Annotated in this window: 44 protein-coding genes and 1 pseudogene (1 of these 45 running past the window's edge); 19 read left to right on the top strand and 26 right to left on the bottom strand. The window is 59.7% G+C overall.

What is annotated here, in order from left to right; genetic code table 11:
- Both B2A78_RS18970 and B2A78_RS18965 read right to left on the bottom strand, forming a co-directional pair.
- Window positions 1–197 carry the 5' portion of a hypothetical protein gene (locus tag B2A78_RS18970; RefSeq protein WP_133718539.1) on the bottom strand. Its footprint begins 181 nt before the window's first position, so the window shows 197 of its 378 coding nt (coding positions 1–197); it begins with the start codon at window positions 195–197; its stop codon lies off the left edge, out of view.
- A gap of 347 nt (window positions 198–544) precedes the next feature.
- The gene (locus tag B2A78_RS18965; RefSeq protein ID WP_077731616.1) at window positions 545–1,747 is read right to left on the bottom strand and encodes an ammonium transporter; all 1,203 of its coding nucleotides are present in this window, start codon (window positions 1,745–1,747) and stop codon (window positions 545–547) included.
- A gap of 301 nt (window positions 1,748–2,048) precedes the next feature.
- Here B2A78_RS18965 and B2A78_RS18960 point away from each other — a divergent pair, with 301 nt between their 5' ends.
- Together B2A78_RS18960 and B2A78_RS18955 are read left to right on the top strand one after the other, a co-directional pair.
- Window positions 2,049–3,212: a hypothetical protein gene (locus tag B2A78_RS18960; RefSeq protein WP_077731593.1), complete on the top strand. Its 1,164-nt coding sequence runs from the start codon at window positions 2,049–2,051 to the stop codon at window positions 3,210–3,212.
- A gap of 30 nt (window positions 3,213–3,242) precedes the next feature.
- The gene (locus tag B2A78_RS18955) at window positions 3,243–3,986 is read left to right on the top strand and encodes a ferritin-like domain-containing protein (protein ID WP_077731592.1); all 744 of its coding nucleotides are present in this window, start codon (window positions 3,243–3,245) and stop codon (window positions 3,984–3,986) included.
- A gap of 295 nt (window positions 3,987–4,281) precedes the next feature.
- On the opposite strand, the gene B2A78_RS18950 is transcribed toward B2A78_RS18955, so the two are convergent.
- Entirely contained in the window at window positions 4,282–6,099 is a 1,818-nt protein-coding gene (locus B2A78_RS18950; protein WP_077731591.1) for an ABC transporter ATP-binding protein, read from the bottom strand.
- 326 nt (window positions 6,100–6,425) lie between these two features.
- Here B2A78_RS18950 and B2A78_RS25775 point away from each other — a divergent pair, with 326 nt between their 5' ends.
- Genes B2A78_RS25775 through B2A78_RS18930 form a run of 5 tightly spaced genes read left to right on the top strand, consistent with a single transcriptional unit; the run spans window position 6,426 to window position 14,318 of the window.
- Complete coding sequence (locus tag B2A78_RS25775) at window positions 6,426–9,110, top strand: FAD-dependent oxidoreductase (protein WP_086135536.1); 2,685 nt, start codon at window positions 6,426–6,428, stop codon at window positions 9,108–9,110.
- A 30-nt stretch (window positions 9,111–9,140) separates the two neighbouring features.
- Window positions 9,141–10,916 (top strand): glycoside hydrolase family 2 TIM barrel-domain containing protein, encoded by a 1,776-nt coding sequence (locus B2A78_RS25770; RefSeq protein WP_086135535.1) that lies wholly within the window; start codon window positions 9,141–9,143, stop codon window positions 10,914–10,916.
- The gene (gene galT, locus B2A78_RS18940) at window positions 10,903–11,982 is read left to right on the top strand and encodes a galactose-1-phosphate uridylyltransferase (RefSeq protein ID WP_077731590.1); all 1,080 of its coding nucleotides are present in this window, start codon (window positions 10,903–10,905) and stop codon (window positions 11,980–11,982) included. The genes B2A78_RS25770 and galT overlap by 14 nt, the downstream gene beginning before the upstream one ends.
- Window positions 11,983–11,989: 7 nt before the next feature.
- The gene (galK, locus tag B2A78_RS18935; RefSeq protein ID WP_240502590.1) at window positions 11,990–13,063 is read left to right on the top strand and encodes a galactokinase; all 1,074 of its coding nucleotides are present in this window, start codon (window positions 11,990–11,992) and stop codon (window positions 13,061–13,063) included.
- Between the two features lie 55 nt (window positions 13,064–13,118).
- Window positions 13,119–14,318 (top strand): hypothetical protein, encoded by a 1,200-nt coding sequence (locus B2A78_RS18930; RefSeq protein ID WP_077731589.1) that lies wholly within the window; start codon window positions 13,119–13,121, stop codon window positions 14,316–14,318.
- A 132-nt stretch (window positions 14,319–14,450) separates the two neighbouring features.
- On the opposite strand, the gene B2A78_RS18925 is transcribed toward B2A78_RS18930, so the two are convergent.
- The 4 genes from B2A78_RS18925 to grxC all read right to left on the bottom strand — a co-directional run bounded on the left by B2A78_RS18925 (window position 14,451) and on the right by grxC (window position 18,395).
- Window positions 14,451–15,323: a cupredoxin domain-containing protein gene (locus B2A78_RS18925; protein WP_240502589.1), complete on the bottom strand. Its 873-nt coding sequence runs from the start codon at window positions 15,321–15,323 to the stop codon at window positions 14,451–14,453.
- Between the two features lie 14 nt (window positions 15,324–15,337).
- Window positions 15,338–17,086 (bottom strand): multicopper oxidase domain-containing protein, encoded by a 1,749-nt coding sequence (locus tag B2A78_RS18920; protein ID WP_077731588.1) that lies wholly within the window; start codon window positions 17,084–17,086, stop codon window positions 15,338–15,340.
- An 88-nt stretch (window positions 17,087–17,174) separates the two neighbouring features.
- Window positions 17,175–17,699 (bottom strand): hypothetical protein, encoded by a 525-nt coding sequence (locus tag B2A78_RS18915; RefSeq protein WP_240502588.1) that lies wholly within the window; start codon window positions 17,697–17,699, stop codon window positions 17,175–17,177.
- Window positions 17,700–18,116: 417 nt separating this feature from the next.
- Window positions 18,117–18,395, bottom strand: a complete 279-nt coding sequence (gene grxC / locus B2A78_RS18910) for a glutaredoxin 3 (protein WP_077731586.1) — start codon at window positions 18,393–18,395, stop codon at window positions 18,117–18,119.
- 269 nt (window positions 18,396–18,664) lie between these two features.
- Between grxC and B2A78_RS18905 the strand changes: the two genes are divergently transcribed.
- The 4 genes from B2A78_RS18905 (at window position 18,665) to B2A78_RS18890 (ending at window position 21,412) form a co-directional block, all read left to right on the top strand.
- Window positions 18,665–18,871, top strand: coding sequence for a DUF2892 domain-containing protein (locus tag B2A78_RS18905; protein ID WP_077731585.1), 207 nt, complete (start codon window positions 18,665–18,667; stop codon window positions 18,869–18,871).
- Window positions 18,872–19,117: 246 nt separating this feature from the next.
- Entirely contained in the window at window positions 19,118–19,699 is a 582-nt protein-coding gene (locus B2A78_RS18900; RefSeq protein ID WP_143735224.1) for a hypothetical protein, read from the top strand.
- Window positions 19,700–19,883: 184 nt separating this feature from the next.
- On the top strand, window positions 19,884–20,495 hold the full coding sequence (locus B2A78_RS18895; RefSeq protein ID WP_077731583.1) for a DUF502 domain-containing protein: 612 nt from the start codon (window positions 19,884–19,886) through the stop codon (window positions 20,493–20,495).
- A gap of 59 nt (window positions 20,496–20,554) precedes the next feature.
- A complete protein-coding gene (locus B2A78_RS18890) occupies window positions 20,555–21,412 on the top strand; it encodes an isocitrate lyase/PEP mutase family protein (protein WP_077731582.1) in 858 nt (285 codons plus the stop codon).
- Between the two features lie 59 nt (window positions 21,413–21,471).
- Here B2A78_RS18890 and B2A78_RS18885 read toward each other — a convergent pair whose 3' ends face one another.
- Window positions 21,472–22,326: a thermonuclease family protein gene (locus B2A78_RS18885; RefSeq protein ID WP_077731613.1), complete on the bottom strand. Its 855-nt coding sequence runs from the start codon at window positions 22,324–22,326 to the stop codon at window positions 21,472–21,474.
- Between the two features lie 77 nt (window positions 22,327–22,403).
- Between B2A78_RS18885 and B2A78_RS18880 the strand changes: the two genes are divergently transcribed.
- Entirely contained in the window at window positions 22,404–24,107 is a 1,704-nt protein-coding gene (locus B2A78_RS18880) for a glycerol-3-phosphate dehydrogenase/oxidase (protein ID WP_240502587.1), read from the top strand.
- A 203-nt stretch (window positions 24,108–24,310) separates the two neighbouring features.
- A pseudogene (locus B2A78_RS18875) lies at window positions 24,311–24,967 on the top strand (IS5 family transposase); the annotation flags it as partial.
- Between the two features lie 24 nt (window positions 24,968–24,991).
- Here the strand turns inward: B2A78_RS18875 and B2A78_RS18870 are convergent.
- The 8 genes from B2A78_RS18870 to B2A78_RS25760 all read right to left on the bottom strand — a co-directional run bounded on the left by B2A78_RS18870 (window position 24,992) and on the right by B2A78_RS25760 (window position 42,244).
- Window positions 24,992–27,472 (bottom strand): hypothetical protein, encoded by a 2,481-nt coding sequence (locus tag B2A78_RS18870; RefSeq protein WP_077731581.1) that lies wholly within the window; start codon window positions 27,470–27,472, stop codon window positions 24,992–24,994.
- Window positions 27,473–27,515: 43 nt separating this feature from the next.
- Window positions 27,516–32,024 (bottom strand): hypothetical protein, encoded by a 4,509-nt coding sequence (locus B2A78_RS18865; RefSeq protein WP_077731580.1) that lies wholly within the window; start codon window positions 32,022–32,024, stop codon window positions 27,516–27,518.
- A gap of 17 nt (window positions 32,025–32,041) precedes the next feature.
- The gene (locus B2A78_RS18860) at window positions 32,042–34,792 is read right to left on the bottom strand and encodes a hypothetical protein (RefSeq protein ID WP_077731579.1); all 2,751 of its coding nucleotides are present in this window, start codon (window positions 34,790–34,792) and stop codon (window positions 32,042–32,044) included.
- Between the two features lie 15 nt (window positions 34,793–34,807).
- Window positions 34,808–38,251 carry a DUF6603 domain-containing protein gene (locus B2A78_RS18855; RefSeq protein WP_143735223.1) on the bottom strand — a complete coding sequence of 1,148 codons (3,444 nt, stop codon included), beginning with the start codon at window positions 38,249–38,251 and terminating at the stop codon, window positions 34,808–34,810.
- A gap of 50 nt (window positions 38,252–38,301) precedes the next feature.
- Window positions 38,302–40,785 (bottom strand): M64 family metallopeptidase, encoded by a 2,484-nt coding sequence (locus tag B2A78_RS26400; RefSeq protein ID WP_205780831.1) that lies wholly within the window; start codon window positions 40,783–40,785, stop codon window positions 38,302–38,304.
- A gap of 217 nt (window positions 40,786–41,002) precedes the next feature.
- On the bottom strand, window positions 41,003–41,182 hold the full coding sequence (locus tag B2A78_RS18845; RefSeq protein WP_077731576.1) for a hypothetical protein: 180 nt from the start codon (window positions 41,180–41,182) through the stop codon (window positions 41,003–41,005).
- A 95-nt stretch (window positions 41,183–41,277) separates the two neighbouring features.
- Window positions 41,278–41,913: a DUF3455 domain-containing protein gene (locus B2A78_RS18840; RefSeq protein WP_077731575.1), complete on the bottom strand. Its 636-nt coding sequence runs from the start codon at window positions 41,911–41,913 to the stop codon at window positions 41,278–41,280.
- A gap of 127 nt (window positions 41,914–42,040) precedes the next feature.
- On the bottom strand, window positions 42,041–42,244 hold the full coding sequence (locus tag B2A78_RS25760) for a hypothetical protein (protein ID WP_133718519.1): 204 nt from the start codon (window positions 42,242–42,244) through the stop codon (window positions 42,041–42,043).
- Window positions 42,245–42,435: 191 nt separating this feature from the next.
- On the opposite strand from B2A78_RS25760, the gene B2A78_RS18830 reads away from it, so the two are divergent.
- Window positions 42,436–45,462 carry an AAA family ATPase gene (locus B2A78_RS18830; RefSeq protein WP_077731573.1) on the top strand — a complete coding sequence of 1,009 codons (3,027 nt, stop codon included), beginning with the start codon at window positions 42,436–42,438 and terminating at the stop codon, window positions 45,460–45,462.
- A 37-nt stretch (window positions 45,463–45,499) separates the two neighbouring features.
- Here B2A78_RS18830 and asd read toward each other — a convergent pair whose 3' ends face one another.
- The 6 genes from asd to B2A78_RS18800 all read right to left on the bottom strand — a co-directional run bounded on the left by asd (window position 45,500) and on the right by B2A78_RS18800 (window position 51,954).
- Entirely contained in the window at window positions 45,500–46,399 is a 900-nt protein-coding gene (gene asd / locus B2A78_RS18825) for an archaetidylserine decarboxylase (RefSeq protein WP_077731572.1), read from the bottom strand.
- 32 nt (window positions 46,400–46,431) lie between these two features.
- Entirely contained in the window at window positions 46,432–47,538 is a 1,107-nt protein-coding gene (locus B2A78_RS18820) for an alanine--glyoxylate aminotransferase family protein (protein ID WP_240502586.1), read from the bottom strand.
- Between the two features lie 95 nt (window positions 47,539–47,633).
- Window positions 47,634–48,593: a hypothetical protein gene (locus tag B2A78_RS18815; protein WP_240502585.1), complete on the bottom strand. Its 960-nt coding sequence runs from the start codon at window positions 48,591–48,593 to the stop codon at window positions 47,634–47,636.
- A gap of 5 nt (window positions 48,594–48,598) precedes the next feature.
- A complete protein-coding gene (locus B2A78_RS18810; RefSeq protein ID WP_077731570.1) occupies window positions 48,599–49,570 on the bottom strand; it encodes a D-glycerate dehydrogenase in 972 nt (323 codons plus the stop codon).
- A gap of 159 nt (window positions 49,571–49,729) precedes the next feature.
- The gene (locus B2A78_RS18805; RefSeq protein WP_077731569.1) at window positions 49,730–50,914 is read right to left on the bottom strand and encodes an aminotransferase class V-fold PLP-dependent enzyme; all 1,185 of its coding nucleotides are present in this window, start codon (window positions 50,912–50,914) and stop codon (window positions 49,730–49,732) included.
- A 368-nt stretch (window positions 50,915–51,282) separates the two neighbouring features.
- On the bottom strand, window positions 51,283–51,954 hold the full coding sequence (locus B2A78_RS18800) for a Bax inhibitor-1/YccA family protein (RefSeq protein WP_077731568.1): 672 nt from the start codon (window positions 51,952–51,954) through the stop codon (window positions 51,283–51,285).
- Between the two features lie 101 nt (window positions 51,955–52,055).
- Between B2A78_RS18800 and B2A78_RS18795 the strand changes: the two genes are divergently transcribed.
- The 5 genes from B2A78_RS18795 to B2A78_RS27010 all read left to right on the top strand — a co-directional run bounded on the left by B2A78_RS18795 (window position 52,056) and on the right by B2A78_RS27010 (window position 55,434).
- Window positions 52,056–53,093 (top strand): M20/M25/M40 family metallo-hydrolase, encoded by a 1,038-nt coding sequence (locus tag B2A78_RS18795; protein WP_077731567.1) that lies wholly within the window; start codon window positions 52,056–52,058, stop codon window positions 53,091–53,093.
- A 99-nt stretch (window positions 53,094–53,192) separates the two neighbouring features.
- On the top strand, window positions 53,193–54,179 hold the full coding sequence (locus B2A78_RS18790) for a TIM44-like domain-containing protein (protein WP_077731566.1): 987 nt from the start codon (window positions 53,193–53,195) through the stop codon (window positions 54,177–54,179).
- Window positions 54,180–54,236: 57 nt separating this feature from the next.
- Complete coding sequence (locus tag B2A78_RS18785) at window positions 54,237–54,737, top strand: TlpA disulfide reductase family protein (protein WP_077731565.1); 501 nt, start codon at window positions 54,237–54,239, stop codon at window positions 54,735–54,737.
- 3 nt (window positions 54,738–54,740) lie between these two features.
- A complete protein-coding gene (gene hemJ, locus B2A78_RS18780) occupies window positions 54,741–55,163 on the top strand; it encodes a protoporphyrinogen oxidase HemJ (RefSeq protein ID WP_077731564.1) in 423 nt (140 codons plus the stop codon).
- Window positions 55,102–55,434, top strand: coding sequence for a zinc ribbon domain-containing protein (locus B2A78_RS27010; protein WP_346425852.1), 333 nt, complete (start codon window positions 55,102–55,104; stop codon window positions 55,432–55,434). Before hemJ ends, B2A78_RS27010 begins: the two co-directional genes overlap by 62 nt.
- Before the next feature lie 53 nt (window positions 55,435–55,487).
- Here B2A78_RS27010 and lpxH read toward each other — a convergent pair whose 3' ends face one another.
- The 4 genes from lpxH to B2A78_RS18755 form a co-directional block, all read right to left on the bottom strand.
- Window positions 55,488–56,213 carry a UDP-2,3-diacylglucosamine diphosphatase gene (lpxH, locus tag B2A78_RS18770; RefSeq protein WP_143735222.1) on the bottom strand — a complete coding sequence of 242 codons (726 nt, stop codon included), beginning with the start codon at window positions 56,211–56,213 and terminating at the stop codon, window positions 55,488–55,490.
- A gap of 19 nt (window positions 56,214–56,232) precedes the next feature.
- The gene (locus B2A78_RS18765; protein ID WP_205780830.1) at window positions 56,233–56,751 is read right to left on the bottom strand and encodes a peptidylprolyl isomerase; all 519 of its coding nucleotides are present in this window, start codon (window positions 56,749–56,751) and stop codon (window positions 56,233–56,235) included.
- A gap of 93 nt (window positions 56,752–56,844) precedes the next feature.
- On the bottom strand, window positions 56,845–57,504 hold the full coding sequence (locus B2A78_RS18760) for a carbonic anhydrase (protein ID WP_077731560.1): 660 nt from the start codon (window positions 57,502–57,504) through the stop codon (window positions 56,845–56,847).
- On the bottom strand, window positions 57,476–57,671 hold a 196-nt coding region (locus tag B2A78_RS18755), incomplete at its 5' end, for a hypothetical protein (protein WP_143735221.1). The genes B2A78_RS18755 and B2A78_RS18760, both read right to left, overlap by 29 nt.

Here is a 57,671-nt window from a genome sequence, read left to right as displayed (position 1 = left end):
AGCCCGAATCCAAGCCATGCGGTAACTGCCTGAGCTTCATAGGGGGTGAGGGCAAGGAGAGCCTCCAGGACATGCTCGGTGACTAATTCGAGGGTTTCGAGCAGAAGTTCCACCGCCGTGATCAGAAAATCCAGCAGCACATCGCCCCAAAAAATAGCTGCGAGCACTCCTGCTCCAATCACTCCGGCCTTTTTCATCGTGGATCCCCTTTTGTCTTTCGTGCCCCGGTTCTCGGGCAGCCGCGCAAAAATTTTGCCCAAGCCAGGGTTCATCTAGTTCGCGTCTCGTCGAGCTTCCTCACGGTGTCTTCCTGGTGCAGAACAGAGCGTCGACCCTGCTGTTTTCAGTTTACAGATACAGGCTGCAATCTGCCATTTATAAAGCGTCGAACAGGCGATTTCTTGTGACGGGAAACAAGACGCGGCCTAACAGCTTTCTTGAAAACATGACTGGAGAACGCTCTGCACCTATTGGCGCACGACAATATGCTGCCCACGTTTTGAGGATCAAAAGGCCGGTAAAAATCGGCCGAGAGTGAATGAACCTACCAGCCGGCTTCTTTCTCCGGGGAAGCGCTGATTTTATGGATGGTTAAGTCCGCGCCGGCGAATTCATCTTCCGGGTCCAGGCGCAATCCGACCGTAAGCCTGAGAAATCCATAAATCAGGAGACCGCCGACCGCGGCTACGAAAAGCCCGAGCCCGGTGCCGATCAACTGCGATAAGAAACTGACGCCGCCGACACCCCCGAACGCTGGCAGGCCAAAAATTCCGGCAGCGATTCCTCCCCATGCCCCACAAAGGCCGTGCAAGGGCCAAACGCCCAACACATCGTCAATCTTCCAGCGATTCTGGGTCAGGGTGAACAAGACGACGAACAGAATCCCGGCGCCGGCCCCGACTACCAATGCACCGATCGGGTGCATGAGATCGGATCCCGCACATACGGCAACCAAACCGGCCAAGGGACCATTGTGTACGAAGCCGGGATCGTTGCGTCCCATCAGAAGAGCAGCCAAGGTCCCCCCGACCATCGCCATGAGAGAATTCAAGGCTACTAAACCGCTGGCAGCATTCAAGGTCTGCGCCGACATGACGTTGAAGCCGAACCAGCCGACAGTCAGTATCCAGGCACCGAGCGCCAGAAACGGTATGCTTGATGGTGGATGGGCGGAGATGTCGCCGTTTCGATGATAACGGCCCCGGCGCGGCCCAAGCAGAATCACGGCGACCAGGCCGATCCAGCCGCCTACGGCATGCACCACGACCGAACCGGCAAAATCGTGGAATCCTGCTCCGAAATTCTGCTCGAGCCAAGCCTGAACGCCGAAATTCTTGTTCCATGCAATCCCCTCGAAAAACGGGTACACGAGCCCGACCAGCAAAAACGTAGCGGTTATTTGCGGATTGAATTTCGCGCGTTCCGCTATCCCGCCGGACACGATAGCGGGAATCGCGGCTGCGAAAGTGAGCAGGAAGAAAAACTTGACCAGCTCAAAGCCGTTGTTTTGAGCCAGATGTGCCGCCCCGTCGAAGAATTGGACGCCGTAGGCGATGTAATAGCCGATAAAAAAATAGGCTACGGTCGACATGGCGAAATCCGTCAGGATCTTTACCAAGGCGTTAACCTGATTCTTGCGGCGAACGGTGCCGAGTTCGAGAAACGCGAAGCCGGCGTGCATTGCAAGCACCATGACCGCGCCGAGTAGCACGAAGAATACGTCGTTGCTTTTACTGACAGTCTCCATAAAAACGATCTCTTTGGTTTCAGGACGGGGTGTCGTAAGCAAGAAACGAGCCTTTTGTTCTTGGCAGCATATGGCCTCGTTTTGGGGCATGTCTTCCCGAAACGGTGCAGCGCCGAATGATCCTATATGGTGCGAAAAGGACGGATGTGCACCAGAGATGAACAATATGTCATGCAGGGTAAGTGAATGCACTTAGATCGTTTGCCTGAATCCATTCTCCTTCCCGCTGTCATAGTCAGGAGTGTTTCGAAAACGAAACGATATTTCCTTGGGACTGACTTATTTTTGGACAGGAGGCGTTATGGCCGTAAAGCTCTTTGACTCGAGGGGTGTTCCCCTTGAAAAGCAACGGTTCACGTGGAAAGAGATGGTTCAGAAGCCGATCAGCAAGCTCGATGACGAGGCGTTCACGCGAGTCAGGATCATCCTCATGAACGGACTTGAAATGGAGGCGCTACGTTTTCAGCACCTGTGCGCACGGATGAACAAGGACCTTCAGGTACCGCTGGCTAAGGTCAGGCGGGCCGAACAGCATCAGCAGACTACCGTCAATTGGCTCATTTCTTCCGATCATTCACCGCTGGAGACCACCATCGCCTACGAGCAAGTGGCCGTCGAGGTCACCGCGGCGGTAGCGCAAAACGAGCCCGACGGCTATCTGGCTCAGGTTTACCGCTTCGGCTTGCTGGAGGATTTCGACCACCTTTACCGCTATTCGGCGCTGTTGGATCGGCTCGAGGGCAAAGACGCGAACAACATTCTGCAATCCCACACGGACATCATCCCGGGAAGACCGACCGTGGATGAGCATCGAGCGCCGCAGAACGATTTGCGCGAGCACTACGATCGAACCAAAGCGGCCGCGATCAGCAAGCTGCATGCGACGACGATCATGGCCGCCGAGTATCAGACCCATGATTTCTACGCCAATGTCGGACCGATGTATGCCGATGCGGTCGCCCGCCAGTTATATGCCGAAATCGCCTCGATCGAGGAGCAGCATGTCACTCAGTATGAGTCCATCATAGACCCCAACGAAACATGGCTCGAAAAATGGCTGCTGCACGAAGCGACGGAAGCCTACAACTACTACAGCTGCGTGGAGCAGGAATCCAACCCGCGCATCAAGGCGATATGGGAGCGTTTCCTGGATTATGAGCTCGGACATGTCGCATACGTGTCGGAACTGTTCAAGAAGTATGAGAGGCGCGATCCGGCCGAGGTCATTTCAGACACGTTGCCGGAACCTATTCCGTTCAAGAGCAACCGCGAATTCGTCCGCAAGGTGCTCGATCAAGAAGTGGACTTGCGCACCCGCGGCACTCAATTTGTCGATAAGTCGCAGGAAGATTCGGCGTCCTTGGATTACCGGCAGCATATGAATTCGGACGGGTCGCCATCTCAAACGGTGGCGGCGGGATACCAGTGGTCCCCCGGTACCGAGTTGAATCGCAGGGTCGCATAAATCGCAAGAAACCGTCTGAGGAGTTGAACCATGGAAAAAACATCAGTCGAGATGAGCTCGAAAAATCGCACCGGTATCGGCATGTCGCCGGTCGACAGCCAGCGGATGATAGACGCGGCGCAGGCGGCTCCTCCGAGTTCGTCGGGAGACGAATCGGCGCTTGCGAAACTCGATAGCGTCTATATTCGGGAAGCCGAGCCGGTGGGGTCGGTTCCGCCGCCGGGTACCTTGAAAGGTATGGCTCAGGCCACCCTACAGAAACTGACCGGCAAGCATCCCGAAGTCTTGGTCGATAAGCTGGGCGAGCGCCTGGCGTTCGAGCGCACCGGTACGCGGCTCTACGACTATCTCATTAACAAATGTGAAACCGCGTCCGAGGCCGGCTCGCCGATCTCTGTCGACACGCTCAAACGTTTTCGGCGAGAGGAGGCCCAGCATTTCAAGCTGGTGGCAAAGGCACTGGAGTCGTTAGGCGCCGATCCGACCACGCAAACGCCCGGTGCGGACGTCAGCGCCGTCGCGTCGAGCGGAGTGCTTCAGATCATGAGCGATCCGCGCACCTCCATAGACCAATCCTTAGAAGCAATCCTCACCGCCGAGCTGGTCGATCATGCCGGTTGGGAACTCTTGATCCGATTGACCAGCGAGATGGGGCTTGATGATATGGCCAACGATTTCCGGACGGCGCTTGCGGAGGAGGATGATCACCTGATGCAGGTGCGCCAGTGGCACGAACAATCCACGCTGTCCCACGCAGGCGTATCGGCGATCTGACGGCCATCGGTGCGGCTGCCTCGGAATTCGGCTTTTTATTAACCCGGCCTATAAATATAGGCCGGGTTAATCCGGGGCAGGGATGCCCCGGCGCGGCGACAAGCCGCGTGAGCCCAGGCCGGGCGTGTACCGGCCTGGGCGGCGGCCCGAAATACCAGGAGGGTATTTACGGGCCTGATTAATATTCAGGCAAAGGTCGGCCCGAGGCGGCTGCAGGGCAGTAGGATGATGCGCTGTCGTACCATAGGATCGTATTGCCTAACGCTTTTGCTTCGCCCATTTTATTCGTCACGATTCATGCCCGCGCAGCCGGAGTGATTTTGGGATTCTGAGAAACGGCGTTTCCTGCTTGCAGCTGCCACATGGCGTCGAATACACCGCGCCGCCGTCTCAGTTCCTCGGGGCTGCCGTCCTCGACGATACAGCCTTCACTGAGCACGATGATCCGGTCGAACGAGGCCACCGTGGACAGCCGATGAGCCACCGCCAGCACGGTGCGGCCCCGCATGAGCTTGGCCAGCGCCTGGTGAATCTCGAGCTCCGAAGCGGTATCCAGTGCCGAGGTGGCTTCATCCAAGATCAGGATCGGCGCGTTCTTCAGAAAGGCGCGGGCGATGCCGATGCGCTGACGCTGACCTCCGGACAGTTTCACGCCGCGCTCTCCGACCAGCGTGTGGTATCCCTCCGGTAACGCGCGGATGAAAGCATCGCAAAAGGCCTGACGGGCCGCGGCGTAGACCTCCTCGTCGCTGGCCTCGGAGCGGCCGTAGCGGATGTTGTCCAGGATCGAACGGTGGAACAGCGAAATATCCTGCGGCACCACGGCAATAGCCGCACGCAGAGCATCCTGCGGAATTTCGGTCACGCACCGACCGTCGATCAGAATGCTGCCTGTATGAACATCGTCGAGCCGTTGCACCAGGCTCACCAGCGTCGACTTGCCGGCGCCGGATGGGCCGATGATGCCTAGCCTCTGGCCGGCCGGAATGTCGAGGCCTAGATCGCGGAAAAGGAGATCGCCGTTTGCATAGCCGAAGCAGACGTTCTCGAACTTGATGGCTCCGCCTTGTGGCACGAACGGTTTCGCCCGTGGACAATCGGTTACCGAGTGCGGCTTGCCGATGTCCCTCAGGGTCTCCGCGATAAGCCCGAGCTGCTGAGTGGTGCCGAACAAGGCAAAGGCGAGGTCGCGGGAGCCGTGTAGTATGCGGAATGTCAACGTGCTGACCAGCACCACCTCGCCGGGCGTAATCCGATTCTCAGCCCAGAGTTGGAGCGCCCAAGCCAGTATGGTTCCCGCCATCAACCATAGCAGCAGGTCGTGAAGCACCCTGGTTTTCTCCTGATACATCCAGCTCCGCCGCTGGCTTTCGGCTTCCAATCCCAAATGCTCGGCCAAGCGTTCCCGTTCGCGTTGCCGGGTGGAAAATGCCTTCACCGCCCAGATGTTTCCCACCACGTCAACCAGTTCGCCATTCGCGCGCGAACACTGTTCAGCATAATGGCGATGTATGGGTTGGCCGCGCCGCCCGAACAGAATCATGCCCCCACCGACGATCGCGACAAAGACGCACAGGAGCGCAGCCATGTCACCGTGGACAGTTCCCAGCACGATCATAGCGCCCAGGAAATCGGTGCAAGGCGGCACCATATTCCAGGCGAGTACGCTGAACAGCGTCCCCGTGGCGGCAGCGGTTTCGCTGATGCGGTTGCCCAGGGAGCCGGCCATACGATCATTGAAATAGCACATGGAGTGGCCGGAGAGGTGCTGGAACAAATCGAGCCGCACATCCACGCCGGTGCTCACCATGGTCCGGCAGCCGAGCCAGCCGCTCAATCGCCACAGCCCATGCTCGACACCCACGAGAGTGATAAACAGTGCCAGGGGACCCCAGACGGCCAGCCGATTCCTCTCCGGAGCGGACATGGCGTCTACCAGAAACTTCATGCCCACCTGCACACCGATGGCGCAGGCGGCGGCGCCGATCACCAACAGGAACAAACCGGCGAAATGGAACGGCCGGCGCCGAACATAGTGCAGGAGAAAGAATAGGGGGCGTCTCAGAAAACGAGGTGTCGCTTCGGACGTATTCGAATTTTTGGTGTCTGGCATCTGTCCCTGATCCCTAAACCGCAAAGCTCACGCGCAATTGCAACGGCAAGGCTTGGCATCATGCTTATGACGCGTCCGCTCTAACCGCCAGTTATCCGACCCGATGCTAAGCGGATCGAAACCTCGGGTGAATAGGGGCTGTCCCGTATATCAGGAGGATTATGTAGGCGTTGAACATGCCGACAAACAAGGATTTAGCGCTTGATTCGATGTTGGAGCGGGTTTCGCGTTCTCCGTACTTCGGAACCGCGAACAAACGGACCCGGTCTCATTGGATAGTCTATTTTTCGCGATGCAGCAGAAAAATCCATTTCCAAGGAGGGCTCATGGAAAAAACACCCAAGATGACCGTATTTTCCCACCTACGTTGGAATTGGGTCTGGCAACGCCCTCAACATCTGCTGTCTCGCCTGGCCAAGCATTTTTCCACTGTCTTTATCGAGGAGCCGCTACACTCTGAAGCCGCGCATTGGGAGTTTCATCGCCCGGTTCCGGGGGTGCTTGTTGCCACCCCTTTCACGCCTATTCTCGACCCGGGCTTCAACCATCGCCAGTTCACGGAACTGGAGCCGCTCATGGACGACTTGAGCGAGCGCGAGGAACTGCGCAATGGCCTGGTTTGGCTCTACACACCCATGGCGCTGCCTTTGGCCCGTCGGCTCAAGCCCACGGCGATGGTCTACGACGTCATGGATGAGCTGTCCGCTTTCAAGGGCGCCTCTCCCGATCTATTGGAGTTCGAAGCGGAGGCCTATCGCGCAGTTGACCTGGTATTCACCGGAGGCCCCAGCCTGTATCGCGCCAAGGCGCACCGCCATCCCAACGTACACTGCTTTCCGAGCAGCGTTGATGCGGCCCACTTCGGCAAGGCTCGCGAAGCCGGCCTGGATCATCCCGAGCAAGCGGATCTGCCCCGGCCGCGGCTCGGCTTCTTCGGTGTTATCGACGAGCGCATCGACCTGCCGTTACTGGACGCCATGGCACGGACAAGGCCGGACTGGCAATTGATGATGGTCGGACCCGTCGCCAAGATCGATCCCGCGGAGTTGCCACGGCACCCCAACCTTCATTACTTCGGTCAGCGTTCCTATGAGGAGCTGCCCGCATTCTTGGCTGGATGGGACCTTTGCCTGTTGCCCTTTGCCCGGAACGATTCGACCCGCTTCATCAGTCCGACCAAAACCTTGGAATACATGGCGGCGGAAAAACCGATCGTCGGCACGCCCATCGCCGACGTGGCGGGGCCCTATGGGGAGATCGTCCACCTTGGGGATAGCGTCGACCAATTCGTCACGGCCTGCGACCGGGTGCTGACGGAAGGGGGCGATCGCACCCGGCGCATCGAGGCGATGCGCAAGGTATTGCGGAATACGTCCTGGGATGCTACCGCACGGTCCATGGCCAACGAGATCGGCAAAGTGCTGCACGGACGCCGGCGGGGCTCCGGTCCCGCTTCCCGCCGCTCGATGCGATCGCAGAACGAGCAGTGGGACATTGCCATCATCGGAGCCGGACCGACCGGCCTATCCGCCGCTTATCATGCCCCCGGCGCACTGCTGCTGGAAGCCAACGACAGCATAGGCGGCTGGTGCCGCTCCATCGAGGAGAACGGTTTCACCTTCGATTATGCCGGGCATATCATGTTTTCCAATGATGCGTATGTGCACGAGCTATACCGAAAGCTTTTGGGCGACAACGTGCACTGGCAGGATCGGGAAGCCTGGATCTACAGCAAGGGCGTGTACACCCGCTATCCGTTCCAGGGCGGTCTGTACGGCCTGCCGCCCGAAGTCATCAAGGAGTGTCTCGTCGGTGCCATCGAAGCCCGTTTTGGCCCCCTGAAGGAACGGAAAACTCAGGGCGGTAACCGCAGGGAATCGCTCCGTGACTGGGATTGCCAGGGCGGGGACGTGAAGGATTGCTGCGGCGACGGCATCCTGGAAAGTACCGTCCGCTGGGGTGCTGCGAACACTCGGAAAGGACTGCCGGAAGGCTTCGCAAATTTCGAGGAATTCATCTATAAGGTGTGGGGCGCCGGCATCGCCAAGCATTTCGCTATCCCCTACAACCGCAAGTTATGGGCGGTGGATCTCAAGGCGATGGAAACCTCCTGGCTGGGCGGACGGGTACCGCTGCCTGATCTGGAGGACATGATCGAGGGCGCCTTGAGGCCGGTGCCCAAGCCCATGGGACCGAACGCCCGGTTCGGCTATCCCCTGCGGGGCGGGTTTCAGGCGCTGATGAACGGCTTTATTCCCCACGTGTGCGATCGGCTCCGCCTCAATGCCGGGGTGGTCGCGATCTCTCCTCACCGGCATACCGCAACCTTGACCGATGGCATGCAGATCGAGTACGGCCACTTGATCAGCACGATGCCGCTGCCGGTACTGGTCCGTAGCCTCGGCGAGGAAGCGCCGGTCCATATCCGCCGGGCGAGCGAGGGTTTACGCCACGTCTCGGTACGTTGCGTAAATCTCGGGATCGGCCGGCCCCATCTCACCGAGAAGCATTGGATCTATTACCCAGAGGACACGGTATTTCACCGCATTTTCGTGCAGGGCAACGCCAGCCCCCATTGCAATGCGCCGGGCGGTTTCGGCCTCACCTGCGAGATCACCTATTCGCCCGCGAAACCGCTGCCCTGCGACGGTGACGCCTTGATCGAGCGCTGCATTCGAGACTGTCAGAGGGTTGGCATGTTCACCCCCGACGACCCGATTTGGGCTGCCCACCAAGTGGACCTGCCGCATGCTTACGTCATTTACGATCATGTCCGTGCCGAAAACGTGAAGCTGATCCGGGACTGGCTTGCCGAACACGACATCCTTTTGGCCGGGCGCTACAGCGAATGGGAGTATTACAATTCCGATCACGCCTTCCTCGCCGGAAAGCGGGCCGCCGAGGCGGTGCGGGAGCGGCAGACTAAGCGCGCGCAACACAAGATGAGTTCATCTTCCGAGTCGGTGCTCCTGGCTGCAGCGGCGGCCGCGGAGGGCGCGCTGAAATTCTAGAGCGGCGCGATGACATGTAGAAGGATCGGTATGGATAGCCGCTATCCAAGACCCCAACTGCGGCGCCCCGACTGGATATCGCTGGATGGTCCGTGGCGCTTCCGGTTCGACGATGAACTGGCGTTCCGGATACCGCGCGACGTGCCCGACTGGCCTTTGACCATCGAGGTGCCGTTCGCCCCTGAAAGCCAGCGGAGCGGCATCGCCGACACGGGTTTTCACCGGGCGTGCTGGTATCAGCGGGAGTTCGATCTTCCGGAAAATCGCAGCGGCAGGGTTCTGCTGCACTTCGGCGCGGTCGACTGGCAGGCTCGGGTCTGGGTCAACGACGTCAAGGTGGCCGAACACCAGGGCGGGCATACGCCCTTCGGCGCCGACATCAGCTTCGCACTGGCGCCCGGTCGCAGGCAGCGCATCACGGTGTGGGCCGAGGATGACCCTCATGATCTCGAAAAGCCGCGCGGCAAGCAGGACTGGCGGCTGGAGCCCCACAGCATCTGGTATCCACGTACCACCGGCATCTGGCAGACCGTGTGGCTGGAATTCGTGGGCGACAACTACATCGAAAAAATCCGCTGGACGCCCAGCGTGGAGCGCTGGGACATCACCTTCGATGCTTACGTCACCGGGAGGCACCCCGATGAGACTTATGTCTCCGTATGTCTCCGCTGCGGTGCGCAAATTCTCGCGAACGACACCTATCACGTCATCGGCGGCGAGGTGCATCGACGGATCGGGTTGTCCGATCCCGGCATCGACGACTTCCGCAACGAACTGCTCTGGTCTCCTGAATGGCCTACGCTGATCGATGCCGAAATAAAGCTGCTCTGCGAAGGGCAAGTGGTCGATCAAGTGTATTCCTACACCGCTCTGCGGTCTGTGGGCGCACAGCGGGAGCGCATTTTGCTGAACGGCCGGCCTTATGTTCTGCGCCTGGCCTTGGACCAGGGCTACTGGCCGGATTCGCTGATGACCGCACCCACGAGCGATGCGTTGAAGCGCGATGTGGAGCTGGCCAAGGCCATGGGCTTCAACGGGGTGCGCAAGCATCAGAAGATCGAGGATCCGCGCTACCTGTATTGGGCCGATGTGCTGGGCCTCCTGGTTTTCACCGAAATGCCCAGTGCCTATCGATTTACCCACAAGGCCTTGAATCGGCTGCTGAGAGAATGGACCGAGGTCATCGAGCGCGACATCAGCCATCCCTGCGTGGTGATTTGGGTGCCTTTCAACGAATCCTGGGGCGTTCCCGATCTGCCCGCGTTGCCGGCGCCGCAGGATGCGGTTCAGTCCTTCTATCACCTCACCCGGTCTCTGGATCCGACCCGTCTCGTCATCGGCAATGACGGTTGGGAAAGTTCCGCCACCGACATTATCGGCGTACACGATTACGACGGTAACCCGGACCATATCCGCGCCCGTTACGGACCCGAGGTCAAATTGCAGGAAGTGGTCGACCGGCGCTGGGCCGGAGGGCGCATTCTGACCCTGGATGGGCACCCTCACCGCGGCCAGCCGGTGCTGCTTTCCGAGTTCGGCGGCGTGGCTTACATTCGGCCCGGAGACGAACGCTACGACCGTGGCTGGGGCTATCAACGCTACGACGATCTCGAGGAATACAAGCAGCGCACCTGCGCCATCATCGAGGCGGTGCGCTCAACCGCAATGTTCAGCGGCTTCTGCTACACGCAGTTCGCGGACACATTCCAGGAGGCCAACGGCCTCTTATTCGACGATCGCACTCCGAAGATGCCGGTGGAAGACATAGCCCGCGCGGTGCGCGGAAACAATTATGTACACCCGTGATCTCATGAAAGCGGACGGCCGCACGCTGAGCCTGTACAGCCGTCGGCCCATCGCCTGGAATATCCAGCCCTCGCTGCTGTCCGCCCCGGAAGGGCTCAATCCCCACCTCCGCTGGCATCCCCTGCGAGGCGAATGGGTGGCCTATGCTGCCTATCGGCAAGGGCGCACCTTTCATCCGCCGCCGGAGTACAACCCTTTTGCACCCTCGGACGATCCGGACAATCCCACCGAACTGCCCTGCGGCGACTATGACATCGCCGTGTTCGATAACCGCTTTCCGGCACTGACCGGGAAGGCTCACGATCCGCCCGAAAGCCTGGTCAGCACCCTTCCGGCCAAAGGCCACTGCGAAGTCGTCGTGTTCACCCAGGACCCACAGAGTAGCCTAGGCCGATTGCCCTTGGATCACATCGAGTTGCTTCTGGAAGTCTGGGGGCGCCGCACGGAAGTCCTCGCCATGCGCCGGGATGTGCGTTATGTGTTGCCTTTCGAGAATCGCGGGGCCGAGGTAGGCGTGACCCTGCATCATCCTCACGGTCAGATCTATGCCTATCCCTTCGTGCCGCCGTTTCCCGAGCGCATTCACCAGAACGAAGCCGAGCATTTCGAGAAGACCGGCGGTTCGTTGCTCCAGGAATTGATCGCAGCGGAGGCTAAGAGCGGCGAGCGGGTGCTGTATCTCGGCGAGCACGCGATCGCATTCGTGCCGGCATGGGCGCGCTATCCGTACGAAGTGTGGGTGGCCCCCATTGTCGCGGTTCCGTCGTTCTTGGCTTTGAATTCCGAGCAGCGGGCCGATCTGGCCGCCGCCCTGAAAACGGTTCTGCTCAAATACGACGGGCTTTGGCAGCGGCCATTCCCTTATCTCATGGCTTGGTACCAGGCTCCGGTCGATCGGCGCCAGCATCCGGAGTGCCATCTCCATGCCGAGTTCTATCCGCCCTACCGTACCGCAGACCGGCTGAAATATCTGGCCGGCACCGAGCTCGCCGCCGGCATGTTCGCGAATGACGCATTGCCGGAAGAAAAGGCAAGGGAACTCAAGGCGATAGCGGTGGCTTGGTGAGTAATGAATGATGGGAGCAGACCACCTCAAGTTCTCCGAACTGTACGGTTCCGAACCCGAGCTCGAAGCCGGCGCGCCGGGCCGGGTGAATCTGCTCGGGGAACACACCGATTATAACGACGGCTATGTTCTTCCCACCGCGATTCCGCAGAGGACCCAGGTCGAAATGGCACGGAGCCAAGACGAATGGTGCCGATTTTATTCGGCGAATTTCGACGAACTGGTTCGCTACCGCGCGGGCGGCGCCATTGCCCATGGGTTCACCGGCTATGTCGCAGGTTGCCTTGAAGTGCTTCGGGAAGCGGGCTGCGCCATAGCTCCGGTGAACCTCCTGATCCGCTCGGAGGTTCCGATCGGGGCAGGGCTATCCAGCAGCGCGGCCCTGGAAGTCGCGGTGCTGAGGGGATTACGCGGTTTGTTTCAGCTCGATATAGACGACCTCGCCATCGCTCTCCTGGCCCAGCAAGCCGAAATCCGGTTCGCCGGGGTCCGTTGCGGCATCATGGATCAGATGGCGGCGAGCTTCGGCGATGTCTTGCACATGCTGTTTCTGGACACCCGGACGCTGGAGCGCCGCTTGCTGCCCCTGCCGGAGCACGCCGAACTGATCGTGCTGGACAGCGGCGTGCCGCGCCGCCTGGCCGCTAGCGCCTACAACCAGCGGCGCCAGGAATGCGAGGAAGCCGCTCGCCGATTGGGTGTCATGGCCCTCAGGGATATCGGCGACCTTGCGATTACGGAGAGCCTGCCGGAACCTTTGAACCGTCGCGCGCGTCACGTCTTCAGCGAAAATCAGCGCGTGCTCGTGGCGGTGTCCGGCGTATCGGCCGAGGAGTTCGGCGAGCTGATGAATGCGTCCCATGCAAGCCTCCGTGATGACTACGAGGTGTCTGTTCCGGCCCTCGATCTTCTCGTGGAGCTATTGCAAAAACAGCCGGCCGTCTACGGCGCCCGGCTCACCGGCGCAGGTTTCGGCGGTGCCTGCGTGGCGCTGGCGAAGGCGGGGCAAGCCGCCGCGGTGAAGGCGACGGCCCTTGCCGCCTACCGCGCTCAAGGGCATGACGGCCGCGTGCTGGTGTAATCCCGTGCCCCCCGTAGCTCTTAATCGACCGCAATTCATACAACGAGGCTGCTGAATGACGACCGATCACATCGCTCCGGCACTTCTCAAGTCCTTTTGGATGGCAGGATTCGAGGGAGCCAGCCATATCAATTCATCCGGCAAGCGTCTGGACATGGTGCATTCCACGCACCATGACCTCCTGGTGGACAGCGACTATGCCATGCTGCGCGAAGTCGGGATTCAGGTCGTTCGGGAAAGCGTACGCTGGCATCTGATCGAGCGCGGCGGGCGATTCGATTTTTCCTCGCTCGCTCCCATGTTGCGCGCGGCCAACGAGCACGGCGTCCAGGTCAACTGGACCCTTTGCCATTATGGCTGGCCGGACGACCTGGACCTGTTTTCGCCGGCTTTCGTGCATCGCTTTGCCCGCTTTTCCGCCGAAGCTGCGCGCTTCATCGCCGATCACAGCAATGCGGAACCCGTATATTCGCCCATCAATGAAATATCCTTCATCTGCTGGGCGGTTTGTCATAGCGATTTGATGTACCCGTACGCGGTTCACAGCAAGGGCCGGGACAACGAACTGAAGCGCCAGCTCGTTCGGGCCGCCATCGAAGCGATTGAAGCGGTGTGGGAAGTGGATCCTCGTGCGCGCATCATCCATATCGATCCTATCATCCACATCATCGCGCCGCCCGGCCGCCCCGATTTGGAAGACGCGGCGCGGGCGCAGCGCGCTTCCATGTTCGAGGCTTGGGACATGTTGCGCGGCTCCCGCGACGAGGATTTGGGCGGGGACCCGAAGTACCTGGACATCATCGGCGTCAACTATTATCACTCCAATCAGTGGGAGTATCTAACGAATGACCGTCTCCACTGGCACCTCGGCGATCCAAGGCGGATGCCGCTGCACCGCTTGTTGCAAGAGGTGTACGAGCGTTATCAGGTCCCCATGATCATCGGCGAGACCAGCCATGTCGGCGCCGGTCGGGGGCAATGGATACGGGAAATTGCCGAAGAGGTGTGCAGGGCGCGCCAGTTGGGTGTACCGGTGGAAGGCGTCTGTCTGTACCCGATAGTCGACCGCACCGACTGGGAAAACGACCATCACTGGCACAATAGCGGACTATGGGACGTGGAACCCGACGAAGAAGGCGTTTTGCGGCGGGTGATCAATCAGGCGTATCTGGACGATTTTCTGGAGGCGCAACGCCATCTCAACCGGGAAGAATGCAAGTTGCAGCATCCGGAGGCGCAAGCCGGCCTTCGGTGAATGAAGCCGATTCGGCCTGCCGTCTGCGGACGGTTACAGCGGGTATTTTTGCGTATGAGGAGGACGGTTTTTGCCCGTTGCAAGGCTCTTCCAGGCTGAGTGAGGCGCCTCGCAACGGGAGTGTGGCCTGGCTTACTTCTTGAAGCGGCGGTATAAGGAGATTGCTAAATGGACGGCTTGATCAAACAGGCTCTTGCCGAGGTTGGCTCCATAGATGACGACGTCTTTCGAGCTCATGCCTTTGAAGCGCTGCTTGAAATTGCTCACGGCAAATGGTGTCGCGAACAAGCCGAGGGCTAGGCCGATAATGAATGTGCCGGTATTGGACGAAGATTGAGGCGCCGGCAGCGGTTGAGCCGCTGTAGGTTGAGTAACTGCAGGCTGCGCCGACGTAGTAGCCGCTATTTGCGTTGGGCCGTAATTGTCGGGAATGGCGAAGTCGGTCAGACCGGGGATACTGGGAAACGTGCCGCCGCCTTTCCCAACGACCAGCTGTCCTTTCATTCCCTTTTCCATGTGCTGGGCGATGTCGCAGTGCACCAGATAGGTCTTGTCTTCCTTGGGCACGATCAGCGTACCGCTTATTTTGGCTGGGCCGGTTACCTCCAAGTGGAACATGCCCTTGTCGTACAAATACTTGGGCAATCCATGCATCATCCATTGATGGCGAATATTGTCCTCGTTGATGAAGTGCACCGTGAGGCGCGTACAGGGCTTAATGCGCCACTCCTGCTTGTCGAACGCGAACATGGTGCCGGGAAATTTCTTTGAATACTTGTGCCCGGCCCGTACGGTGATCTCTTCGTCCCCGCTGATCTTGTCGCAGCCACCGGGCAGCTTATCCTTGTTTTGGCCCATGACCATGCCGCCATCCATATCCATGAGGTGGCCATCACCGTGATCCATCAATAACTTATGTTCTACGATTTCCTGCTGTTTCGCGGCATGGGCCGACGAAGCGGTCAGAAAAGCGCCGAAGATTATGAGATGCGTAAACTTTGACATGACGTTCGACTGCCTCAATGCTTGCCTTTGGCCTGGGACGCGAGTTGGCTGATTACAGCGAGTACGCGTTCCCGGTACAGATAGAGCACATAACCCGCAATACCGAACAGCAGTCCATTGAAAAGGCTGCCCAGCGGATTGGATGACGTATCGGTGGCGACCACGTCTGGCGCAGATTTAACTCCGGTCGTTCCGGTCACGCTTGCCGCAGCCGCTGTTTGAATGCCTGCAGGCTCAGCCAAGCTGCCCCAGTCATCTGCCCAGTCTTGCCATACGGGTATTTTTCTCTCCCAAAATTCCTTGGTGAAATACGGAGTCAAATCCATGCCGTGAGTTTTCGGCGTGCCGTTTTCCTCTAGATAAGACTTGTACACGATGAGACTGATGCTGCCGCCTTCGCCCATGCCGTCGGTGGTGAAGGATCTTTCGACATGGTCGTGGAACATCCATATACCGGACCCGAAGCTGTGCAAGCCGTCATCCGTCGTATTGATCGACAGGTCCAGCCGCTGGGCCGGCGCCATCATGTAAACATCACGGGTCACCTGAGCGCTGGGGTTCTGTTCGACCCCGTCATAATGAGTTTCGGTCGCCTTGTGGCCATGCGTATGAAGCGCAAGCGTCTCGGTATGGCCGTTCAAAATGCGCAGCTTGATCTTCTCGTTCGGGTTAACCGTAATGAGCGACTCCCGAAGCGTGTACGGGAAGGAGCGTCCGTTCAGTAGAAAATAGTCGTCAGTCGCGTCCGTGATGTCATACTCCTGGTTCATCGCTCTCGCGATCAGGCGGGGATCGTTGGCTGCCTGCGGAAGTTTATGCAGATCTTTGTCGACCGACTGATAGTGCAGGTCGTATTCCTGGCTGAATTTTTCCAATACCGCTACGGAGGGATGGCGAACTTGGCCGGCGCCCACGTTAAAGGTTTGAACCCAGTTGTTCGGCCGGTTCTCTTCCACTATAAACATGCCCGCAAGCCCCATCGGAATATGCGTATGAGGCTGGACGTGGCAGTGATAATACATAGTGCCGGGCTGACGTGGCCGGATCACGTAAGTCTTGCTTTGGCCCGGCATGATATCCATTTGGCTGGTTTGGCCAACGCCATCGTTGCCTTCGCCGCCGTGGTCCATGAAGGGGTGGTCGACGCCGTGAAGGTGTATCGAGTGAGGGAAGTAGTGGGTATTCTCAACGACCAGCCAGACCACGTCGCCCTGCTCGACGCGTATCGGTGCGGACGGCATGCGCAGCATCGGATTTGCTTCCACGCTTGCGAAGCTACGCGTCGACATATCGCGGGTTTTCGGAGCGAAGACCCAGAAGCTGGGTTGTATGCCGGGTGCGATATCGAAGGTGGGTACTACGCCGGCGAAATCCGGCGAGTGCCCGTTTACTTCCATGATTTCGACTTTAATGATGATATGGTCGGGGTCACCGTCGCCATCCATATCATTGGTTTTCGTGATCGCATCCGCAGCTAAGCTGGACGTATCCATGATCGTTTGCATGGATATGTTGTTGGTTCCCTTCACGAACGCCGCGATGTCTGCCGGATTATCCGCGTTGCAGACCCTCGATTCTTGAATGTTTACGCCTTCGATGACTTGAGCTTTGCGCCATTCGCTAGGAACCCCGCTGTTGCAGAAAGGTTCTGCTTGGCCGAGTTGGACTTTGGCGCTGGGCGGTGGAGAAGTAACGGCTCCGGCACCGGTGGATAAGCTCAACAGGGCCGAACCAAACAAGAATACGAGGGAGCGTGTCTGCATTTTGAGTACCGTTGGGAACAGAGATTCGAAGACTTGACTAAGATTGGCGACGGCTTGCGCTTAGTCAATCGATCCGACCTAAAAGTTCCTAAGAGGTCTTTTTCAACATCCGATCTACGGCGCCTTTGAACGACGCATTGGAAAGATAAAAGATATAGCCGGCCGCAATCAAAATGACGGCAATGACCAAGTAAGTGCTGGTCGAAGGCCCGGATGCGGAGGCTCCGACACTAAAGGGTACGTGGGCGTCCACCTTTTGCCCTTCATTGACCAGGGTCACATGGGCCAAGTACTTACCAGGCTCGGTGAAGTTGATTGTGGTGTTGGCGGTGCCGGTCGGATAGGTCGACGGCTCCTTGTAAAAGACGCGGGTTCCTTGCGGTTCCTTGGTGATTTCAAATTCAACCGTCATGTTTCGCAACGCCTTCCCTTCGTAATCGAATACCAGGGTGGCTGAACCAACTTCGGGAATGGAATCGCAGTATTCGGTTGTTCCAGTCAACTGCGGTTGGTAAGCGGTGAAATGGACCCAGTGCGGGCCGACCGGAATGCGGCAAGCATCCAAATCGACGCCGGAGGCTCCTCCGTGCGCCCAGCTCGATACGGGGATCACGGCGGAAACGAGCAGGCTCAGAGCGAGCAAGCACTCTTTGAAGCAAATTAGTTTACGCATATCTCTTCCCTCACTTGATGGATTATCGGATTTTTGTATTACGTTGTTGAAGCGGGCCTAATGAAAGGCTCGTAGTTTCTCGACTTCCCCTCGCCTCCGAATGAGCTAAAGGAATAGGTAAATATACATAAGCAGGGTGCCATGCACAATGTTTCGGTCCAACGCACGCCGCGTTGTCTGCTTCTTGCCGTTTGGATTGGCGCTAATCCGGTACAGCAGAACGAATTGGTATTAAAGACAGATATTCGCGAATTTAGTTTTGAGACAAGTCAATAATTCACCGCTGGAAAACCTTTCAACCGCTTTTCGATACGGAACGATTCTTAGTTGAAAGCTAAGCCAGAGCGAGGGGAGTTTCTAATCGTTGCCATGCCCTCGAGCATTGGCCAGCAAGAGATCAAGCTGGCCGACACGCTCCAGGGCAGCGAGGTCGTCATAACCCCCTACATGAGTTTCGCCGATGTAAATCTGGGGTACCGTGCGGCGTTTTGTCCTTTCCATCATTTCGATGCGGAGTTCCGGCTCCAGGTCGACCCTGATCTTTTGGATATTCTCGACGCCTTTTTTCAAAAGCAAGCGCTCCGCCATGACACAATAGGGGCAGAAGGCTGAGCTGTACATGATTACATTAGCCATCCAATATTTTCCTCGAATGTGCGGCCAGCGTTCAGAGCCGTCCCATATTCCATCGATGTTCGAAATTTGGTTTCTTCGCCATCAAGGCAGCTGAGTTCACCAAAAAAACCCGTTTGATACTATCCGCGACAGGACCGTTTTCTGCTCGCTTTTCCGAATGAGTCTTGCAGATCATGCGCCGACGTGCGTCACACTCGATTCATCGGCGAACTCGTACTTTATCGCGGGCTCGAGTTTGATATATTAGAGAATTCTAACATGAGGCTGCTATGACTACACATCGTTTAGTAAGAATTTTCGCAGGATTTTTTGTTTTGCTATCGTTGGCACTTGGCGCGGAAGCCAGCCCGATATTCGTAAACAAGAACTGGCTTTGGTTTACAGCATTTGTCGGAGCCAACTTGTTTCAGAGCGGATTTACCAAAATTTGTCCTTTGGAAACCATTTTAAAGAGACTTGGATTCAAAGAGTCCTGAAAACGGGGAACCCTTCCTCCTAGCGGAGCTGTCTAATTTTATTCGAGGACGTCGACTTCCAGGCGATGCGGTCGTGTGATCGCGTGGGACGCTCCATGACGAGGGGAACCGTAGCCGACGCCGTGAAGTTGCTTTATGAAGGGGCATCTGTGCGGGAATCGCATCGGAGGCATCGATTATCGGCGTTGGTCGGGCTGCAATTTCAGCTCGGATGTTTGTTCGGATTGTCATGGACGGAGCGTCGCGATGGACAGCATCTGGTTTTCGATCGCTCGAAGAGTGCTCAACAGTGTCATTCTGGCTGCTCTGGCGGCGTGCGCCGCTCAAGAGCCGAAACAGCTTTACGCAAATGCCAAACAAACCACCGCAACGGTCAAAGAGATCGATTTGCAAAGCCGTCAGGTCTTTTTGACGGACGCAAACGGAAACGGATTCGCCGTACACATCGACCCGAAAGTTGAAAATCTCGCCAAAATGAAAGTCGGCGATCAGGTGACCATCGGTTATTACGAGGCGCTTGCGGCCGAGATCAAAAATCCCGGCGAGGGTGCAAAGGATGTCAAAGTTGGAGAAGGAAGCTCGATAACACAGTCCGGAGAGCGTCCGGCCGGATCGGTAGGGCGCTCGGTCAGGGCGACGGTGAAAGTCTTGTCCGTTGATCACGATGCGAACAGAGTGACGATTTCGAGCCCGAGCGGTCGCGTGCACACGGTTGAGGTGCGAAATCCTCAGCTCCGAAAGTACATAAAGAACTTAGGGGCAGGGGATGAAGTGGAACTCACCTACACTGAAGCGGTCACGATAACCGTGGAGCCCGTTGAAGACTGATTTTCACAACCCCGCCCTCAAACCCGATCGATCTTTTTCGACGCTCCAAAACTGACATCGTCCTAATTACGCTTTATTCTGTAGAGCATATTCTTCGGTCCGGGAGCAGGCCGACGGAGATATCGCTCGTCGATGCCGTTTTTCTCGAATTGCAAATTTCGTCACCAAAGTTGCTGGTAATAAAATGAAAAAGACATTACAGAAATTCTTTGGCTATTTTCTTATCGGTGTATTGGGTGTACTTCCCATCGTTATCATCCTACAGATCGTAATCGCGGTCGAAGGATTGCTTCGAGACTTCGTGTTGAGCATCTTCGGGCGTTACGAGAACTTCTTTATCCCCATAGGCTTGTTTACGACGGCCATTTTGGTCCTGACGTATTTCGGTTATTTGCTCAAGCAGGATAAAGCGCATGTGTGGTACTACCTGGAGGGTCTGCTTAACCGTATTCCGCTGCTCGGCACGATATACCGGGTTACCAAAAAAATACTGAACCTGTTTCGGGGCGATGAGAAGGAAAAGCTGCGCGACGTGGTTTACATCGAATATCCTAAGGAAGGCATTTGGGTGCCGGCCTATGTAACCAACCGGGTCGACGATTACCTGGTGCTGTATGTTCCGACCTCGCCGAATCCGACCTCGGGCTTTACCGTAATCGTCCACGAATCGAAGGTCAGAGTGTCCGAGATGAGCATCGAGGAGGCGTCGAGTTTCGTCATCAGTCTCGGCGTGGACATTCCCAGACCCAACGAAGCATCCCGCCTCGAACTGAACGCCGATAAGGCGTCGCAATGATCGCCGTTTCCGGTTGATCGGGTATTCGATTCATGGCCGACTTCCGAGGAGAAAAACGTATGGCTTCCGCTACCGCCCGTTTGAAAGAGCTTCTTGCCTCGCCTGGTATCCGCATTATGCCGGGCTGCCACGATGCCATATCGGCCAAATTGATCCAGGAGTCCGGTTTCGAGATGGGCTTTATGAGTGGTTTTGCCGTGTCCGGGGCGCGCCTCGGTCTGCCCGATACCGGCTTGATTTCCTACGGGGAACTGGTGGAACAGGGCCGGAATATTTGTGCCGCCGTCTCTATTCCGATGTTCGGCGATGGGGATACTGGCTTCGGCAATGCACTCAACGTAAAGCGCACCGTGCAAGGCTACGCTCGGGCGGGATTTGCTTGCATCATGATCGAGGATCAGCTGGCTCCGAAACGTTGCGGTCACACCCAGGGAAAGGCGGTGGTGAGCCGGGACGAAGCCGCAATGCGAATCCGTGCGGCGGTTGACGCACGCAATGCCGGCGACGACATACTCATCATGGCGCGAACCGACGCGCGGGCCGTGTTAGGTTTGGAGGAAGCCATCGCACGCTGTCGATTATTCCGGGAGTTGGGCGCCGATATCACTTTTCTGGAAGCTCCGGAAAGCGTCGAGGAAATGCATCGCTACTGCGCCGAAGTTGACGGGCCCAAGATGGCCAACATGATCGAATACGGCAAGACTCCGGTCTTGCCGCCCCAACAGCTGGAGGCGATAGGCTATAAGATCGCGGTATATCCTCTAACCTTGCTGAATGCCGGCATCCGCGCCATGCGTGAGGCTTTGAGCAGCCTCAGGCAGGGGCGGATGCCGGAGAACATCATGGAATTCGAGGAGTTGAAAGCGGCTGTCGGATTTCCTCAGTATTACGAGGAGGAGCACCGTTATCAGTATTGAAGCGAAGTTCAGGCACGCCGCTCGATGCGATACGCCGGTCAAGACCGGATTTCCAGCAATCATCTTCGGATGGTGAGCGCGCTCGGATGTCGGACGAAGATCGAATAATCGCCGCGTCGACGCGATAGCCAACCCCGTGCTTCAACGTTCCGGCGCAGATAGGTCTCCAAGGGAGGGAATAGGTTGAGGTTTTCTCTCGGGACGCGGACTTCGAATCGATCGGAAAATTTCAAGCGGAAATAACGCTTGCTTTCGACGATAGCGGACGGTGCGCCTGTCAAACGCTGCCAGCCGCGTAGCGTCGGCCGCACAATCAGCGCTTCCACTGGCTTCGGCCGGTAATCCGGCATTCCCCAAATGCCGCGTTTAGCCAGTTCTGCTCCACTCTCGGCCTGAGTCAAGGCTTCGGCATATTTGAGATTGGGCGGATGAATGTCTACAAAAGCCAAGCCCGCTTCTATCAACGCCAGGTTGATGTGTTCGCCGTTGTCGGCGAAGACATGGGCCAATAGCCGCCGGTACTTGTCCCTAAGCTCCATATCATGCTCCAGGCGCACCGTTCGGCCCGTCAAGCGTCGTTGGAGCCAGAGCTTTGCCTCTTCGCCTCCCGCTTCACCGATCTTCCTTGGGCTGTCCACTTCGGGTGTATTGATTCCAAGCAGCCGGACTTTCTCCCCATTGTCGAGCAAGACGGTGTCGCCGTCGAATACCGCTTTTACCGCGTGAACCGCTGGTGCCGCGTCGATATTTGTAGGTTCGGCACCTTCGGCGGCATGATCGGAGTAATGAACGCGCCCTTTCTCGTCCTTCCAGCGGAAAACTTCATCGCTTTGCGCCGGGCCGTAGAGAATCGGCAAAAAGGCCGCGACGATCAGGAAGAGAGATCGAAGGCGGATCGGTGGTGATTTTTTCATCGGTATGACGATCGGATCCATGGCCACATTTGAGCGACAAGCCTTGAATGGTCGGAAAATGAGATCGACTTGCTTGTGTGTATTGCCAGAGCGGGGATATTCTCCACGTCAGGATCGTTGGCGGCGCGAGTGTAACATCCTGGGAATCGGTCCAGGAAGTATGGGGCATCAAGGCTATTACGACCATGCAGCGGCGATTTTCCGATCTTAAGAACAAGACCTTCGATTTGCTGGTCGTCGGTGGCGGCATTTATGGCGCCTGGACGGCTTATGATGCCGCCTTGCGCGGATTGTCAACGGCTTTGATCGACCGGGGGGATTGGGCCGGAGGTACGTCTTCGGCATCGACCAAGCTGATCCACGGCGGGCTGCGTTACGTCGCGCAGGGGCATTTCGGACTGGTTCGGAAATCGTTGAACGAGCGGCAGCGGCTGATGCGGCTTTGTCCGCACCGGGTCGAAGCGCTACGTTTCGGTGTCCCGGTTTATCGCAAAGATCGCTTGGCATCCTGGCGGCTTCGTCTGGGGCTGTCGATCTACGATCTGCTGGGAAGTATCGCCGGCTCGGAAGCACGCCACGAGCGTTTGAGCGCCGAGGCATTTGCACGTCGTTTCCCGTGGCTCCGCGTTACGGATTTGGATAGCGGGTGGGTTTACGGAGATGCGCAGACGGACGATGCCCGCTTCGTGCTGGAATTGGTGGACGGAGCCTTGGCAGCCGGTGCCGTGGCGGTCAACTATTGCGGTGCCATAGCTTACGAAGAGCGGCACGGGCGAGTGACGGGCGTCATCGTCAAGGATCAAGTGACAGGGGAGCAGACGCCGGTGCATGCCCGCTGTGTGGTCAACGCCACCGGTGCATGGGTGAAAGATGCGCCCGGTTTTTCGCCCAAGGCCTGTCGTCTGTGTAAAGGCGTTCATCTTATCTTGCCTCGTTTGCCCGGTAGGGATGCCTTGCTGTTCTTTTCGGAAACGGACGGCCGGGTGATCTTTTTGGTGCCGTGGTATGGCCTAACGCTGCTAGGCACTACCGATACGGATTATGCGGGCAATCCCGAGGATGTCGACGTGGAGCGGGAGGATGTCGATTATTTGCTGCGATCGGCAAACCGTGTGCTCGGCTCCGTGCAATGGCGCGAAGAGGATATACTCGGCGGCTTTGCCGGTCTCCGGGTGCTGAAGGGCAAACAGGGGCTCGCGCCATCGGCGCTGAGTCGCGAGTGGACTTTGAAAGAGTTGAATAATGGCGTGCTGGTCTCGGTGGGCGGCAAGTTTACCTCGGCGCGTTACGACGCCGCGGCGATCGTCGATAAAGTTTGCCGAAAGCTGGGTGTTCGACGCCCTTGCATGACAGCGGGTCTGGCTTTCCCTTGGGCTCCCGACCAAAACTATTCGGAATGGCTTCGGAACTCGGTGGAGCGGGGCCGGAATTTAGGGCTCGGAGCCGAAGAGATTCGCTGGTTGGGTTTCCGCCATGGCAGGCGGATCGAGGAGATTTTCCAATCTATCGAGCGGAACAACGCCCTGGGTTCGCGTGCTCTGTCGGACTTGCCATTCATTGTCGCCGATCTTTTTCATTGCGCCCGTAATGAAATGATCGTTCACTTGGACGATCTCCTGCGGCGTCGTTCGCCCTTGCTCGTTCTACATCGCTTTTCTCCCGACGAGATGGAAGCCATTGCAGCCGACATCGCTCCGATCCTGGAATGGGACAAAGCACGTCAAAGACTTGAAATCGGGAAATGCCTGGATAGTTTTCTTAGATTCCGGAAGCGGGTTTAACACCGAAATCCGTTGCGCACGCATCCGGCCGGTACGGAGCAGTCCACTCTCCGGCGACTTGCCCGGCCGATCTCCGGTTACGCTCCTTTTGTAACAATCAACCGATCTGGAGGCGAATTTCCGTGGCCGGGCGGAATCCTCCCGCCGGGAGGCTCTATTTTTTCAACTCTCCGAACGCATTCCATGTCCCGGCCAAGCGGGCCGGCGCGCCTTCGCGGATGTTGCCGCATGACCTGCCGCCGTGGGAAGCCGTTTATCAACAGACCCAGCGTTGGCTCGCGGCGGGCTGCTTCGAGGCGATCGTGCACGATCGCCTCGAAATTTTGCGTCTGGCGCAGGGGCGAAAATCGCAGCCGAAAGCCGCGATTTTGGATGGGCGAACGCTGCGACCCAATTGTGAGAGTGGGTCGCGTGCCGGTTACGATGACTATAAACGCAAGAAGGGCAGCAAGGTCCACATGGCCGTCGATACCTTGGGCCATCTGTTGGCGCTCCTGGTGACTCCGGCCAATGAGCCGGAACGGGCGCAGGTGGCGGAACTGGCGCGCTCTGTTCAACAAGTCACGGGACAAGGTGTGGAAGTGGCGTTTGTCGACCAGGGCGACGCCGGTGACGAGGCAGCCGAGGTCGCCCGCCAGCACGGCATTCGGCTGGAAGTGGTCAAGCTGCCTGAGGTCAAAAGAGGCTTTGTGCTGTTGCCCCGGCGCTGGGTGGTGGAGCGGAGTTTCGGTTGGATCGCCCGTTTTCGGCGTTTGGCTCGCGATTACGAGCGGTTAGCCGAAACCTTGGCGGGCCTGCACTTCGTGGTGTTCGCCGTCCTCATGCTCGTCAAGGCCTCGCTACTCCTGCAAAGTGCATAACACGCTCTAATAAAGCGTGAACCGTCAATCGAATCCCTGCTCCGACCGACCGCCATCCTCGATCTGGTCGAAGCGCAGACCGGCCGATCCTTCCCCGGTGCCGACTTCGCTGCGGAACGCGGTCCATACCCAGGTCGACCCATCGATCCAACGCGTCATATGGCGCCGACGCGTAATATGCACGCCTTCACGGGGGACCTCCTCGTCGTAGAGCCATTGCGTGCTCAACGCCTTGAGCACCTCGCTACGGGCGAACTGTGGTTTTGCCGTGGAATTCGGCTGAAGTACGGCCCCGGGCCGGAGCTGCGAAACCGCGTTGTCGGTGTTATTCGGTTGCACGGGCAGCAGCGGTATCCAGTTGTCCGGCACGGTCGTCGACAGCCGATAGCGCGGCAGTGCGGTGGAGGGGGGCGGAGCGCTGTTGGCCTGCGCCGGATCGCTTGCCAGCTTGAGCGGCGTTTCGATGGCGCTTTCGATGCTACGCTCGATGCCCCACCCCATGTTGGCCATTTCGTCGCGCATGAACAGCACGTCTTCCAGGGGTGCGCCGTCGATGGTCCGGCCAAGCGTGGGTGGAAGAAAGAACAGATTGGGGACGGGAGCGCCGATCCGCTCGCCGGTCGGTAACTCTTCCCCGAGGCTTTTGCCCGCACGGCGCAGGGTCGAATTCTGCCACAGGGAAAAGAAGGGCTGCGGCAGTTCCGGATCTCCGATGGGACGCAGCAGGCTGCGGACGCCGAAGGTGTCGGTCACCACCAGCGAGTCGATGCGGGTGACGCTGCCCACCGGCAAGTTCAGCGGCACGACAAACCAGTCATTGCCGTAGGTGCTGGCATACTCGATCATGAGCATTTGCGCCACATCCGCCGGTCCGGCCGACACCAGACCGTAGGCGATTTTCGCGTCCTCCAGTTCCCAGAAACGCGGAGCGGGCGCGCCGTGAAAGCTCACCGGCGCGGGCATCGTGGTTTCCGTGAGCGCGATCGGATACACGTCGCCGGTGGTGTCGACACCGGCTGTTTTATTGATGTCGAAGCTGCTCCAGTCGAGTCGGCCGCCATCGAATTCGCTGGCGGAGAAGGTCAGCGCGTCCTGCGGATCGGCGGACAAACGGGTGGCGACCGACACGGCATACTCGAGGCGCGACGGCATCCAGGCGTCCTGGGACGGTGCCCCAGGCTCGGTGAAAAGCCCGTCGTACCAGGCCAGCCAAGCCGATGCGACCTGCTGCACCGGGGCACGGTCGGCTGCCGCGATGTTAAGCGCCGCATCGAAAACGATCTGGGACGAGTCCGGCTGGCGGAACGCGGACGCGAGCCGGCGCGCGTCGGGCGCTCGACCGACCATGGTCTGGACGAAGCGCCGGCCGGCGTCGTCGGCCGGCAGCGTGAGGGACGGTTGCAGTACATAGTGGGCGAGGAATGCCGGGCGATATTTCTTCGCCGTCGCGTTGCGTTCCAGCATGCGCAGGAAGTGGAGCCCGGCTTCCACAGCCAGCGTGAGCATGCGGGAATCGTCGGCGCCGGCGGGACGCATGCGCCGGCGTTCCACCACGGCCTCGAGCGGTTCGAGCGTCGGGTCGTACGGAGGCGCCTTGTTATTCTCGGGCAACTCCCCGAAATAGCACCGCGTGAGCAGTGCGCCCGTTGCCCGCACCCGCGCCTGCACCGGCGAGCCGGTATCCTCGCCCTGGAATTCGCCGATCTGCCATTGCCGCGTCATGAGCCATAGCGGATCGAACAGGCGGGCGTTGGAACTGGAACCGATGTCCGCGTTGGAACACTGCGGTTCGAGCCGCGTCCAGCTGGTAATCGAGGACGTCGTCGGCACGCCGGCCAGCGTTGTTTTTACGTTCGGATCGACTTCGGTCGGCATCGGATACTCGAGCACCGTCAAGGTTTTCTGGACGGTCGTGACCGACCCGAAATTGTCGGACGCCCGCACGGTGATGACACTGTCCCCTTTGGTCGCCACGGAAACCGCCGCAGTCCAGCGAGCCGCGTTGCCAACGACGGGACTCGCGGCCACGAACGCACCGTTTCCGATCCGATACTGGACTTGGGGGACGCCGTAGATCTCGGGTTTAGCCTCCGATGCGGATCCTTCGAGCTGGAAAACATAGGGGAACTGCGTCACCACGACGGGCGACTGGAACGAATCGACCGTCAGTTCCGGCACCACGTTTTCGAGCACGACGTTGAGGACGGCTTGTCCGTCGACCGTCTCGTATTCCGGTTCCGGCCAACCCTTGGTCTGTATCACTCCGCTGGCAGTGACGATGATCTGAAACGCCTGGCCCGGGCGGATGTTGTTTGGGATCAGTCCCTGCCAACTCCAATTCTCGCGACCGTTGGGCTTCACTGTAGGTCCCCCGGCGCCGAGCTGGATACTAACCCAGGAGACGGAACCGCTACCGGCGCCTCCAACCGAACCGGACAACTGTATGCTCCGTCCGACCATGCTGTACTGGGCCGGGCTGGCTACGAAAACGAAAAGTCCTGCCATTACGTCGTTTCCTCTATCTATTTCGTTGGTGGCGGCGGTTGAATTAGGCCGTGAGCGGCGCGAAGTCGGTCGAGACCGCGTCGTCCGCGACATTGAAGGGCACGTAGATGCCCGGCAGATACTGCGCGGCCGCGCCGAGCAGGCGCGTGTCGACGGCGCGCAGCTTGGCCAGATCGAGCGTCTCGGCGAGCACGCAGCGCAAGGTTTCGGTGGTCCAGTCCTGGCCCGGAACCGGGGGCACGGCGATCAGCACGTTCTGCGGCGGGAAGGCATTGGGCGGATCGAACTGAAAGGTGAGGGCGGTCGTTTCCTCCTTGTTCGGCACCACCTCCACCCATTCGTCGATGAACAGGCCGGACAAGGGCAGGGCGGCATCGATTGCCGTCATGGGTTGCACCACCAGCGACAGCTTGCTCGGAGGCAGTTCTTTCCCGGCCCCCGGCAGGCCTACCCAGCGCTCTTCCGCGTTGAAAGGCAATTGCGCGACATTAAGGTCCAGGCGGGCGCCGGTCGCGAAGACTTCCGCCGTCTGCAGGCACAGGCCGAGAGGCGCCAGGGCGTCGCGCACCCGCGAGGCGCGCATGAACCAGCCGTGGACGGCGAGCGGATCGCCGCCTTGTTGCCGGGTGCCGGCCGCGAGTGCGGCATTGAGTTCGGCGGCGCCGGCAGCGTCGCAGGTAAAGCTTGGGAGCGACACGAACTCGGCGCCATAGACGGCGCGTCCGCGTTCGAGCAGTTGGTCGCAGCGCGCGCGGGGGTCGGTTGCTGCAACCCGGGTTCGAAGCGCGGCGCCCTGTTCCAAGCGCGGTCCGCTGACCTTCAGCATCGCGGCCGCCTGCCGGGCCAAGGCGCTGCGAATCTCGGGCGTGTCGCCGACCGCGACGCCGGGGACGGCCGGCTCGACGCTGAAATGGCCGAGGTTCAGTATCGCCGTCCGGAAATCCTCGGCGAGGGTCTCCGCGCCCTTGGACACCAGGCTTGCGAGCGTCTTGTGGGCGGCATTCAGGCCGTTCTCGTATCGCACGACACGTGCTTCCAGGTCCGCCAGATCGAGCGTGGACTGATGCGGGCGGTCGGGCGGGCTCAGGTCCTCGGGACGCAGTCCGCGTGCGCCCTGGAGCAAGCGCCGAATGGCGCGTGCCTGCTCCAGCACGTCGAACAGCGTCGTCTCTCCGGCGGCGAGATCGGCCGGCCGCTCGTGCTGCAGCCGCACCCCGGCGTCGTTGCCGAAGCCGTTCGCCAGGCGTCTTGCATGATAAAGCACGCGCTGCTCGGCGAGGCAGGGCGACGCGTCGGCCGTGGCCGACTGGCCCCCGGGCTGTACGCTGTACACGAAGTCTAGGGTAGACATCGGCACATCGCTCAACGGGAAAACGGCGGTTTCCGTCACCGCGCCGGTGGTGTCGTCGAGCCGCTCGACGGTGCACCGCACCTTGCGCGCATCGCCCAGCAACAGCCTGATCCAGGCATTGAGCCAGCGCTCGTTGACAGTGCGTGTGGTCGAGTTGGTCCAGCCGCCGCCGGCATTCGACACGCCGCTGAACAGCACCAGCACGCGATGGGTCAGCGAGGTGCCGGTGCGAGGGATGCGGGCCACTTCCAGTTCCGGTACCGGCGCATCCCCCAGGGCGATGGCCGACAGCGTGCTGGCCAGGCGCGGGGTGTTGCCGCGAGCGATCTGGTACGCCGCCTCGGCGACGAGTGCATCGCCAAGACCGTCGATCGCATCGCCGAGCGCTTCGATCTCACGTTCGACCCGGAACCTTTCGTCGTCGCTCCCCACGTTCCTGATCTCAAAGGCGATGCTATTCCGGTATGCCTTCCATGCTCGGAACAGCTCTAGTCCGTCCACCACGTTGTTGGCCGCGTTGGCTTTGAAGATCTCGTTCGGCCAGGCGTCGGTTTCCCGCTTGCGGACTGCCAACGGTGAGATTTTTCGCAGCGGCGCGATGAAATGATCGAGCCCGGCTTCATGCAGGCGGCGTTCGAGCCGATAGCCCAGGAGCGCGCCCAGCGGCTGTCCCTGGCGCACGCCTTCGAGCAGCCGCGAGGCATCGCGCACCCGCCGCGACGACAGATCGATGGCAAACGATCCATCCGGCTGCGGGACTCCGTCGGGGCCGAGATGCGCATTGCGCAGCAAGGCCGCCGCGGACGCGTGGGTTAGCGAGGGGGCATGAATGAAGCCGCTGTCATTGGCCAGCGGATACAGCGGCGCCTGCTCCTCCGGTGCCTGCTCCCCCGGCGGCAACAGCTCGGCGGGAATCGGCTCCGCCCGATGCGCCGGCCGGAGATTTTCCACCCAGCCGTAGGCGCCCACGTAAACACCCGGCGATCCGCCGGGGGTCATCGCTTTCAGGCGCTTGGTGGCGAACGAGGTGATCCAGGCGTCGAGCCGATGCGAGGAGAGATCGAGCGTGGACTGCATCAGATAGTGTAGCGACTCGGTGTCCAGCATCTGCAGATGGGCCAGGCCGGCGCGGAATTCGCCGAGCGCCGCGACGGCCGGATGGTTGCCGCCGGCGCGCGCCTGCAGCCAGTCTTCGAGATACCGGCCGATCGTCTGGTCGGCGGGAAGGCCCGGAACGCCATGGATTTCGAGCTGGCGCTTCCAGTGCAGCGTGTCCGCCGGCTTCTGCACCGTGTAGCCGATGATGGACCCGTCGACCAGATCGACCAGTTCGGAATCGCGCAGCAGGTCGAGCGTCGCGTATTGTTTGTCCGGCACGGTTGCCGCCATGCGCGCGGCGGCTTCCGCGATTTCGCGGAGCAGTGCGTGACGCAGCAGCGCATACAAAAGACTCGGACTCGGCGGCGGATCGAGCGTGATCAATGCCTCGATGCTCGTGGTTTCGAGCAGCGCGCTGATGTAATTGGACTCCAGGCGCTGCCACGGCGAAATTTCTCCCGCGTGCACCAGGGGAGCGGTCACCGGCACGGGTGCCGTGTCCAGGAAACAGCGCGCGAGGCGGGGAAGCTTCTGCACCGTCAGCTTCAAGCGATCGATCAGCTTGGCCGAAATCTCGCCTTGCGCTACCGCGAGCGGGCTGAAGTCCCGCCCGGCCAGCGCGTACAGGTGCTCGAGATAATGCCGGCCGAGCACTCTGCGGGTGAGATGTCCGTGCGAAACGCCATCGGTTCGCATGACGTCGGCGAGGTCGCTGTCAGGATCGGCCTTCCCGGGCGTTTCCTGCCGGAGTCCGATGCGTGCGACCAGGTGCACGACGGGGCGCCATACTTCGTTGCGCATGGCGAGCAGCAGCTCTTTGAGCCGGGATTCCCGGGCGGCGGAAGCTTCGCCCGCCTCCGGCGTCCATAAGTCCAGCGACGTCACCGGCAGGATGCCATAGGGCTGGGTTCCGCAGCGCAGGGACGGGAAGGGACCGCCGCTGCGCACGTAGTTCAGGAAGTGGTTGCGCGCCCAATCGAGCGCTTCGGCCGTGAGGCCGGTTTCCGCGCCCATCATGTTGCTGAGGAAATAGCCCCAGCCGACCTGCCATAGCGCGGCATTCATGCTGCGCAGGTCGCGTTCGTGGTCCTGGCCGGCCTGGCCCACGCGTCCCAGGGTGGTTGCGATCCGTTCCGGCGGCAGCCCGAGCACCGTCCCGACGAGCCGCGCGTTCGGCGTGTTTTCGGGATTCGCGACGACCTCGTTGGCGAAGCTTCGGCGGTGGCCGGGATCATCCGTGCTGTAGCCGGCGCGCCTATCGTCGGTGTTGTTCGTGGGGGTTCCGAAGCGCAGGAACTCGAGCCCGTCGGTGTAATGGTGCGCATCGAGAAGATCGGCCAGCCGGTTGGCCGTATCGGCTGTGTCCGGCGAGTCGGCGACGCCGAATACCATGAGACCGTCGATGCCGGTTTCCAGAACGGCCGCCGGCACGGTCATGGTGAGCGCCATTCCGGCCGACTGGGCCTTGTCGAAGTCCACCAGCCACATCATGTCCTCATCCAGGGCGAGCGTGTCGCCGGCACCGGCCGACATGTCGGTTTTATCGTCGGACACATTCGGGTTAAGGCCGACCGCGAGCTCTCGCTGAATGTCGTTTCCGGTGGCCGTCAACGCGACCGTTCCTCCCGAGTGCAGTACGGCGGTCCAGCGGTCCGGCAGCAGCCGGGCCACCGGCGCATGCTCGCCCCGTACCGGGGGCAGGGGCGGGAATACCGGCGGCTCCTTGGGGCGCTGGGCGAGGTTGGTGGGCTGCAGTACCCGGGCTATCCACGCGGCGCGCTCCGCATCGACGCGGCTGGCCAGGGTATGCCAGGCGTCGGCGCGGGCGGTTTCGTCTCCCGCCGCCCAATCCTGCTGCCAATACTGCATTCCCAAGGCCTGTTCTTCCTCCGTGAGGTCTGGCTGGTGGGTGTCGATATGAATCTTGTCGGGATAGACGCGCACCCGCAGTGTGGCTGAGCCGTCGGGCAGTTCGAAGAAACGCGTCTCCAGTCGCACCGGCAGCAGCACCAGGGGAACATTGCCGGGACAGAGCCTTTGGGGCGTAATCTCGGGGTTTACCGAGGGAAGCGCGAAACTGGTATCGAATAGCGGTTTATTCATCGGTGTGAGTCCGTGGGTCAGGCCGGCATGATGAGCCGTTTGGCGTGAATGGCGATGCGTACCGGAAGCCGGCGCGTGGCGGCGGCGGTTTGCGCGGCGTGCGCGGGCGGAGCGGCATCGAGGCCGAGATCGCCGAGGCTGAGATGGCTGCTGTCTCGCGTTCGATCCGCATCGATGCCGAAGCGCGGTTCGGTGGGATGCTCCTGAATGACTACGTAGTAGCCTGGATCGCCGCCGGCCTCGTCCGGAGAGACATCAAAACCTAAAATGAACACATCCGGCTGCATGAAGCCGCTGAAGATGGGCAGCAGCTCGGGCGCCGCCGGGTCGGGCTGGAACGCCAGGGGGTCGGGGGGCGACCCCGGATGCATCGAGCGAACCATGAAGACCGACGCGTTGGGATAGCGCTGCAGCAGGCTGCTGCGCAGCAGCATGACGAACGGATTGGCGTCCGGAGGCGCGCCGAAGGCGAGATCGCCCAGCGGCCTCATTTTCCCGGTCGCCGAATCGATGACGCTCCAGGTGTGCAGGGCGGTGATATCCGGGTGCCCGATGCTCCAGAACCGGTCGAAATAGGTGCCGCGCTGATCGGTCGGGTAACCCCGCCACAGCAGCTCGCGGGCCATTTCATGATTGAGCCCGACCAGGTAGGCCTCGATGAACCGCCGATTCGTCTCCAGGCCGACAACCGTCTCCGGCCTGACCTTGTCGATTCCCGGCAGCAGCAGTTCCTGCGACAGGTCGCGCAGCGTTTCGTACATGGGCTGCGGGAAGTGCGGCGCCATCATGACTGTATCCACCCCGTCGGTCTCCGCCGGCGCGAGCACGTTGTCTCCGGTCGACATGATCGCCTTGACCAGGGCCGGCAGCGTTTCCCGCGGGATGGTCTGTGCGAGCACCGGGATAGTGATGGCCTGCATCGGGAGCCGTAGTTCGGCAGAGGCGGTGCGTGGGGCGGGGAAGCGATTCAGATGTTCCTGCGCCGCCTTGCGGAAAAAGCCGGGAACCTCGGTCCGGTCCTGCTTCAGCAGCGGCGTGCCCGGCGACAGCACGGGGGTGTTTTCGGGCGAGACGAAGAATGCGCCGAAGTACGATCCGTTCTTCTGGGGTTGGGCCCCCTCGAGCCCGAGATACTCGACCGGCAGGCTCCCCGGTATCGGGCAAAAGTCCTGCTGCGGCGGCTGCGGCGGCTGGATCGGAGGGGTGTCCCCCGGCATATTGTTGAGGCGGGCCACCCAGGTGTCTTTGGCGTTGCGCTGGTAATTCTGGGCAGCGACGCGGCGGGTCAGCGGGCCGCGCTGGCGTCCGATGCGGCGCATCGCCGGGCGGTTTGCCGCTACCGGCAATGCGGAACGGGCCTGTTCGGCTAGCAGCGACGGTTCCGCCGTCGCGGCCGCGCTTGCGGCCAGCCCCGAAACATCCTGTTGCCGGGAGACTCGCAAGCGGGCGAAGGCGGGCGCCGTGATGCGCAGCATTCTTTCCTCGGTGAACTTGGAGAGATGGCGAGCGTGCAGGCTCTCGCCCACGGCGAGGCTCAGCTGGATCTGGCGCAAACGCTGGTTGGCGACCGCCGATTCGGCGGCCTGTTCCCACGCCGAGGCCATCAGCGCTTCCTGGTGCTCCTGAACGACGCGGGTTCCGAAGGCGGCGGCGATACGCCAGCGCGGATCGACATTGAGCTGATCGAGCCAGGTTGCGCCCGCTGGATCGACCGTTGCGTCCTTGGTGTACCAGCGGCCGTAGATGGGGGGGGCGAGCACGGGGTCGGAGTCCGGTCCGGTGATGCTGCCGTTGACGGTCTTGGCGAGATTGTCCCTGAACGGCTGCGGAACGGGGGCCGGGGCCGGCGAGCCGCCGGGCGGCGAGATCGGCAGCAGCGCGCCTTCGAGTTCCACCTCCGTCGCGCCCGACTCGGGAAAGGGCTGGCTGATGTCGATCCTGCGCTTGCCGAGACCGTCCGGCACATCGGCCTTCAGATTCCTGGCGATCGACTCGAAATCGCCCGGCTGGCCCGAACGGAATTCCCAATGGTAATAAACGGGCAGCCGGGTCGGTCCGTACTCGGTCGGCGGTTCGGGCGGTATCGACCAGGCCGGCGCCGGCGTCTCGTATTCCGTTTTCTCGATGGGTATGCCTAGCCCGGCTTTCCGGCCCAGTTCGAAAGCGGGAACCACGCAGGCGATGTAGTCGTTGTCGGGCGCCAGGATGCGCGGACACAGCAGCCTCGAAAGCGACAGCTCCGGCGAACCTTGCAAGGCCCCCCGAATGGCATCTTTGCTGCCGTCGTCCGCGGCCACCTGGGCATGCGCCCAGGCCCAGGATTCGTTCAGGTCCGGGAGTTCGACCCATGGCCGCGCCGGTGCGGCGATCGTCAAAACGGGCAGCGGCGCGTCGGCCGCACTGTTCAAACTCACGCCGGCTTGTTTCCGTACCACCACGAGGCACAGCCATGGCCGCAGCCGGTTGTCGGCGAGGGCTTTTGCCGGCGTGAACAGCCATGGAAAGTCCGGGCGGTCGAACTCGATCGACGGAAAGCAGTTCGGCTCGAAGTCGTTCGAACCCGGCCGGGGGTCGGTGCGAACGACCTGGTTGGCGTCGATCCCGATCACGTCCGCCGGGCCGCGCAACTTTACCGAAACCGGAACCGTCTTGGCATCCAGCGTGAGCATCACATTGACACTGGCGATCCCGGTTTTCTGTTCGGCGTCGATGGCGGAGGCGGCGCCCTGCCGCACCCAGGGCAGGAAATACAGGTTTGCGTTGGACACGGTGACTTGGCTCCTTTACAAGGCTTCGAGTTCGTGGGCGGGGACCATCAGCCAGCGGACGCCGCCGCGGTTCAGGTCGGCGAGCGCGGCGCGGCAGTCGCTCCAGGAATTCACCCCGGGATCCAAGGGCGCCGGCGCGCCGTCGCTCGCCCGGATGATCCGCCAGCGGGGAGCGGAGAGAGTGGCCGCGGGCGTCACGGCGGTATTGCGGAACCGCGCGCGGCCGACATGCCGCACCGGCGCCCGCGCTGCGGCTCCGCTCGAGCGCTGGGCCTGGAATGCGGCCAGCGGCATCGTATAGAGCTGCGTGGCCGGGAGTGCGGCAAAGGAAGCCGCAATGCCGGCGGTTTCCGCTGCCGACGATGGATTCACGGTGATCGGTTCGTAATTCAGTCCCGATGCCGCGACGGCGTTCTCATCGAACGTCGCATCGGTGTCGCCTACCACGAATCCCGCGTCCATCTCCTCGAACGAAGGTGCGGCCAGCTTCTCGTCGTCGCTCATCGTGAAATAGCGCGCCGGCGCGAACGCCCCGGTCACCGGTGTGCCGGCCTTTCCGTTCAGCGAGGCGGCGGCCGTGAACCGGCGGCGCCCGGCGATCGGCGCGCCGCCGTAGGTATCGATGTCCCGATGGGTGTTCAGCGGCACGACCTGCTGCTGTACGACCAGTTGGCCCAAGGGGTCGAGCACCAGGCCCGCATTCGCCGGCAGGCTGCGCAGGGCCACGCCGTGGACGACGCCGGGTGCCCGCCGCGTGCTCCAGTTCGCCGGGTCGGTGAGCGCCTTCTCCAGTTCGGTCTCCAGAGATATTGCCGCTATCGACCGCGAGGCCGAGCCGTCGGCGAGGGTGAACGCGAAGCGCACCGTAAAGCTGAACCACAGGATCTTGAACTTCGCCTTGGCGGCAATCCGCAACGGCAGCGGGCCTTCCAGGGTGCCGTCGAGCGCGACCTTGAACAGATTGCGCGACTTGTACTTCAACTGCACCAGGGCATGGAAATCCACGATGAAGTGCGGCGGGACGATCGTCACCAGGGCGTCGAAGCCGAGGTCCCCTGTGACGGTGAAACCGGCACCTTTGGCATAAAGCGAGGCGCGCGCGCCGAATTGCACGGTATTGGGGGTGATCGCGAAATAAGCATCGCAGATCAGCCGGGGATTCTCCCCCGAGGACAAGGCGATGGCGACCCGGTCTAGCGTCGGGAAGCCGGCCGGCGCGGCAAACCGGGGATTCAGCCCACCCACCGCCAGCACGAAATGGGACCCCGCCAGCCCGCCGCCGCCCGCCGGCCAGCGCGCCCGCAGCGCGGCCGAGCCGGTGATCGGGAACTTGTGCACCAGCCTGGAATCGACCAGCACCGCGTCGGCTTCCAGCGTGCCGGCGTCGAAGTCCAGCACGCCCAGCGCGTCCATGTTCAGACGGATCAGGTCGTTGTCGGCCGACGGCAGCAATGCGCTGGCGCGCCCGAGCACCAGCAGCCGCTCGCGCGCGCCGAGCTCCCGGATCAGCGCCAGGTCCATCTGTACCAGGGGGGGCGTGAACCAGGTGATGCGCGCCATCAGGCCGAGCAGGTAACTGCCCGGTTTGGCCGGGAACGCGGCCGACAGGGCCTGGATCAGCGCCGGCGCATTGGCCACGGGATCGCGCGGGAACAGCAGCGTGCGCAGCATATCGGTTTTCAGCCCGGCCCTGAGCACCTCGTGATCGAAGGTGCGGTTGATGCCCACCATGCCGCCGATGCTTTGCAGCACGAAGCCGAAGCCCAGGGGAACCGGCTTGAAGCCGTCGGCGGTGATGAAGATGAGCATCGAGTAGCCGGGGCGGCCGTCGGGCAGCCGGGTCGCGATGAGCCCGAAGGCGTTCAGCGTGATTTCATCGTGCAGCGAGAGCTGCATGGCGCCGGCGTAGAGCTGCCGCGCGGGGTCGTGGAACAGGAAGCCGCCGCCGGTGAGGACGCCTTGGGCGTCGATCGAGAGGCCCACGCCTAACGGTGGCTGAAAGCCCAGATCGAGATCGAATGGCCCAGCATTACCGTCGGCAAAGCGAAAGACCATCCGTAGCCCGACGTTGTCCAAGGACATTGCTACCGGTCCGATACGGCCGGACAACGATGTCCCGACTCCCAGTGCCAGCTCGGGCGATTGGCCGGGTGTGTTGATGGACGTCAGCGCGAGTTGGATCTGTTGGAGGTTGGTCGGCCCCCAACGTAGGTTGCCCGGCAGGCTCACACGGAAGCCCATGCCGCCGACGAACCCGATCCCGGTTTCACTTGACCAACGGAAAATGATCGGCAGCGACGCGGTCATATCCTGGTTACCCAGCAGCTCTCCCAGGAAGCCATCCAAGTCGGCCGCAGCAATGATCAACTTCATGTCTCCCGGAGCGATCTCAAGCCCAAGCTCCAACCGACCGTCGTGGGAGTCAAGGTTGATGATTGTCGCCAGGTCCTTGAGTTCGAGTCGACTCTTGCCGGGCATTCCCAGCAACAGCGCCGGGCTTTCAGGCGCGTAGCGCAGAGTCGCGCCAAATCCGCTGTCAGGGAGTACAGCCCCTTGCTGGAATGGAAACTTTACAGAGAGATCGCCGGGCCTAAGCAGCACACCGAAGGTTTTGGAAACGTCGCTGCCCGCGCGAAGTTCAAGCCGTAGGTGGTCCGTAATGTCGATGCTTTCCCCGATTTGGGGCGACGCCAAAGGCTGGAGAATGAGTCCTGCGGGCTTGCCGTTCTGTGCGGGTAGTTCCATCAGCGCGAGCCCGACCTCGATTTCCTTGCCGCCGATATTGTCCAGCAGCACGGGAATCTTCAGACCCCATTCGATCGAGGGTGAGAAATAATCTGGGAGGTCCTGAAAACCGCTTCCCAATTTCTCGTCAACCCGACCGATGTAAGCCGGTAAATCCAGCGCGAGGAAAATACCCAGCAGATGACCCGTGAGGCGGTGAAAGTCCAGGTCATCGGTGCCCCAGCCATACACGCGGGCGGGAATCGACGCCGGGTCGGTCACCACCTTGGGAATCTCATCCCACTGGAAGCGGCGCAGCAGGAAGCCGGGCCGGACTTCCGTTTCATCCACGTTTTCTTCCGTGATGATGCCAATCGTCAGCAATGCAGAGTACGTCAGCGGCAAGGCCTCACTGAGATAATCCATTAGCAGCAGTTCGAACAGGCGCCGGCCGATTTCCGAGGAGAACGCCGCCGCGTCCACGCCCTCGGGGGCGCTCGTGATGCCCTTGAACGCTTGATAAAGCGTCGTGACCTCGCCAAGAACAGCGAAAATTTGCGACGGCTGCGGGCTCTCGCCCAGGTTGTTCAATGCCGTTATCGCCGAGTCCACCTTCGCCCCGAGAGAAGCGTATTCCGGAGGGAGCGATTTGACGTCCCAGCCCAGCCGGTAGATCACTGTCCGGAATGCCGGCAGGTCGGCAACCGCCTCCTTCAATGGCTCCAGCGCTGACACCAGGTGCCTTGCGAGTGTGTGAAGCGTTCCGTATTGTGTGTTCATCGCTGTCAAAGGCTCACTTCGGGGTAGAGCTTATCCAGATCGCCGTGCTTCGTCGGATCCACCGCTTCCACGAGAATGTAGCGGCAGACATGGCAGAAGGGGATCGTTATGGTGTTGCTATTTCTCATTCTGCAGCGTCCGGCAGGGCGGAAGACGCCGCAGTCGTGGTAGTAACCGCCTTCGTAGATGCCGATGATGTCGGCCTTATTGCGCGGGCGTTTCGAGAGCCCCGGCAGGTTGGTAGGCGTTGCGATAGAACCTAAATAGCCCGCCGCCGCACAGGCTGCATGCGGGTTTTCCTTCGGAGCATTCAGCGGTCCGTCGGTCACATCGATATGTCTCAGTATGGGACCGGCTACTAGAGTGATCTCGCTGCCATTCACCCTGCGGGGATGGATGAGCGAATAAGGGCCTTCCTTGGAATCGAACTGGGCGAGAAACAAAGTACGGTCAAATCCGCCCATAGGTTCATCCGTCACCTCGTTGCTTCCTGGTCTCACTGTCACCGGAATAATGGTCACGACGTCATCCTCAACCGCCGACAGCCTGAAAAAGCTCCCGGCAAACTGGTCGTTAGAGGGGTCGCGCCAGTCCTTCCATATCCTGAACCGCACGACCTCGTTCACCGCGAATTGCCTGCCGTGGTGCTTGAGGAGCGGAACGCGGATGCCGCTGTCGGTGAGATCAGATGGTTCCAGTGGCCGCGGGAGCAATCCTGCTTTGGTGATCCTGGGCCAGGCCCATTTGATCCTGTTGACGTAAAAAGACAGGGGTGGGGGACTAGGACCCGATAGGGGCGGAGCTACCACGGTCTTTGCTTGCAGATTGGGTAGGGATGGGTAATCTTCTGCACCGTTCTGTAGATGCGAGCCATTTCCATCGCCATATTCATCTCCCAGTCCCAACGCGTGCCCCAGTTCGTGAGCGACGATAGATGCCAAGAGATGGCGTTGATTGTTCCTCACCGGATACGTCTCGATGTCCAGCCCGGAATTTCCTGGCGTTTTCAGATTGACGTAAGACAACAGACCGGTAGTGGCAGTAAAGTAACCGTCAGGCGATTGCGTTCCCCCGTCCCTATCGCTCAGGCAAATGAACCCGACCAAACCCGAATCCGCCCCTCCTTTTTGCCACCTGGCACCGATAGGGTAGCCGCCGATGGTTAGATTGCGGAGGAACTCTTGAAGCTTGGCCGCGCTCGTACGGCGCGTACTCAACTCGGTAAGAACGTTGTCCGTTGCCGTCCCCGTAGTGTGGGGTCGGACGCCAATGGTCATGCCGAAAGCCGTGTCGCGTTCGTTGAGCGGCGAAAGGGATTCGAGAGTCTCCCAAATCTCGCCAGAGACTTCGGCAACGCGCAGTTCGGTAACGTGATCTCCGTATAGCTTCTGCCAATCGGCTAACATGTCCGGCGGTGAGCGGCGAACTTCCGCTTTGATGGGCAGCCCGACTTCATGGATGAGCTCCTGGAAATCCCACATGATGGCAGTGGCGGAAGGGCGAATTGCTCTAGGCAGCAACCTTCCCGTTAATCTATGTTCCCCGCCATAAACGTAATTTCCAAGGAGGCTGACGCCGTCCTGCTCGGAGGGAACGAACACTGTCCAGTAGTTGATGGAATCCTTGAGCAGATTGAAAGGTTGGAAGGTCGATGCGAATGCCGCCTCCTCGCCTCGGAACACCCGAGCGATCGTGTTCACAATGTTCCTGAAGTCGAATCTCTGATCATGGCGAAAGCCCTCGGCGACGAACAGAACGTTTATCCTGTTCTCTACCACCGACTTGATGCTATCCGGCTCGGCGCCGAAAGGGTTGCGCTCGTCGGGTCTGCGTTTTCCCGCCACGAATTCGACCTTCGCCGCTTTGGCGACCTCCGCCCAGCTCGGTTTCGCAAGGGCCGTCGCCGGCGCGCTCGTCTTGTTGATGCCCAGGGAGGCAATGGCCAGATTTGCGGTGATGGGCGCGCTTCCACTAGGCACTTCCGCCCTCACGATCCCTCCGGCGAGTACGGTCACGACTCCCGCGTCGAAACTTCGGTAGGTGAGTTCAGGCCAATCCGTAATGTCCCCGACACTTTTGTCATTGAAGCGAGCTAGCACCGTAAATCGGCACTCATCGGCACCTTCATGTATCGTGAGGGTGGAAGGCGTCAGCCAGATGTCCTCCACAGAATCGTGAATGTGAACCCTGATCTCGACTTCTTCCTTATCGCCACCGGGAGCAGCGAACAAGGCTGTTAAAAGGAAATTGTTGACTCTGGGAAAGGTTGGGTCCGGGTGGGCCAGTGCGGTTACGATGCCTGCGCTTACGTCCACCTCTACGCCGTGTCGATCCGAACCGCTCACCAGGTTAGGAATAAAGGTGACTGAAGACTTCTGGCTAGCATCCAGGTCCAGAGCGTCGATCAACTTCTTCGATGCAGGCCCGCCGCGTAGCAGGTGGATGTCGTAACCTTCGCCTTCCTTCCACTTCAGCGGGGGAGCAGACATTGGAAGACTCCTTTGGGTGTTTGGTCTATGGGGGCGCGAGTGTGGCAAAACGTCACCCCTGAAACTGCGTCGCGTTTCTGGCTCTCCCATGGATAGCGCTCTGAATCAGAGGACAACGCACTGGACACCCCGATGCTCGCGGGCACGGCCGAGGCAACGGCCCCGGCGAAGAACGGGATTCGGCGTGTGGTTCCGATCATTACGGTATTGCTGTCTTTCATGGCGTACTCCTTCTGCCATTAACAATTCTGCCGTTGTGGCCGGCCGGCAGGGCGATCGGCACGGTGAAATTGCCGGTATGGAGATCGGGGGTGGGTTTTTCACCGATGCCGTGTAAGGCCCCGTCGCCCTGAGGCAGATTGATAATCTGGCTGGACGTACCTGATTTATTGCTCATCTGAACGCAAACTCCATGATGTTTTGCCGACCGTGCCGTCGTTCCCCTGCATCACGCTCCGGGCATACGACTGTTCAACGATCTTGATCGCCGCTTTAGTACGCGGTGTGTTTGGAATAAAAGAAGTACTCCGCCTTGTACGGCACCAGCGCCTTCTGCCCCACGTCCGTCGGTTCGGCACACCCGGTCGAGGGTGCCACGCCTCCAACGGTGTTCAGCCGCTGGATGAAAGTTGTCGGCGTGAGCGCGTGGCCTCCGGTGGGGCCGTCCTGGGCGCCGACCACCTGGACCAGAAGCCAGGGAATTGCGTCGGGCGCGACGAAGGCAGGGTCGGAAGAGGAGGCGATTCCCTGGCCCCAGACGGTGCTCGTGTCCCGCGAGTGTTGCCAAGTGACGCGAGAGGTCTCTTTCTCGAACGGGTTGGGGCTGAGGAAGTGGGTGATGACCTGCTGGTTATAGCGGTTGAACAGGGTGGCCTGCGGCCCGAAGAAAGTCCAGGCGAAGCCGGAATCCGAAGGGAGGCAGATGTAGTTCTGGGTGCCGGAGGCGTGCGCTTTGAGGAAAGGCTCGTTGCCTTCCGGCACCTGAATGTCGGCAGGCACGGATGGCGGCGTGACAAAATCGGCGTAGGCTGATGCCGGTAGCGAAACCGGACCGGCCAGAGCAGAGGCACAGGCGATGGGCAAGATACGACGCGCGGTCTGATTCCGTGCAGTATTTCCGATTTTCATGGCATTCCCCTGTCGCGCTTCGGGCGCGGGTTATAGAGTGATCGTTTCTATGGCAGTTTTCAGAATCGAAAACCGCCGTTTTCCGGTTTCTTATCCTTGCACCGGCTTATCGCGGCCGAAACCGGTGTCATCCATGCACCGTCCGGATCTCAGGCTTGAACGGCGAGTCCTCAAAGCAAAAGAGATCAATCCGATCGTTCTGTGAACTATTGCCGCGAATACCGCCGCGCGGCGTGATAGCATCGCTTACGGCACTTTCTGGTTCCGCGCAGTCTGGAGCATCGTTGCCGGGCCGGGACAAGGCGGCAAACACAATAGCTTTCAGCCTCATACACTGCTCTTCGACGGGTCCCTCTAGGGTAAGCGGCGAGAGCTTTCGACGGTTCTGGCGATTGCATCTTGCACGTCGAAAGCATATCAGCGGCTAAATCCGGGTGCCGTTTAGGCACCGTGGAATTCTCGTGCAATTTCCGTAAACATCGCGCAACACTCCACAGATTTTGTTTTGGGTAACGGACCGCAATGACGCGCCAACATCACCTTTTCTTTCCTCCGTTTCAGCTGGATTTGGTCAATGAGAAACTGTTTTGCGGCGCGCAACACATACCCTTGCGACCGAAGGCGCTCGCCGTGCTGCGTTATCTGGCGGAACACGCGCAAAGCTTGGTCACCAAGGAAGAGTTGCTCGAAGCCGTGTGGCGTCGATCCTATGTGAGTGAAGGACTGTTGCGGGGGTATATTCGCGAGCTCCGCGCCGTGCTCGGGGATGAGGCTCAGGCGCCGCGCTTCATCGAGACGGCCAGCCGGCGAGGCTATCGGTTCATCGCCCCGGTTACCAGTGCTTCAGCGGTCTCCTCGGGAGGGGATCAGCGTGAGCCCGCCTTTCGCGCAACCTCGGACGGGCAACTATGGGTGGGGCGGGAGGCGCAACTGAGGCGTTTGCAGGAGTTATGGCTGACGGCCCAAGGCGGCCGGCGGCAGATCGTTTTCCTGACCGGGGAGGCAGGCTCGGGCAAAACGACTTTCATTGAAATGTTTCTTGAGACGCTGGCGCGGGATGAGCACAGGCTAATGTGGGGGCAGTGCATTGAGCACTATGGGGCGGGAGAGGCATTTCTGCCGCTGCTGGAGGCCTTGGGCCGTGAGGGCGATGCAAGTCGCTTAAAAGCCGCGTTGAGTGCCTGCGCCCCCACCTGGCTGTCGCAGTTGCCGAGGCTGCTCGCTGCGGAGGAACGAGAGGAGGTGCAGCGGCAAGTGCTGGGGGCGACGCGGGAGCGTATGCTGCGGGAGGGTTGCGAACTGCTGGAGGCCCTGTCGGCGGAAGCGCCGCTCGTGCTGGTTCTGGAAGACATGCACTGGAGCGATTATGCCACCCTGGATCTGCTCGCCGCGCTGGGACGACGCCGGGAGCGGGCGGCGCTGTTGGTGATCGTCAGCTACAGGGCAAGCGATGCGGCGCTTCGCGACCATCCCTTGCAACGGGTGCGGCAGGAGTTACAGGCGCGTCGGCTGTGTGCCGAACTGCCGATCGACGCCTTCTCCCGGAAAGAACTGCGCGCTTATCTCGTCCGGCGGTTTTCGCAAGCCCCGTTTCTCGAAGAGATCGCCCGAATCATTCATCGACGTACCGGCGGCCACCCTTTGTTCGTGGTGAATCTTATCGATTACCTGCTCGCCGACGGACGTCTTCGGCAAGCCGAGGGAGAATGGAGCATCGAAGGCGGTGTTGAGGACCTAGAGCGCGGCGTACCGGATGACATCCGAGAGCTAATCGAGCATCAGCTGGAACGACTGTCCACCCGAGAGCAGCAGGCGCTCGGTGTAGCGAGTGCGGCCGGAATGGAATGCTCGGCGGCCCTTCTTGCGGCGGCATTGGAAGAAGATCCGCTGGCTGTCGAGGCCTGCTGCGAAGCGTTGGTGCGGCGTAGTCCGATGTGGGCGGCGAGCGGAATAGCCGAGTGGCCGGATGGAACTGTGGCGGGAAACTACGCGTTTCGCCATGCTTTGTTTGCGGAAGTGCTGTACCAGCGGCTGACTCCGGCTTACCGGATTGCATTGCATCGGTGCCTGGGGAAACGACTGGAACTTGCCTTCGGGGAACGGTCGGGAGAAATCGCGGCCGAGTTGGCCAGGCACTTCGAGGAGGGGAGGGATTTTTCGAAGGCTCTGGGTTATCTTCGCCTCGCCGCCGAACAGTCCTCGCGGCGTTTCGCCAACCGCGAAGCCTTGAATTACCTCGGCCGTGCATTGGCGCTAGTGGACCGGCAACCGGCCGAAGCCCGGATCGACAGCCGTCTGTCACTCATGGAGCAGCGCGCCCTGGTCCATCGCGTGCTCTCCGATTGGCCTTGCATGGTGGAAGACCTGGAGGGGCTGGTGGCGCTGGCCGGCGCCGAAGGTCGGCGGGAGCAGGAGGTCGGGGGCTTGATAGCATTGACCTTGGCGCTGTTTCATTCCGATCCCTTGCGCTGTATCGCCACGGCTGATCTGGCGGTCGAGCGGAGTCGCGATCTTGCCGCCGACCGGCTAAGAACCTACGCGGTAGCCAACCAGGCGCTTTTTCGCCTCGCGTTTGGCTTATGCCGAGAGGAAGACAGGGTGGCGGTCGTCCATGGCGCGGAAGTCGCCCGCTCGGCGCAGGATGCCATGCCCTTAGCTTTATATTGCACGCTGCAAACCGTCATGGATCTCGATCAGGCCGATTACCCCGGTGCCCTGAGGTCCGCGCAAGAGGTCCTGCGCCTGGGCAGCGCAATGGGCGACGGCTTCAATTACATGTCCGGCCAGTACTATTCCGCCTGGGCGTTGCTCCATCTCGGAAGATGGGGCGAAGTGAGGCGCATCCAGGCGGCAGGGCTGACGGCGGCGGAGCAAAACGACAGTCCAATGCCGCGGTCGCTATTCCACCTGGTTGCAGCGGCCTTGTCTCTGGAGGCGCTGGACTATCGCAGCGCTCTGACGTTGTGCCGAAGTGCCACCCCGCGCCCTTCGGACGCTTATGCCGTGCCGCTCTTTGTGCTTTTGAGGAGCCGTGCGCATCTCGCCCTGGGCCGGTATCACGAAGCGATTTGTTGTCTTGAGTACCTTGCCCAAATGACCGAAGCTGGCGAGTTGCTCAGTTTGCGCAATCGGATGATGCTCCGTGAGAGCCTGGGCGAATACTGGCTGGCCATGGGGAAGCCCGCGCAGGCCTACACCGAGGCGGAGCGATTGCTCGAACTTGCCGCCACCCCCGGCGATCGCCACTTTTTGGCTCTGGGGCACCGGCTTTTGGCTCGGATCGCGATCGCGGAGCAGGATCGGAATGAGGCGGAATGCCAGCTATCGCAAGCCCTAGCCGTCATCGAAGGCGCCGTGGTTCCGTTGGCGGCCTGGCGGGTCTATTTCACGGCGGCGGAGCTAAATGAAGGGCAAGAGCGGACGGCCGAGGCTAGCGTGTACTGGAACCGCGGCGCGGCGGTCGTCCGTGCACTGGCCGATTCTCTCGAAGAAACGGATCCCCTGCGCCGGTCGTTGCTGACCGCCTTGCCCGTTCAAGAAGGGGCATAATCCGGCCGGCTTCATTTGTCCGATCAGGTATCTGTCTTCACGCGGTCAGTTGCCGGTGGTCGGAACTTTGCGCCGTTTGATGTGTGAGCCTAGCCAAGGATTGTCCCATGCGGACGATACTGTCGGGCACGAGCGATTCTTCCCATTCGACCACGTTATCGCCGAATAGAACGATTATCGTAGATCCCATATTGAAGCGCCCCATTTCCTGGCCGCGGGAAAGGACCGGCGGGTTCTCCGGATAATGCCAGGTTCGTACGGTCGTGCTAGTCGGCGGGGTAACGACGCCATGCCAAACCGTTTCGATGCTGGCGACAAAGATGGCTCCTACGAGGACCAATGCCATAGGCCCGACCTCGGTGTCGAACAGCGCGATAACGCGTTCGTTGCGCGCGAACAGATTCGGGACATTGGCCGTGGTGGCCGCGTTGACGCTGAACAGTTTTCCGGGAACATGGGTCATCTCCTTGAGCGTCCCGTCGAGGGGCATGTGCAGGCGATGATAGTCCCGCGGCGAGAGGTAGATTGTCGCAAACCGGCCGTTGGCGAACAACTCTGCTTGTTCCGCGTGTCCGCCGAGCAACTCGGCCACACTGAAATCTTTTTCCTTGGCCTGGATGATGCGTCCCTCGGTAATCGCTCCGATTTGGCTGACGGTGCCGTCCGCCGGACAGACTACGGCGTCGGGTTCGGGCGCGATGGGGCGGGTCTCCGGTTTGAGCGCGCGGGTGAAGAACTCGTTGAAGCAGCCGTAAGCAGTCGGATCCGGCTCGGCAGCTTGCGCCATATCGACGCCGTACAGCTTGATGAATGAGCGAATCATTGCATCTTTGAAGGCGCTGTTCCGGCACCGGGTTATCGAACCCATCAGCCGCGACAGCATGTGCTGGGGCAGCACATGCTGGCCGAGCGCGAAGAGTTTTTCCGAGGTAGACATAGTGGGATCAATTGGTGCTTGGGGCGAAGGAATCAATAACCCCGCTCGGCAAAAACCTTTTGAGCAGCGGTTACGGCCACTCCGGCGGTAATCGGGGCTTTGGTTTCGGCAAGCACGGCTTCGAGCGCGCTCAGGCAAACCAAAACATTCTTCGGCGATGCGCTGAACCCCATGAGTCCGATGCGCCAAATCTTGCCCGCCAGTGCTCCAAGTCCCGCTCCGATTTCGAGGCCGTAACGGTTGAGCAGGGTCGAGCGGACATAAACATCATCGGCACCTTCCGGAATCGTGACCGCGTTGAGCTGGGGCAAGCGAGCCGCTGTCGGCACGATGAAGCGCAGTCCCATCGCCTCGAGACCGGCCTTCAGCGCGGTATGCATGTCCTGGTGCCGTTGCCAGGCATTCTCCAACCCTTCCTCCTGGAGCAGTACCAGAGCCTCATGCAGGCCGTACAGCGCGTTGATCGGCGCCGTGTGATGATAGGCTCGTTTGGTACCGCCGCCCCAGTAATTCATCACCAGGCTGAGATCCAGGAACCAGCTTTGCACTTTGGTCTTGCGATTCTTGATGACCTCGATCGCCCGTTGATTGAAACTGACCGGCGAAAGACCAGGCGTGCAGGATAGGCACTTCTGCGAGCCGGAGTAGATGGCGTCGACGTTCCATTCGTCCACTTTTAGCGGAGAACCGCCGAGCGAGGTCACGGCATCCACGATGACCAGGCAGCCATGCTCATGGGCGAGCCGGGCAAGCGTCTCCACGTCCGAGCACGCGCCGGTGGACGTTTCGGCCTGAACGAAGGCTACGATCTTGGCTTCCGGGTGGGCCTTGAGGGCATCGGCTACTTTGTTCGGGTCGACGGGCATGCCCCATTCGTCCTCGACTAGGACGGCCTTGCCGCCGCAACGTTCCACGTTTTCCTTCATCCGACCGCCGAAAACGCCATTTTGGCATACGATCACCGTATCGCCCGGTTCCACGAGGTTGACGAAGCAGGTTTCCATGCCGGCCGAGCCGGGGGCGGAAACCGGCAGAGTCAATTCGCTACTGGTCTTGAAGGCGTAGTGCAGCAAGGCCTTCATTTCATCCATCATGTCGATGAAGCGGGGGTCCAGGTGGCCGATCGTCGGTCGCGCCATGGCCTCCAAAATTCTCGGGTGGACGTCGGACGGGCCAGGGCCCATAAGGGTGCGGACGGGAGGGTGGAAAGATCGGATGCTCATTTTTCGATGTTTTATTTTATATGTACGTGAGTGAATTGATGATGCTCGTCGAGATAAAGAGTGAGGTCGGCGCGGTTCGGCATTTCATCCAGCGTATGCCGCGTGAGACGCTCGTAATGCATGATGAAGCGCCGTAACGCGGCGACGTCCATCAAACGGTGCCGGTTGCTGGGATCGGTATTTTCGGCCAGTTTTTTCTCTTGCAGGCTGCGCCATTCGAAGACGCTGTCCATTCCGGGGACTTTGAGCATGACCAGCCTGTTTAATTCCCCAAAGAGAATCGCGTAGGCGCCTTTGAGCTGATCGTTGACGTAGCGGCGCCACGCGCCATCGGAGTCTTCGCTTTTCTCCAGCTCGTTTACCGGCGAGTCGAGCGCATCGTCCGATTGTGGCCGCGTGCCTACACACCAGCCTTCGAAAATAACGATATCGGGTCGGCCTCGAACAACCGGCCATTCAACCACCGGTTTGCGGTCGTCGCGTGCCTTGTCGAAAGCGGGCAGGGGAGTCAGCGTATCCGCTCCGGCCGTTTTCAAGGCGCGAAGAGTTTGGAGCCCGAGGTCGACGTCATGAGTGCCGGGTACGCCGCGGGTCAGCAAGAGCGGATGAACTTCGCGCGCCAAGCGCTCGCGCTCGGCCCGCGTTTTATAAATGTCGTCTATGGAGAATCCGGCGACGCGGAAACCATAGGTTTCGGTCAAGATCAGCTGGAGAAAGTCGCATAGTGTGGATTTTCCAGATCCCTGGGCTCCGTTGACGCCCAGTACCAGCGTGTCCGTCGATTTTTGCCGGCGCACCCACGCTCCAAGCGGAAGATAAACCGAGGCGAGTCTTGCAGTCAGGCTCTCGTCGATACGGTGAGCGCGCACCCGCTCGGTAAAGACCGGCCGGATGCGCTCCCAAAGTTCGTCGTACTCGGCTGGCGCGAGCATTCCGGCAGGCCAGAACGAGTTCGTTTCGGCGGCGGACACGACGTTCAGGCCACCTTGTCCCGCGGCGTTTGTCCGGCAAAGAAGGCCGTGACGTTGTCGATGACCCGCATGCCCATGGCCTCGCGGGTTTCAAGCGTGGCGCTGCCCAAGTGCGGCAACAAGGCGACGTTGTCCAGCTCGAGGAACCCTTTGTTCAAATTCGGCTCTCCTTCGAACACGTCCAGGCCGGCGCCCTTGATGGTTTTTTTCTTCAAGGCATCGATCAAAGCTGCGTTGTCGACCACGTCGCCGCGAGCGGTGTTAATGAGGTAAGCCGCGGGCTTCATCAATGCGAGGCGTTCGGCGTTGATGAGGTGGCGGTTTTCCTTGCTTCCGGGGCAATGCAGGGCGACGAAATCGGCCCGGCGCAGCACCTCTTCGATGGTGCTGCATTGTTCGGCGTCAAAAGACTTGACGACTTCAGGGGCAGGCGGATAAGGATCGAAAAAGATGATCGGCATGTCGAAACCGAAATGCGCTTTCTTCGCCATCGCTCGGGCAATGCGCCCGAAACCGATCAGGCCGAGGGTCTTGCCGGTGACCTTGGTGCCCATCATGTGCGTGGGGTGCCAGCCGGTCCATTCGCCGCTGCGCACATGGCGCTCGCCCTCGCCGCCGCGCCGGGCGGCCATCAGCATCAGCAACATGGCGATGTCGGCGGTGCAGTCGGTGAGGACGTCGGGGGTGTTGGTGACGGTGATGCCGCGCGCCTTGGCCGCCTCAATGTCGATATGGTTGAAACCCACGCCGAAGTTGCCGAGGATCTTGCAACGCAAAGGTTCGGCACTCAACACATCGGCCGTGATCGGGTCGGTCACCGTCGGCATGACCACATCGTAATTGCGCAGGGCATCTTTCAATTCCTCCGCGGTCATCGGATGGTTGTCGGTGTTGAAAGTGACGTCGAACAGTTCTTGAAGCTTGGTTTCGCAAGCTTCGGGCCAGCGGCGGGTGACTAAGGCTTTGGGTTTGCTCATGGTGCAGGCTCCAAATTACGTAAGGTGGGCAATACCCACCTTACTCGGATTTCGTGCCCTCTGCCCTGGAAGACGTTGCGCGAGTCAGCCGGATCATTCCGGCCTGTCTCAAGCTGTTGCGGCTCCCCCGGGGCGAGCGAGGTCGAGGCGAAGGCTCGGTCAGCGCGGCTTGACGGCCGGCGCCGTTTCGCGCCAGTACTCGCAGGCCGCTGCGATACCGCTGCCCGGCGTCACTTGGATGCCGGTGTCGCGCATGGCCATTTCGGCGCCCGCGATTGCGCTGCACAGCATCAGTTCGTTGAGATCGCCCAGGTGACCGATGCGGAACACTTTGCCCATGACCTCGCTCAAGCCGGCGCCGAGGGAAAGATTGTAGCGGTGATACGCATAATGCATGACGTCGCGGGCATCGTAGCCTTGCGGAACGACGATGGCGGAAACGGTGTTCGAGTACCATTTCGGATCACGGGCACACAACTCCAGTCCCCAGGCTTTAACCGCGCGACGCACCCCTTCGGCAAGCCGGTGGTGGCGGGCAAAGACGTTTTGGAGCCCTTCTTCGAGCAGCAGGTCGATGGATTTGCGCAGACCGTAGAGCAATGGGATCGACGGTGTATACGGGAAATAACCGCCGGCGTTGTGCGTCATCTGATCCTGAATGTCCAAAAAACAGCGACGGCTCTTGGCGCTTTGGCGCGCATCCAGGGCTTTCTGGCTGAAGCATAGCAAGGCCAGACCAGCGGGCAGCATGAATCCTTTCTGTGAACCGGCAAGACCGATATCTATGCCCCATTCGTCCATACGGAAGTCGATGCTGGCGATCGAACTGACCCCGTCCACGAAAAACATGGCCGAATGCCCGGCCGCATCCAAGGCTTTGCGTACGCCCGCCAGATCGTTGGTGACGCCAGTGGCGGTTTCGTTATGGCAAATCAGGAGGGCCTTAATGTCCTGATTTGTATCCGCTTTGAGCCGCGCTTCCAAGCGATCCAAAGGTATGCCTTCACCCCAGGGGATTTCCTCATGCTCTACATCGAAGCCGAGGCGGCGTGCCATATCGATCCACAAGTGGCTGAACTGGCCGAAGCGATAAGCCAGAACTTTATCGCCGGGAGATAAGGTGTTGGTCAGGGCGATTTCCCAGCCGGCCGTACCGGTGGCGGGAAAAATGAAGCATTGGCCTTTTTCGGTTTGGAAGATTTTTTTGAGATCTTCCAATAATGGCTTAACCAGCTCCGGAAAATCGGGGCGCCGGTGATCTTCCATCGGCACATGCATGGCGCTCAGGATAGAGTCCGGAATATTGGTGGGACCGGGAACGTAAAGATGAGTTCGACCTGGCATTAATTTCACCTTATGGAACGTGGTTACCTTGGAACGGCGCGAAAACGCGCTGGAGTTCAAAACCGGCTATGGACTGCAGAAGACCGCCCAAAAACAGCCCGTAATCATGCCACAGGGGAGAAGCTGTCTTCAAGGTAAGCCCCGTTTGCCGAGATGGGGGCTATGGTGCTCGGCTCATTCAATAACGATTAGTGATTCGAGTGGACTTGCGGAAAACCCTTCTTCACACCGGAATAGAAGTGAGGGTTGAACCAGGATCGAGTGAGCCGGGGACTCGGTCCGTTTCGGGGACTGATCGCGATCCAATCGGACCCGAATGCCGGAGCGGGAAAAGGCCCGCTCCGAGCGTTTTCGACGAGAATCGGACCTTATTCGTCGCCGCTAAAAACACCTAGCAGGTGCAGGAGACTGGTAAACAGATTGAAGATCGACACATACAGGGTCACTGTGGCGAGAATGTAGTTACGCTCGCCGCCGTGCACGATTTCGCTGGTCTGGTAAAGAATGAGACCGGCCATCAAAACAATGAACATTGCCGACACGGCGATCTGGAGTCCCGGCATATGAAAGAAGAGCGCAGCCAGTGCGGCGAGGAACGCGACCAGGATGCCGGCGGTAAGCATGCCGCCCAGGAAACTGAAGTCCTTCCTCGTGGTCAGGGCGTAGGCCGACAGCCCAAGGAAAATCGCTCCGGTGCCCCCAAGGGCGGTCATCACCAGTTGCGGGCCATTACCGATCTGGGTCAGATATATATTGAGAATCGGCCCGAGGGTCAGCCCCATGAAGCCGGTAAGGGCAAATACGAAGACAAGCCCGAGGGCGCTGTTCTGAAACTTGGAAACCAGGAACAGCAAGCCGAAGTATCCGATTAACGTCACAATCACTCCGGGGTGGGGTAGCTCCAGAGCCATCGACAAGCCCGCCGTGAATGCGCTGAAGGTCAGCGTCATGGCCAGCAAAGCATAAGTGTTGCGTAGGACTTTGTTGGTTTCCAATACGCCGGCGGAAGCGCGAGCGTAGGCCGGATTGATTTGATTCATAATGATCTCCTTTGCTTAGGACATAATCGGGCAATTGGACCAGGAAATGGTACAGTAGTTTTTCTTGCGCGTGTAATGGTTTGAGCTAGACGGGGTTTTTCATGCGGGAGCCATTTCGAGACCGATTTTTCCGCCTCATCTCAGATCTCGTTCTTTGTCATTCGCCAAGCGGCAAGGAACAGGAAATAGACGCGTTCATCCTATCGTGGCTCGAGTCTATCGGCGTCGAGGCGAGCCAAGATGATGCCGGCAATATCATCGCGAGCGTTCGGGGAACGAACTCTGCTCGCGTCCTCGCCATTACCGCACACAAGGACGAGATCGGCGGCATCGTGAAGCGTGTGAGAGAAGACGGCAAGGTGGAGGTCCGGAAGCTCGGCGGTACTTTCCCATGGGTCTATGGGGAAGGGGTTGTGGATTTACTCGGCGACAGCTTAACGATTCCGGCGATCCTGAGTTTCGGTTCCCGGCATGTATGCCATGAATCGCCTCAAAAGGCATACGAGGAAGACAAGCCGCCGAAATGGGATACCGTTTGGCTGGATGCCAAACTGAGCAAATCGGAACTCACAGAAGCGGGGGTGCGTCCGGGAACGCGGATGGTTATCGGCAAACATCGGAAAGCGCCATTCCGGATGGGGGATTATGTCGCCAGTTACGCCTTGGACAACAAGGCCGCCGTTGCAATTCTTTTACTGCTGGCCGAGACCGTGAAGAGCCCAGTATCGGATTTGGATCTGGTTTTTTCCGCGCAGGAGGAGGTGGGAGCCATCGGAGCGCTCTATTACACCCGGCAGAAACGAGTCGACGAGCTGATTGCCGTCGAGATTGCCCCGAAATCGGCGGAGTATCCCATCGAAAGCGACGAAGAGCCCGTACTTTTGTCTCAGGATGGCTATGGCATGTATGATGAGACGTTGAATCGACGTCTTGCTGAGGCCGCGCGTAAGACGGGCGTGTCCGTGCAATACGCGGTGTTGAGCCAATTCGGCAGCGATGCGTCGGTGGCGATGAAAACTGGGCACGTGCCGAAAGGCGCATGCCTCGGGTTTCCCGCAGATAACACTCATGGATACGAAATCGCTCATTTAGGAGCGCTGGAAGCCTGTTATCAATTATTGCAAACCTACTTATCCTGAGATTGTCTAATGCCCACCTTGGGTTCAAAGGTTGATTTTTGAATATTCGTTGCCATATAACAGGCATATCCGATTCTTGACTACAGACGTGGGTTATCGATGAAGAAACGTACTGGATTGGTTTTGAGCGTATTGATCGGGCTGTCCTTGGCGCTGTCCGGAATGGGCGACGCTTACGCCAAGCGCGTGGGCGGCGGTAAGTCGTTCGGCAGCCGGCCGTCCTACAGCACGCCCTATAAACGCTCTACCGATATGACGCAATCCGCTTCTCCGGCTCAGCAACAAGCCTACCAATCGCCGGCCCAAAAGAACCAGGCGGCGCGCGAAGCGATGTCGCGACGGGGCGGGCTCATGGGAATGCTGGGTGGCCTGGCCTTGGGCGGTTTATTGGGCGCTCTCCTGTTCGGCGGGGCCTTCGAGCATCTCAACTTCCTGGACATTCTGGTGTTTGCGCTGATCGCATTCATGCTGTTCAAGTTTTTCGCCGCTCGGAGGCGAACCGAATCGAGCGAACCGGCAGCGGCAGGAGGATATTATTCGGGGACGGACTCGGCTCGGAATCCGGAATCCGATCACGCTTACCGGCGTCAGGCCGATTCCGGACAGGCGAGCAATTCGGGGTTCGATACGGACGTTCTGTTCGGAAAAGGGCGAGGTGCTTCGTCTTCAGGGCAAACTGCCGGCACGGCCGGACAACCCAATTCGGTTCCGACGGATTTCGATTCGGCCGGTTTTCTTTCCGGCGCAAGAGCGGCCTACGAGACGATGCAGAAAGCGTGGGACGAGGGAGACTTGGCGCAGTTAAGGGCTTTGACCACCGACAAGGTATTCGGCGAGCTTCAGGATCAATTGAGAGCTCGCGGAACCGAGAGCAACAGGACGGAACTGCTCAAGGTCGACGTGGAACTTCTCGAGGTGCGTGACCTCGGCTCAGACCGCGAGGCAACCGTACTGTTTGATGTGATCATACGTGAGTCTCCCGAGGAAAGACCTACGCAAGTGCGCGAAGTTTGGCACTTCGTACGTCCGAAACACAGCCGTCAACCGACCTGGTTCCTGGATGGAATTCAGCAGTTGGAAGACTGAGCAGAGTTGGGTTAAAGCGGGGGGAAGATAAAGCTTTGTCTTCCCTCCGGTCAGCTCATGAATAAAGCCAAATTTTGGCTCATGGCGTTCGCCATCGTAACGGTGGCAAGCCTCGGCCTGTATCGATGGGGTTTCCAACGAACCGCCCCGGATGCGGAGTTCGTCACGATCAAGGGCGAGCACATTCAGATGCGGGAGCTCCGCGGTCATCCGGTGTTGGTGACATTCTGGGCCAGCGACTGCCGGGCGTGCATCGAGGAAATGCCCGAACTGGCCGAGTTATACCAACAGCTTTTCGCGCGAGGTTTCAAATTGATTTCGGTCGCTATGCCTTATGATGTTCCAAGCCGGGTTTTAAGCTTGGCCGAGGCGAAACAGTTGCCTTATCCCGTGGCCCTTGATCCACTCGGACATCTGGCGGAAACATTCGATCAGGTCCGATTGGTTCCCAATAGTTTCTTGATTTCTCCTGACGGCCGGATTGTTATGCACCAACTGGGACGAATCGATGCCCGGAATCTCCGTGAGCGAGTCGAGCGGATGCTCGGAGACGTGTAAACGATGTGGCTGAAAGCCTTTCATCTCATCTTCATGGTGACTTGGTTCGCCGGTTTGTTTTATCTTCCCCGGTTGTTCGTCTACCACACGATGAGTGCCGATGCCGTCAGCGTCGAGCGGTTCAAGATCATGGAACGTAAACTCTACTTTGGGATCATGACTCCCGGAATGATTTTGACGCTCGTGTTCGGCTTATGGATGCTCCACGACTATGCTTGGGAAGACTACGGTGACAGCGGCTGGCTTCGCGTTAAACTGTTCCTGATCGGATTGTTGGTGGGTTATCACGCTTTATGCGGAAAATGGCTGCGTGATCTGAAATATGACCGTAATGGTCACAGCCATATTTTTTTCCGCTGGATGAATGAAGTGCCGGTCTTGTTCTTATTCGCGATCGTGCTTCTGGCGACGCTCAAGCCGTTCTGATCTCCCCTGTCCGCTTGTCGAAACAACTATTTTGCCGATTCTTGTCGAGGATAATTACATGCCAACTTACGACTATCAGTGCGAAGCCTGCAAACATGAGTTCACCGCCATGCACAAAATCAGCGAGGCACCACCGAAGTGCCCTGATTGCGGCGGCGACGTCCGGAAAAAATTATCGGCTCCCGCGGTACACGGCAGTGGTGCTCGGAAAGAGTCTGCCATCAGTCCGGGACATGGTTGTGGGGCAGGGGCATGTGGATGTAAACACTAATGGGAGAGCAAAACCGGATTGCACGCCTTTCCAGGGACGGAAAGCGAAGCTTGCTACTCAATTGCTTCCGTACGGAAACCTTCCTGACTCCAGCATAAGACCGTTTCGCCATTTCCCCACTCGGGCAGGACGAAGCGCCGACATCGCTTATTCTCGATCTCGAACTCATGAACAGCGGGGCGGTGGGTGTGGCCGTGAATCAATCGATCCACGCCATAACGGCTCATGGTTTCTCTCACTGCTTCCGGGTTGACGTCCATGATCTCCGCCGTTTTGCCGCGCTTATCGAGCCCGCTCTTGAAGCGGTACCAGCGCGCGTACATGCGGCGCAGCCAAAGCGGCTTCGATAGCGCCGCTTGTTTCCATGCCTCGGTGCGGATGCGTTCTCGAGCCCTCTGATACTGAACATCGTCGGTGCACAGGAGATCTCCGTGGGTAATCAACGTGGACACCCCGAAGAGATCGATGACCTCGTAATCGGCAAGCAAGCGGATGCCGGTTTCCCGAGCGAAGCTTTCGCCGAGCAGAAAATCGCGGTTACCGTGCTGGAAGTACACTTTGATGCCGGAGTCCGTAAGCTGCCTGAACGCGGACTTGACCTCCCGGTTAGGGGAGAAGTTGTCGTCGTCACCGAGATAGGCGTCGAAAAGGTCTCCGAGGACGTACAGCCGCTCGGCATCTGATGCGCGGCGTTTCAGAAACCGCAAGAAACGCTGTGTAATTTCCGGTCGTGTAACGCTGAGATGCAGATCGGAGATGAACAGCGTTTCGTTTTTCAAGGAAGATGGCTTCGTCTGTCTATTGACCGACGATGGTCGCTTTCTCGATGATGATGGGTGTTTGCGGCACATCCGATGCCATCGGGCCGCCGGAGCCCGTCGGAATTTTTGCCATCTTGTCGACGACGTCCATGCCTTCGGTGACCTCACCGAATACGGAATAACCCCATCCTTGCGGTGTGGCGCTCTTGTAATCCAAGAACGCATTGTCGACAAAATTGATGAAGAATTGAGACGTGGCGGAATGGGGATCCGGAGTACGGGCCATGGCTATCGTTCCGCGCTTGTTTTTAAGTCCATTATCGGCCTCGTTCTTGATTGCCGGGCGCGTGGGTTTCTGCTTGAAATCCTCGGTGTAACCACCGCCTTGAGCCATGAAGTTCGGTATGACTCTGTGGAAGATGGTACCGTCATAATGCCCCTCTTTGACATACGTCAAAAAGTTCTCGACCGTGGCGGGGGCTTTAGCTGAATCCAGCGTTAGAACGACATCCCCGAGATTGGTCTCCAACCGGACTTGAGGGGCGGGTTGATTCATTTTTGGTTTCTCCGCTGCAATGGATGATAAGGCAAAGCCGAAAAGACAAACGAAAACGATCTTGGCGAGCTTCATAGTATATCGCGTTGATGGTTAGGGTTCTTTCGCGGCGCTAATTTCCGGGTCTTGTTTATAAATTGGATCGAGCGAGCTGTCAGCCTCAAGGGAGGCGATTTCCTTAATGATACCGTCATTCAACCCGTAAACCCATCCGTGGAGATCCGGACGATCGCCGGCTCGCCACGCTCGCTGAATGACCGAGGTCTGCGCCAGGTTGTGAACCTGTTCGATGACATTGAGTTCGACCAGTCGGTTGTGACGCGCGTCCTCCGAATTTTCGGCATCGATGTTCTCTCGGTGCAGACGATGGATGTCCTTGATGTATTTGAGCCACTTGTTCATGAACAAGTGGTCGGGATGCGGTTTTCCCATCGCTGCTTTGATGCTGCCACAGCCGTAATGCCCGCAAACGATGATGTGCTTCACCTTTAGAAAATCGACGGCATATTCGAGCGCGGCCAGGAAATTCATATCCATGATCGCCACTTGGTTGGCTATGTTCCGATGAACGAAAATTTCACCGGGCTCGGTTTGTGTCACCTGGTCGGCATGCACGCGGCTGTCGGAACACCCGATCCAGAACACGTCCGGATTCCGTGGCTGCCGTAGTTTGTCGAAAAATTCCGGATCGTGAGCGGCTTTCTCCTGAGCCCAAGCCTTATTTTCAAGCAGCAGCCTTTCGAGCGGTTTCATAATTTTCTCCGGTTACAGTTTGCTGTTTATCGGTGGTAGAGGCGCGCTGCGTCGCGATGCCGTGCGTGCCGTTGAGGTTTTTCAATTCCACGGTGATGTTGTCGTCCGAGGCGGCGGCCACGAAGTCGTGGATGGTTTCGAGGATGTCCTGATCGATGAATTGCGCC

Origin of the sequence: Methylocaldum sp. 14B (assembly GCF_002005105.1) — a bacterium.
Taxonomy (GTDB): Bacteria; Pseudomonadota; Gammaproteobacteria; order Methylococcales; family Methylococcaceae; genus Methylocaldum.
This window is presented reverse-complemented; position numbering and strand designations above follow the sequence as displayed.

Excerpts from the sequence above, each read along its gene's own strand:
- B2A78_RS18965 (WP_077731616.1), bottom strand. The coding sequence starts at position 1,747 with ATGGAGACTGTCAGTAAAAGCAACGACGTATTCTTCGTGCTACTCGGC.
- B2A78_RS18960 (WP_077731593.1), top strand. The coding sequence starts at position 2,049 with ATGGCCGTAAAGCTCTTTGACTCGAGGGGTGTTCCCCTTGAAAAGCAA.
- B2A78_RS18955 (WP_077731592.1), top strand. The coding sequence starts at position 3,243 with ATGGAAAAAACATCAGTCGAGATGAGCTCGAAAAATCGCACCGGTATC.
- B2A78_RS18950 (WP_077731591.1), bottom strand. The coding sequence starts at position 6,099 with ATGCCAGACACCAAAAATTCGAATACGTCCGAAGCGACACCTCGTTTT.
- B2A78_RS25775 (WP_086135536.1), top strand. The coding sequence starts at position 6,426 with ATGGAAAAAACACCCAAGATGACCGTATTTTCCCACCTACGTTGGAAT.
- B2A78_RS25770 (WP_086135535.1), top strand. The coding sequence starts at position 9,141 with ATGGATAGCCGCTATCCAAGACCCCAACTGCGGCGCCCCGACTGGATA.
- galT (WP_077731590.1), top strand. The coding sequence starts at position 10,903 with ATGTACACCCGTGATCTCATGAAAGCGGACGGCCGCACGCTGAGCCTG.
- galK (WP_240502590.1), top strand. The coding sequence starts at position 11,990 with ATGATGGGAGCAGACCACCTCAAGTTCTCCGAACTGTACGGTTCCGAA.
- B2A78_RS18930 (WP_077731589.1), top strand. The coding sequence starts at position 13,119 with ATGACGACCGATCACATCGCTCCGGCACTTCTCAAGTCCTTTTGGATG.
- B2A78_RS18925 (WP_240502589.1), bottom strand. The coding sequence starts at position 15,323 with ATGTCAAAGTTTACGCATCTCATAATCTTCGGCGCTTTTCTGACCGCT.
- B2A78_RS18920 (WP_077731588.1), bottom strand. The coding sequence starts at position 17,086 with ATGCAGACACGCTCCCTCGTATTCTTGTTTGGTTCGGCCCTGTTGAGC.
- grxC (WP_077731586.1), bottom strand. The coding sequence starts at position 18,395 with ATGGCTAATGTAATCATGTACAGCTCAGCCTTCTGCCCCTATTGTGTC.
- B2A78_RS18905 (WP_077731585.1), top strand. The coding sequence starts at position 18,665 with ATGACTACACATCGTTTAGTAAGAATTTTCGCAGGATTTTTTGTTTTG.
- B2A78_RS18900 (WP_143735224.1), top strand. The coding sequence starts at position 19,118 with ATGGACAGCATCTGGTTTTCGATCGCTCGAAGAGTGCTCAACAGTGTC.
- B2A78_RS18895 (WP_077731583.1), top strand. The coding sequence starts at position 19,884 with ATGAAAAAGACATTACAGAAATTCTTTGGCTATTTTCTTATCGGTGTA.
- B2A78_RS18890 (WP_077731582.1), top strand. The coding sequence starts at position 20,555 with ATGGCTTCCGCTACCGCCCGTTTGAAAGAGCTTCTTGCCTCGCCTGGT.
- B2A78_RS18885 (WP_077731613.1), bottom strand. The coding sequence starts at position 22,326 with ATGAAAAAATCACCACCGATCCGCCTTCGATCTCTCTTCCTGATCGTC.
- B2A78_RS18870 (WP_077731581.1), bottom strand. The coding sequence starts at position 27,472 with ATGGCAGGACTTTTCGTTTTCGTAGCCAGCCCGGCCCAGTACAGCATG.
- B2A78_RS18865 (WP_077731580.1), bottom strand. The coding sequence starts at position 32,024 with ATGAATAAACCGCTATTCGATACCAGTTTCGCGCTTCCCTCGGTAAAC.
- B2A78_RS26400 (WP_205780831.1), bottom strand. The coding sequence starts at position 40,785 with ATGTCTGCTCCCCCGCTGAAGTGGAAGGAAGGCGAAGGTTACGACATC.
- B2A78_RS18845 (WP_077731576.1), bottom strand. The coding sequence starts at position 41,182 with ATGAGCAATAAATCAGGTACGTCCAGCCAGATTATCAATCTGCCTCAG.
- B2A78_RS18840 (WP_077731575.1), bottom strand. The coding sequence starts at position 41,913 with ATGAAAATCGGAAATACTGCACGGAATCAGACCGCGCGTCGTATCTTG.
- B2A78_RS25760 (WP_133718519.1), bottom strand. The coding sequence starts at position 42,244 with ATGAGGCTGAAAGCTATTGTGTTTGCCGCCTTGTCCCGGCCCGGCAAC.
- B2A78_RS18830 (WP_077731573.1), top strand. The coding sequence starts at position 42,436 with ATGACGCGCCAACATCACCTTTTCTTTCCTCCGTTTCAGCTGGATTTG.
- asd (WP_077731572.1), bottom strand. The coding sequence starts at position 46,399 with ATGTCTACCTCGGAAAAACTCTTCGCGCTCGGCCAGCATGTGCTGCCC.
- B2A78_RS18820 (WP_240502586.1), bottom strand. The coding sequence starts at position 47,538 with ATGGCGCGACCGACGATCGGCCACCTGGACCCCCGCTTCATCGACATG.
- B2A78_RS18810 (WP_077731570.1), bottom strand. The coding sequence starts at position 49,570 with ATGAGCAAACCCAAAGCCTTAGTCACCCGCCGCTGGCCCGAAGCTTGC.
- B2A78_RS18805 (WP_077731569.1), bottom strand. The coding sequence starts at position 50,914 with ATGCCAGGTCGAACTCATCTTTACGTTCCCGGTCCCACCAATATTCCG.
- B2A78_RS18800 (WP_077731568.1), bottom strand. The coding sequence starts at position 51,954 with ATGAATCAAATCAATCCGGCCTACGCTCGCGCTTCCGCCGGCGTATTG.
- B2A78_RS18795 (WP_077731567.1), top strand. The coding sequence starts at position 52,056 with ATGCGGGAGCCATTTCGAGACCGATTTTTCCGCCTCATCTCAGATCTC.
- B2A78_RS18790 (WP_077731566.1), top strand. The coding sequence starts at position 53,193 with ATGAAGAAACGTACTGGATTGGTTTTGAGCGTATTGATCGGGCTGTCC.
- B2A78_RS18785 (WP_077731565.1), top strand. The coding sequence starts at position 54,237 with ATGAATAAAGCCAAATTTTGGCTCATGGCGTTCGCCATCGTAACGGTG.
- hemJ (WP_077731564.1), top strand. The coding sequence starts at position 54,741 with ATGTGGCTGAAAGCCTTTCATCTCATCTTCATGGTGACTTGGTTCGCC.
- B2A78_RS27010 (WP_346425852.1), top strand. The coding sequence starts at position 55,102 with ATGAAGTGCCGGTCTTGTTCTTATTCGCGATCGTGCTTCTGGCGACGC.
- B2A78_RS18765 (WP_205780830.1), bottom strand. The coding sequence starts at position 56,751 with ATGAATCAACCCGCCCCTCAAGTCCGGTTGGAGACCAATCTCGGGGAT.
- B2A78_RS18760 (WP_077731560.1), bottom strand. The coding sequence starts at position 57,504 with ATGAAACCGCTCGAAAGGCTGCTGCTTGAAAATAAGGCTTGGGCTCAG.